Origin of the sequence: Pseudomonas sp. Xaverov 259 (genome assembly GCF_019352915.1) — a bacterium.
Taxonomy (GTDB): domain Bacteria; phylum Pseudomonadota; class Gammaproteobacteria; order Pseudomonadales; family Pseudomonadaceae; genus Aquipseudomonas.
This window is the reverse complement of record NZ_JAAAFV010000023.1, coordinates 210,674-266,823: the sequence shown is the minus strand read 5'-3', so window position 1 is coordinate 266,823 and position 56,150 is coordinate 210,674. Positions and strand designations below refer to the sequence as shown.

Sequence of the window (56,150 nt, the reverse complement as noted above, 5' to 3'; positions counted from 1 at the left end):
AGGGTCTGGATCCACGGGTCGGTGCCGAAGGAGTCGGCCTTGCTGCCGGTGATCAGGTAGGCGTCAAACACCTCGTCAGCAGGCGGGTACTCGCCCTGCACTACGTTGTAGATGACGAATTCGGCGGCAATCGGTTGCTTGGAGAACAGGCGCTTGAACATCTGCCCGTACCCTTGGTATTGATCGATCAAGCCTGGACGCAGGATATCGGTTTCCAGGATACAGACGCGTAGCGACATAAAAAATACCTGACACGGTGGTGGGAATAATGCACAGCCCAGAGAGCCTGCCTTGAAATGTGCCTGCAAAGCAAGTCCTGCCGCATGACTACCTGTGGGAGCGGACTTGCCCGCGATAGCGGTGTGTCAGCCACTGTAAATATCGACTGATATGACGCTATCGCGGGCAAGCCCGCTCCCACAGGGGTTCTCCATCATTCAAAACAGGGGGTCTGATCAGGCAAATAGTTGACCCTGCGCGGCCTTATCAAGCAACAACGCCGGCGGCGAGAACCGTTCCCCGTATTGCTCGGCCAGGTAGCGCGCCCGGGCAATAAAGTCGTTCAAGCCATACTGGTTGATAAACTGCAGCGCGCCGCCACTCCACGCGGCAAAGCCGATGCCGAAGATCGAGCCGACGTTGGCATCCGCCGTGGACATCAACACGCCCTCCTCCACACACCGCACGGTTTCAATCGCCTGAATAAACAGTAAACGGTCGCGCACATCCTGCGCTGAGATCTGTTTGTCGGGTTGCTCAAAGCGAGTTTTCAGCTCGGGCCACAGATGCTTGTGTCCGCCTGCGGGATAGTCGTAAAAACCGCCGCCTGCCGCCTTGCCCGTGCGTTTGTATTCATTCACCAATAGATCGATCACAGCCGTCGCCGGGTGAGCCGGCAGCGCTTTGCCTTCGGCTTGCAGATCCTTCGCCGTCTGCTGTCGGATATGGCTCATCAAGCTGAGGGAAACTTCATCCGATACCGCCAACGGCCCCACCGGCATACCGGCCTTGCGCGCTTCGGTTTCGATCATGGGCGCGGCCACGCCTTCGCCGAGCATGGCGATGCCTTCGTTGGTGAAGGTGCCGAACACTCGCGAGGTGAAGAAGCCGCGGCTGTCGTTGACCACGATCGGGGTCTTCTTGATTTGCAGTACGAAATCAAAACCTCGAGCCAGGGTTTCGTCGCTTGTGTGGGCGCCCTTGATGATTTCCACCAGCGGCATCTTGTCGACGGGGCTGAAGAAATGCAGGCCAATGAATTTGCCTTGATCGGGCACCGCGGTCGCCAAGCCACTGATGGGCAAGGTGGAGGTGTTGGAGGCGATCACCGCCTCGCTGCCGACCACGCTTTGCGCCGCCGCCGTGACCTTGGCTTTGAGTTTACGATCTTCGTACACGGCTTCGATAATCAGGTCGCAACCGGCCAGATCGGCATCGGAGGCAGTAGGATAAATCCGCGCCAAGGTGCTTTCCCGCTGTTCGGCGGTCAATTGCCCACGGCCTACCTTCTTGTCCAGCAGCGCCGCCGAATGCGCCTTACCCTTCTCGGCCGCCGCCAGGTTGATGTCCTTGAGCACCACCTCGACGCCCGCACAGGCACTCACGTAAGCAATGCCTGCGCCCATCATCCCGGCGCCCAGCACGCCCACCTTACGCGTGACATAAGGGGCAAAACCTTTAGGGCGTGAGCTGCCGGCGTTGATCTCATTGAGCTGAAACCAGAAGGTGCCGATCATGTTTTTCGCCACTTGCCCGGTGACCAGCTCGGTGAAGTAGCGGGTTTCGATCAGGTGCGCGGTGTCGAAATCCACTTGGGCACCTTCCACAGCCGCACAGAGAATTTTCTCCGGCGCGGGGAAGCAGCCATTGGTTTTACTGCGCAAAATCGACGGCGCGATGGCCAGCATTTGCGCAACTTTTGGGTTTGATGGCGTGCCACCGGGAATCTGGTATGCCTTGTTGTCCCACGGTTGCCTGGCCTCAGGATTGGCCAAAATCCAGGCGCGGGACTTGGCCAGCAGTTCATCGCGGTTCGCCGCCAGCTCATTGATCAAACCCGCCTGCAACGCCTGCTGCGGCCGCACTTTTTTACCTTCCAGCAAATACGGCAAAGCCTTCTCCAGCCCGAGCATACGCACCATGCGCACTACCCCGCCGCCGCCCGGTAACAGGCCCAGGGTGACTTCCGGCAGGCCAAGCTGGGTGGATTTGTCATCCAGCGCAACGCGGTAATGACACGCCAGGCAAATCTCCCAACCACCGCCCAGCGCTGCGCCATTGATCGCGGCCACCACCGGCTTGCCAAGGGTTTCCAGGCGACGCAACTGCGCCTTCAACTCGAGCACACCGTGGTAAAAATCCTTGGCGTGGGCTTTGTCGACTTTGATCAGTTCATTGAGGTCGCCACCGGCGAAGAAGGTCTTCTTCGCTGAGGTGATAACCACGCCGGCGATGTCGGCCTTTTCCGCCTCAAGACGTGTGACGGTGGCCGCCATGGCCTCGCGGTACACACCGTTCATAGTGTTGGCGCTCTGGCCGGGCATGTCGAGGGTCAGCACCACAATCTGGTCCTGGCCTTTTTCGTAACGAATGGCTTCGGTCATGACAAATTCCTTGGGCTCAGAGGCGTTCGATGATGGTGGCGATGCCCATGCCACCGCCGACACACAGGGTGGCCAGGCCGTAGCGCTGCTGGCGCACTTCCAGCTCGTCGAGCAGGGTGCCGAGAATCGCGCAGCCGGTGGCGCCCAGCGGGTGGCCCATGGCGATGGAGCCGCCGTTGACGTTGACTCGGGCGGCATCGATACCCATGTCTTTGATGAACTTGAGAACCACAGAAGCAAACGCTTCGTTGACTTCGAACAGGTCGATGTCTTCAACGCGCAGACCGGCTTTGGCCAAGGCCTTGCGCGTCGCCGGTGCGGGGCCGGTGAGCATGATGGTCGGGTCGGTGCCGGTCACCGCCGTGGCGACGATCCGCGCCCGTGGTCGCAGGCCCAGTTCGCGGCCCTTGGCCTCGGAGCCGATCAGCATCAACGCAGCGCCGTCGACAATGCCGGAGCTGTTGCCCGGCGTGTGTACATGGTGGATACGCGCCACATGGCTGTAGACCCGCAGCGCAGTGGCGTCGAAACCCATCTGGCCCATCATTTCGAAGCTGGGCTTGAGCTTGCCGAGGCCTTCGAGGGTGGAGTCACCACGGATAAATTCATCATGGTCCAACAGAACGATGCCGTTCTGATCCTGCACCGCGATCAGCGACTTGTTGAAGGAACCGTCTGCACGAGCCCTGGCCGCTTTCTGCTGGGACTGTAGGGCGAAGGTGTCGACGTCCTGGCGGGTGAAGCCTTCGAGTGTAGCGATCAGATCCGCGCCGATGCCTTGCGGCGTGAAGTGGCTGTGCAGATTGGTCTGCGGGTCGAGCACCCAGGCGCCGCCGTCGCTGCCCATGGGCACGCGGGACATGGACTCGACACCGCCGACCACCACCAGGTCTTCGAAGCCCGAGCGCACTTTCATTGCGCCAAGGTTCACCGCTTCCAGGCCCGAAGCGCAGAAGCGATTGATCTGCACGCCAGCGACGCTGATGTCCCAGTCGGCCACCAGCGCAGCGGTCTTGGCGATGTCGGCGCCCTGGTCGCCCACCGGGGTGACGCAGCCGAGGACGATGTCATCCACCTGGCGCGTGTCGAGGTCGCTGCGTTGCGCCAGCGCCGTCAGCAGGCCCGCCACCAGGTTGACCGGTTTGACGCTGTGCAGGGCACCATCGGCCTTGCCTTTGCCACGGGGCGTACGTATCGCATCAAAGATCAAAGCTTGGGTCATGACATCCTCGAGCAGCCAGTGCGTGTGTGCCTACCTTCAGGCCCGATTGACACGGTTTCAATGACCGATGCGCTCATTGCTTTTGACCCCCTCGCTCGGACGAACGGTAGGCAGCTATGGGAAACCGCTGATTAATCGTTTTAGCTGTCTAGCCTCGGGGCTGCCGCGAAGATGGCAATAAGCCTCATGCCGTTTTTAGCGCAAATAATGATTAGCTGATATGAAATGGATCTAAGCCGCAAAGAACGAGGGCTCTAAGGTTGAATCAGTAGGAAGCTGCTGCCGGGTTTTGCTGGGGCAGTTGTAAGAAAAGTGCAACGTCACCTCGCGATACTGAAATACATCGGCACGCATTTGACGCTCAGGAATAACAACAAAAGGCAGTCAGCCATGTTTAAACATTCGAAAGTACGTCAGGCCGGACTTATTCTGTTCGCCACCACACTGATTCTGATCTTGCCCAATTTAACCAAGGTTATCGGGTGACGATTCAGCCTCCGGATTCCGTGCACACACAGCATCAGGACTGCAGCTTTTGGCAGCACCTGCCGGGACATTGCGCATAGCGGTCCTGTTGCAGGGGCTGTCTTTTTGCACGCCGATTTCCGGTATTGTGGGCGCCACCGCCACTTCGAACCGGGCTCTCCCTTGAAACCGATCCTTGCCTTCCTCGCTTTGCTGTTGGCCCTGCCGGCAACGGCCGCGCAATTGACCATCGAACTCGAGCACACCCGCAAGACCTGGCAGACCGCTGACCTGCTTAAGCACCCGGATGCGCAGACGGTGCAGATCGTTGATGACGTTTCCTACAAACGCACCATGACCTACCGCGCCGTGCCACTGGCCTCTCTCCTGCCGGGCCTTAAGCCTGCGAACCATCTGCAAGCCGTGGCACTGGATGGTTTCGCGGCCGAGCTGACGGCTGCCCCGCTGCTGGAGAAAAGCGGCGCCCGCGCCTGGCTGGCAGTGGAGGACCCGGCCCAGCCGTGGCCGGCGCTGGCAGACGGCAAACCGAGTGCCGGGCCGTTCTATCTGGTATGGACCGACCCGCAAGCCGGGCATATCAGCCCTGAACAGTGGCCGTTCCAAGTGTCTGCGATCAAGCAATTGAAGACGGTGGCTGAACGCTTCCCGGCGCTGTTGCCAGACCCGAAGCTGGCGGCGAATGACCCGGTCAATCAGGGCTTTGCGCTGTTCCAGAAGAATTGCCTGGCGTGTCATCGGCTCAATGGCGCCGGCGATGCGCAAGTAGGGCCGGACCTGAATATTCCTTACAACCCCACCGAGTATTTCAGCGCGGATTTCCTCAAGCGTTACATCCGCGACCCGCAGAGTTTGCGGCATTGGCCACAGGCGAAGATGCCGGCGTTCAGCGCCAGTGTGTTGCCCGATGGCGAGCTGGATTTGCTGGTGGGGTACTTGAAGCATATGGCGGGGCGTAAGCAACAGTAATGCGATCGTTCCCACGCTCTGCGTGGGAACGCCTCTTGTGACGCTCCGCGTCACGCTTAGGGACGCAGAGCGTCCTTGGCTGCATTCCCACGCAGAGCGTGGGAACGATCGTGTTACTGCTGTGGCGCAACGAACACCTTGGCATGCATCTGCTCATGCCCACCGCCTCTGCGCATGCCGCGCACCGGGCAGGCGTCGAGGTAATCCAAACCTACGGCCAGCTTCAAATGCCGCTCCGGTCGGGCCAGTTGGTTGGTCACGTCAAAGCTGTACCAGGCGTCATCCAGCCAGGCTTCGGCCCAGGCGTGGCTGGCCAGGTGCGTGCTGTCTTCAGTGTACAAATACCCCGACACATACCGCGCAGGAATCCCCAGGCTGCGCGCGCAGGCCAGGAACGCGTGGGTGTGGTCCTGGCAAACACCTGCCCGACCGGCAAAGGCCTGGGCGGCGCAGGTGTCGACTTCGGTGGCGCCGGGCGTGTAGGCCATGGTTTGGTTGAGCGCGTGCATCAGGTCGATCAACGCGCTGCGGTCGCGACGTTGATGGCAGTGCTGTTGCGCAAAACCCAGCAAGGCTTCATCGGGTTCTGTCAGGCGCGTGCTGCGCAGAAACGGAAACGCTGACTGGCTCTCGTGTTCCGCCTCGCGCAACTCGTCGATATCCACCTGGCCACGGGCGCCGATGATGATTGCATCGTGGGGTTCATCCAGGGTCAGCACGTGCAGGATATTGCCGAACGGGTCTACTTGCGCACGCACCGGGCGCGGCAAATCCAGCTGCCAGCTGATCACATGCTGGCGCTCGCTGTCGTGGGGCGTGAGGCGCAGGTACTGAATGCTGGCACGCACCTGGTCTTCGTAGTGGTAGGTGGTTTCGTGGCTGATGGAGAGTCTCATGCGGCCTCCAGGTAGGAACTGTAGATGGCGTCGCCCAACTGGCGCACCAAGGGGATAAAGTCGGTCAACCAGGCGTGCAGGCCTTCCTCGAGGATTTCGTCAATCGCGGTAAAGCGCAGGCGTGCGTCCATCTCGGCGGCCAGGCGCTGGGCCGGACGGCCATTGATGCCAGGCAGGCTGGCGAGGATCTGGTCGATCTCTTCGCTGCACGCCCTTAGTGAGCGCGGGACGTCGGCGCGCAGCAACAATAATTCAGCCACTTGCCGAGCGCCGGGCGCGTCGCGATAGATTTCGGTGTAGGCCTCGAACGACGACAAGGCGCGCAGCAAGGCGCTCCACTGATAGTAGGCGTGGGCCGTGCCGTCGGTGACGGCGGCGGCTTGGTCGCCGGCCATTTCGTAGCGCGCATCGAGCAGGCGCAAAGTGTTGTCGGCACGCTCGATAAAGGTGCCCAGGCGAATAAAGCGAAACGCATCGTTACGCATGATGGTGCCGTAGGTAGCGCCCCGAAACAGGTGCGAGCGCTCCTTGACCCATTCACAAAACCGGCTCATGCCGTAACGGCTCAGCCCTTGCCGGGCGATATCGCGAATATCCAGCCAGGTGGCGTTGATGTTTTCCCACATGTCGGCGGTAATTCGCCCACGTACTGCATGGGCGCTGGCCCGCGCGGCGCCTAGACAACTGTAGATGCTCGCCGGGTTGGCCGCGTCCAGCGCGAAAAAGTGCAGCAGGCGCTCGGCATGCAACTCGCCGTGACGCGCGTGGTAATCATCGAGGGTGCCGGTGATCAACAGCGGCATGGCCAATTCATGCAGGCCATCGCCGCGCCCGTCCTGGGGCATCAGCGACAGCGAATAGCTGACATCGAGCATGCGCGCGAGGTTTTCCGCACGTTCCAGGTAGCGCGACATCCAGTACAAATCCGAGGCAGTTCTACTCAACATGATTCAATCCTCGACCACCCAGGTGTCTTTGGTGCCGCCGCCCTGGGACGAGTTAACCACCAGCGAACCTTCACGCAGCGCCACGCGGGTCAGGCCGCCAGGGACCACGCGAGTTTCCTTGCCGGACAACACGAATGGGCGCAGGTCGATATGCCGTGGCGCGATGCCGTTTTCCACAAAGGTCGGGCACGTAGATAAACACAGGGTCGGCTGGGCGATATAGGCATGGGGCTTGGCCTTGATGCGCGCACGGAAGGCTTCGATTTCCGCCGCCGTAGAGGCCGGCCCCACCAGCATGCCGTAGCCGCCGGAGCCTTGGGTTTCCTTGACCACTAGGTCCGGCAAGTTAGCCAGCACGTGGGACAACTCATCGGGCTTACGGCATTGAAAGGTCGGCACGTTTTGCAGGATCGGTTCTTCATCCAGGTAAAAACGGATCATCTCAGTCACGAACGGATACACCGACTTGTCATCCGCCACCCCGGTGCCAATCGCATTGGCCAGCACCACATTGCCCGAGCGGTACGCGGCCAGCAGGCCGGGCACGCCGAGCATCGAGTCGGGGTTGAAGGCCAGCGGGTCGAGAAATGCATCGTCGAGGCGACGGTAGATCACGTCCACCGCCTTGGGGCCGTCGGTGGTGCGCATGAACACACGGTCATCACGCACGAACAGGTCGGCGCCCTCCACCAGCTCCACACCCATTTCACGCGCTAAAAAAGCATGCTCGAAAAACGCACTGTTAAAACGCCCCGGAGTCAGCACCACCACGCTGGGGTTATCCAGTGGGCTTGAGCTTTTGAGGGTGTCGAGCAGCAGGTTGGGATAATGGTCGATGGGCGCAATGCGCTGGGCCGCAAACAGCTCGGGGAACAGGCGCATCATCATCTTGCGGTCTTCGAGCATGTAGCTGACGCCACTTGGCGTGCGCAAATTGTCTTCCAGCACGTAGTACGTGCCGTCGCCGTCACGCACGAGGTCGACACCGGAGATGTGCGAATACAGATCGCGGTGCAGGTTCAAGCCCTGCATGGCCAGTTGGTATTGGTCATTGGCCAGCACTTGTTCGGCGGGGATGATGCCGGCCTTGATGATGCGTTGCTCGTGGTACAGGTCGGCCAGGAACATGTTCAGTGCCTTGACCCGTTGAATACAGCCACGCTCAATGATCTGCCACTCACTCGCGGGAATGCTGCGCGGGATGGTGTCAAACGGAATCAGGCGCTCGGTGCCCTGCTCGTCTCCGTACAGCGTGAAGGTGATGCCGGCGCGGTGGAACAGCAAATCGGCCTCACGCCGACGCTGCGCCAGCAATTCGGCCGGCGTGTCGGCCAACCAGCGGGCGAACTCGCGGTAATGGGGCCGGACCTGCCCTGCCCCGTCGTACATTTCATCGTAATAAGTGCGGGTCATGCCGTACTCCTTGTCACTCGGACGCATGCAGTGTTGCAAGGCCCGCGCCATCGGCATAAACACTTAAAAATCAGTGAGTTGAATAAACAACGGAATGCGCTCGCACCTTCCTGGTGCGCAGAATGCCCGTCGTCAAGCCTCGCGCTTCATCCTAATGCGGGTTTTGACTATCAACAGCATAGTCAGAGTTGATTTCACTGCCCGCCCACCCTTGCGGATAATCACTTCCATCGGCTGAACAGGACGCGTCCTACAGCTTCAGCGAACCGCTCTTCCCTTTGGGCCACCCTGTTTGGGTGGCTTTTTTTTGGTGCAAGAAAAGTGCGCCGCGGGATTGAGAAACTTCAGACAGCAGAAACAAAATCGGCCGACCCGAAGGTCAGCCGATACGCTGCTTTACTCATAAAAAATTGCACTACATGGGTAACCCACGCACCTCCTGCTTGACGCCCCATCCTTCGATGATGCCGCCCAACGGTTCAACCACCGCTTCAAAGTCTTGCTCGAAGTCTCCTATGCCGTCGTAGGTTGCGAACATGATTTTGCTCAGTTCCAGGTACCAGGCGCCGTCATCGCGCGCGCTGACCTGGGCATTCAGGGATTCCCCACGAAAGCGACCCGCAGCCCTGCGCGCACGTTCCTCATCCGGGAAAATGGCGTAGAACTCAATGGGGTGAAACCGTGAGAAGTCGAACCCGCCTTCTTTCATCCGGCGCAGTACGTTGGTGCTGATGTCTTCTTGATAGGCTGTGCTCATGAAACGTCCTCCTCAAACCGATGGATAGACTTTCCGTGCTTCCCGAAGCCCGCGCCCTACTGGCGCGGGAGCTACGGCAAATACAACACCGCTGGAAAACAAGCATGTAGCTGACAAGACCAGACCTTAGCGATTCATTCGCTGATCTCGATTGCAGAGTAGCGCGAAGCTATCACCTCCACCAGAGGGGTTTCGTAGTCCTGCAGGGAATGTTCAGGCGGCGGGCGAGATGTCGAGGATCTGGATGCTGTTTTGATCTTTGAGGATCTTGACCGTAGGTTCGGGCTTGCGGCCCTCCAGGTCATTGAGGTCAAGTTCGGCGGCCACGGGCACCAGCTTGTTGCGGATCATGTGCGCCGCATCTTCGAGGCTGGGCTTTTGCGCGCAGGCGAACTGCTCCACGGTCTTTACGCCGTGATCATCTACGAAGGTAATTTGCCACGTTTGCATCGGTGCCTCCTCGATAAAGCCCATGTGTGGGCTCACATCTATCTGGACCTTGAGCGGTCGGCAAACGTTCCACTCAAGGCCTGGGGCACCGGATCAACTGCGCTTATTTTTCAGCGTGTTCTTTCAAGGCTTTCAAGGTGTTAAACGGTGCGTCTACCACGAACTTGTTGGCCAGCCACGATGGCACGCTGCCGCCTGGCTCGGTGTGCACTTGGTAAGTGACTTCGGTCTGGTTATCGCCCTTTGGCACCAGTTTCCAGTAGCCGTCTACCTGGGCTACACGCACGTAACCTTTGACTTCAGGCTGGTAGGTCGGCACTTCCAGCAGTTTGCGGGTCACGGTGCCGTCGGCGGCCTTGGAGGTGGTGATCTCCAGGATCGAGTCGCGGTCGGTCACCGGGAACGGCGCCTTGAACTGGGTGTAGGTCCAGCTCTTGTCACCTTCGGTCTTGAGCAGTTTTTGCGATTTGCATTCGTGGATCCAGGCGCAGGCGCCGGCCACGTCTTCCTGCAGGGCCTGGATCTTGGCGACAGGCGCTTTGATCAGGGTGACACCGCGATAAGCTTTGTACTTGGAGCCGGCGATTTCGCTCAAGGACACTTTGATACCGTCTTCATCCTTGGCGACTTGCCAATCTTCAGCCTGGGCAGTGGCAGCAAACAACACCGTAAAACCGCACAACACAGCCATTCGTTTCAGCGAACCCATTGTTGTATTCCTTATTGTTGATGTTCCGAAAGTAAAGCCCATCAAGCCGCCGTCATCTGCTCCCACCAGCCGATCAACCGGATCGCATCGGCCTGATCGTTGCCGCATACCTCAAGGTCAGCCTTGAAATCACTGCACACCGCCGGCCGCTCCGGTTGCCCGAACAGCTGGCATAGCTGTTCGACCGACAGGTGCAGGCAACGTTCTCCCGCAGGTTTGCCATTGGGCATTCCCGGTAACGGTGAACTGATGGAGGGGGCAATGCAGCATGCGCCACAGCCTTCACGGCATTTCATGACCAGCAGGTCCTCGACGACTCAATGTAGATGGCCGGGCTAGAGTACGCCCTTAAACAGCCGTTTTAAAATGGTCTAACAGGGGTTTTTCGCACAAAACAAAAGTGACCGACCAGTCTGCGACAGATGGTCGAGGACGTGCGTCACTTAAGCGCGCAATTTTATTGCTTGAATTCGAAATCCAGCGCAGCGCCTTCAATGTCGCGGCGCTCTTCGTTGCGCAGTTGCAACTGCATCTGGTTGCTCAGCAGGCGGCCATTGATCTGGAACGCGCTGTTGTCGGTGGGTTTTTCCGCAAACATCGGCGGCAACAGCGGCACACTCTTGGGTTTAGGCATGGTGCCGAGGGGTTGCAAGTGCCTGACCATTTCGGTGGGCAGGGACAGGTCCAACTGTGCCGGTGGCAGTTTGGTCTGGGCCACTTCGTGGGCAGATTTGGATTTGCTTGCCACCGGCGCACGTTTTTTCACGACTGCGGGCTTTTTCTTGGCCGCCGGGGCTTTTTTAGCCGGCGCCGGTTTCTTCGCGGGAGTCTTCTGTTCGGTACTGGCTGCGGGCTTGCTCTCAGTCACGGGGGCTGCCGCCAGGACGGTGCCGACGTTACACAGGCTTAACAGGCCAATCACCACAACAGCGCGAAAAATAGAGGTCATATTGCCTACAGCATTAACGGCAGAGGGCCATATGCTCGCTTGTTGAGCGCGGCATGACAAGCCTGGTGATCAGTTCGTCAACGTCAGTGTCCCCTTTACGCGCCTCAGCTCAGGGTCAAAATCCGGCTGCGGTTTCCTGGCACAACTGGCTGGCCAACATCCCCAGCGTCATCAGCGCACGCTCTGCCTCGCGGTTCCACGGTGTGCCGCAGTTAAGGCGAATACAGTGGTTAAACTGTTCCGTATTACTGAAGATCACGCCCGGTGCGATGCTGATGCCCTGCTGCAGCGCCCGCACGTGCAGTTCCTGGGTATTGACCCTGCCGGGCAAACTGACCCACAGGATAAAGCCACCGGTCGGGCGGGTCATCTGTGTGCCTTCGGGGAAATACTGCTGCACCGCCAGCTGGAAGGCGCTGAGGTTCTTGCGGTATTCCTGGCGGATGTATCGCAGGTGCCGGTCATAACCTCCGTTTTCGAGATACGCCGCCACGCCCATCTGCGTCACGCTGCACGCTGAGTGGGTGCTGAACATCTGCAACCGCTGGATTTCCTGCTGGTACTTGCCGGCGATCATCCAGCCGATGCGCACGCCAGGCGACAGGGTCTTGGAGAAACTTGAGCAGTAGATCACCCGGTCCAGGCGGTCATAGGCTTTGAGCGCCTTGGTGCGGCCCAGCTCGAACATCAGCTCGCCGTAGATATCGTCCTCGACGATCTGGATATCGAAATCCGAGGCCAGGCGCAGCAACTGTTTCTGCCGCTCCTCAGGCATGGTCGCGCCCAGCGGATTGCTCAGGCGCGTGGTCAGCACCAAAGCCTTGATCGACCATTGATTGGCCGCCAGTTGCAGCGCCTCAAGGCTCATGCCCGTCGCCGGATCGCTGGGGATCTCGATAACCTTGAGGCCCAGCAGGTCGGCCAGTTGCAACAAGCCGTAATAAGTCGGCGACTCTGCAGCGATCAAGTCGCCTGGGCGGGTCAGCACACGCAACGACATCTGCAACGCATCAACGCAGCCGTGGGTGATCACCACTTCGGACGGGTCTACCACCACACCGGCATCGCGCATGCGAATCGCCACTTGGCGGCGCAGCGGTTCAAAACCTGGGCTGAACATGTAGCTGAAGGCCCGTGGGCTCTGGAAGCGCGTGACCTTGGCCAGTTGCTGGTGCAACGCGCGCACCGGCAAGTAATCGACACTCGGCACGGCCGCGCCCAGCGGAAACACGCCTTCGCGGCGCGACTCGACCAATACCTGCTGAATGATGCTGCTGCGGGTGACCAACCCCGGGCGCTCAACCCGGGCGATATCCGGCGTCGGCGCCGTGAGCGCGGGCGTCTGGTGCACGTAATAACCCGACTGCGGCCGCGCGCGGATCAGCCCCTGGTCTTCCAGGTTAGCGTAGGCCTGCAACACCGTGGCGTGGCTGACATTGAGCTGTGAGCTCATCTTGCGCACCGAAGGCACGCGCTCGCCGGGTTGATAGACACCGCGCCGGATGTCCTCAGCCAGTTGCTGGGCAATACGTTGGTAAAGCAACAGATTGGTCATGACGCAGCACTCGATTTCACGGGTATTTTATTTTTGTGTGAAACATACCGGCACAGTTTAGAAGTGTACGGGGACAGTTGCCACAATAGTCGAGCGCGGGCGGCAGTGATAGAGAAAACTGTAGGGGCAAGGTGCATAAAAAAACCGATCAGTGATCGGTTATGTATGTACATGGCAACCTGTGGGAGCTGGCTTGCCTGCGATAGTATCGCCTCGGTTTGCCTGACATACCGAGGCGCCTGCATCGCAGGCAAGCCAGCTCCCACACGGGTCGATGCAGGGTTTTAGCGAGCGGCGCCCAGTTGGCCTTTTTCGTCGGAGAACACAATTTCCACCCGACGGTTCTGCGCACGGCCGCGCTCGGAGGCGTTGGCCTCTACCGGGTACTGGTCGCCATACCCTTCAACCTGGATACGTTTTTCATCAATGCCCAGGTCCATCAGCACATCAGCCACCGATTGCGCACGGTCGCGCGACAGCTTGAGGTTTTCCTGCTCGCCACCGGTGTTGTCGGTATAACCCTCGATGCGCACCACGCGCTTGGGGTTCAACTGCAGGAACTGCACAATTTTCAGCACGGTGCGGTTGGCCGAGTTTTGCAGTTCGGCGTCACCGGTGTCGAACAACACATCGCCCAACGTCATGACCAGACCACGGTTGGTCTGGGTGGTGGTCAAGCTGGCGATTTGCTCTTCGAGCCATTTGCCCTGCTGCTGCACGCTCGCCAACTTGCTTTCACGCAGGGCCAGTTGCAGGCGTTGGCGTTCCAGTTCCAGCTTGGTGCCGCGCTCGGCATTAAGCCCCTGCTCGGTGTGTTCGCGGGCGATCTCACTGTAGCGCTGGCTCAGGTAGGCGTAATGCACCACGTCCGGGCCGCTGCCCCAGTAGCTGGACAGGCGATCGGCGCGGGCCAGGGATTCGCCGGCGCGAATCACGTCTTTGGGCGCAAAGCGCAGCACACTCGCGTCTTCCTTGACCTTCTGGAAGTCGCTACCGGCTTGTTGCAGCGCCTGCTCACTGTTGGGATGGCTGGCGCAACCGCCCAACGCCGCGCTGCCCAGCAGCAACACACAGCTCAAACCACAGATCAGCGGGCTCATTGGGCTTCTCCCAGCTGCAATTGTTTACGCAGGCGAGCAATGCGGGCGTTGAGCACGTTCAGTTGTTCCTGGCTTTTACGCGTCAATACCCGCGCTTCAGCGAGGCGCGCGTCCAGCTCGGCCTGTTCGGCCTGCATGCGCGCATCTTTGTAGGATTGGTCGGCCATGTCGGCCCGGGCTTTGGCGAACTTGTCTTCGGCCAGTTTCAGTTCAGGCGATTCATCGGTGCTGGCGCCCACGGCATTGGCCTGTTCCAAGGCTTGCTGGGTGAGGCGTATTTGTTCATTCGGCGCAGGATCAGCTGCACATCCCGCCAGAGCGACAACGGCGAGGGCCGCGAAAAGAGGTCGAAGAGTCACTGAAAATCCTTACTTTGCTGGGGTGCCGACGGGTTGCTGCAATTGCGCTTTCCAGCGTTCGAGGTTGCGCTGCAAGGCGGCTTGCGCGACACCGGACGCGGGTAATTCTGTCATCTTTTTCGCCAGCTGTCCGCGCAGCCACGGATCGTTGCAGGCGGAGTTGTGGGAAATCGCCAGGTACAGGCCGGGCTGGTCGATAGGAATTTCGCGGGCGATCAGGTCATTGCTCATGCCCAGCGTCTGGGCCATGGCCATGCCCGAATAACGCCCGGCGAGCACGTAGTCGACTTCACCCAGAAGCAGTTTCTGGAATGCTGGCGTCAGGCTGGGCAGCCGTTGCAGGCTCAGCTGTTGACCGGCGAAGGTGGCGAAACCGGCACTCAAACGAGCGCGTTCGGAGACCGCGCCTTTATGCCCGTGCAAGTCATCGGCGGTGGCGTAGACCAGCGGCGAATCCTTGCGCGTCCACACCAGATAGTCGATTTGCACCAGCGCAGGGTGGATATAGTCGAGGGTTTCCAGCTCGCCAAGGTTCAGCGGCGCATCGGCGAGAATGTCCATGCGCCCGCTGCGCACTTCATCCAGGGCCTGGGAGCGTTTGCCGCCGTAGAGCAGGTCGATTTTAACGCCGAGATCCTTGCCGACTTGTTGCAGTACATCGGCGGTGGCGCCGATCAGGTGCGTTGGGTCTTGAGGGTCACGCCAGAGCAACGGCGGCGCATCCGGGCTGCCGGTAATCACCAGGCGCTCACACTTGCCGGCGGCCAGCGCCAAGCTTGGCAGTAGCGCCAATCCAAGTGTCAGTGCCAGCAATGCAGGACGCAGATCCATGGCGGTTTCTCCGATATTCAAAAAAGCCGGGCAAAAAAAAGCCCGGTCACAAGACCGGGCTCTTTATAAGTGAAGCGACTGGATTAGACCAGCTTCTCCAACTCGGGTACGGCTTCGAACAAGTCCGCAACCAGGCCGTAATCAGCTACCTGGAAGATCGGCGCTTCTTCGTCCTTGTTGATCGCAACGATCACTTTGGAGTCTTTCATACCGGCCAAGTGCTGGATCGCGCCGGAGATACCGACGGCGATGTACAGCTGTGGCGCAACGATTTTGCCGGTCTGGCCGACCTGCATGTCGTTGGGTACGAAACCTGCGTCGACGGCCGCGCGGGAAGCGCCGACCGCAGCGCCCAGCTTGTCGGCCAGGGCGTACAGGTGCTTGAAGTTGTCACCGTTCTGCATGCCACGACCGCCGGAAACGACGATTTTGGCAGCGGTCAGCTCAGGGCGATCCGACTTGGCCAGCTCTTCGCCAACAAAGCTGGAAGTGCCAGCGTCGTGGGCAGCGGAGACGGCTTCAACGGCAGCCGAACCACCTTCAGCGGCAACCGGGTCGAAACCGGTGGCACGCACGGTGATGACTTTTACCGAAGCGTTGGACTGTACGGTGGCGATGGCATTACCGGCGTAGATCGGGCGCTTGAAGGTGTCAGCGCTTTCTACCGAGATGATCTCGGAGATCTGGTCAACGTCCAGCTGCGCAGCAACGCGTGGCAGGATGTTTTTGCCGTTGGAGGTAGCAGCAGCCAGGATGTGGCTGTAGCCAGCGCCAAGCTCAGCTACCAGTGGGGCAACGTTTTCCGGCAACTGATGCGCGTAAGCAGCATTGTCAGCGTTCAGGACTTTGCTCACGCCCGCGATTTTCGCAGCGGCTTCAGCCACGGCGCCAGCGCCCTGACCTGCTACCAGTACGTGGATGTCGCCACCGATTTTAGCGGCAGCGGCCACGGTGTTCAGGGTGGCCGGGGCCAGCACCTTGTTGTCGTGTTCGGCGATTACGAGGATAGCCATGATCAGATCACCTTCGCTTCGTTTTTCAGTTTCTCGACCAGTTCAGCCACCGACTTGACCTTGATGCCCGCGCTGCGTGCAGCCGGTGCTTCAACCTTGACGGTCTTGTTGGTAGAGGCGGTGGAAACGCCCAAAGCTTCCGGAGTCACCGACTCAAGCGGCTTCTTCTTGGCCTTCATGATGTTTGGCAGGGACGCGTAGCGCGGCTCGTTCAAACGCAGGTCGGTGGTGACGATGGCCGGCAGTTTCAACGAAACGGTCTGTGCGCCGCCATCGATTTCACGGGTCACAGCAACGCTGTCGCCGCTCACTTCGACTTTGGAAGCGAAGGTGCCCTGGCCGTAACCGGTCAGCGCAGCCAGCATCTGGCCAGTCTGGTTGTTGTCGCTGTCGATGGCTTGTTTGCCGAGGATCACCAGCTGAGGCTGTTCCTTGTCGACAACGGCTTTGAGCAGCTTGGCAACGGCAAGGGAGGTCAGGTCTTCAGCCGACTCAACCAGGATGGCACGGTCGGCGCCCAGGGCCAGGGCGGTACGCAGCTGCTCTTGAGCAGTGGTAGGGCCGATGGAAACCACCACGATTTCAGTCACCACGCCTTTCTCTTTCAGGCGTACAGCTTCTTCCACAGCGATTTCGCAGAAAGGGTTCATCGACATTTTGACGTTAGCAAGGTCGACGCCGGAATTGTCCGCCTTGACGCGAACTTTCACGTTGTAATCGACAACGCGTTTGACAGCTACAAGAACCTTCATGGATTCCTCGTTACTCTCCGGTGAAAAGAAAGTCGCCTAGGCGAACCTGGCGGTTGATGCTCATCGGCACACAAGGGCACCTCCAAAAACGCAGGCGGCGACCTTGCTCACGGGAAATGATGACCGTTCGTCAGGGGTGACTGAGAGGTCATTCTTTATCGCAGCGTGTAAACTGCGCGCCATCGTTTGGGCGCGCGTCACCTGTCTTGCTTTTGGACGTGCTCTTGAAACCTGCAGTCTGCCTACGGTAAGCGCAAAACCGACCGTATATTGACCGGAACGCCTATTCTGGTCAATACGCCAAAATAGCCAGTCATAAGCCGCGTTGCTTTGATTTACCTAGCCTGCGGGCAATTCAAACAAACGTTTGTATTGGACGCTGCCGGTGGTGTAGATATAATGCGCCACCTAGAGAGAAAGGTGGGTCTTGCCGTTGCTGCGAGACGATACCGAACCTCCACCCATTAGAAAAAAAAGCCTGTTGAGCCTTGAGTAGGAGATAGCCTGTGGAACGCGAATACATGGAATTCGACGTGGTCATCGTCGGCGCTGGCCCGGCAGGCCTGTCTGCCGCCTGCCGACTGAAGCAGAAGGCCGCCGAAGCCGGTAAAGAAATCAGCGTCTGCGTGGTCGAGAAAGGCTCCGAAGTCGGCGCCCATATCCTCTCCGGTGCCGTGTTCGAACCACGCGCCCTGAACGAACTGTTCCCGGACTGGAAAGAGCTCGGTGCCCCGCTCAACACCCCGGTGGTGCGCGACGACATCTATGTACTGCGCAGCGCCGACGCCTCCACCAAGGTGCCTGACTTCTTTGTGCCCAAGACCATGCACAACGAAGGCAACTACATCATCTCCCTGGGCAACCTGTGCCGCTGGCTGGCCCAGCAGGCCGAGAACCTGGGCGTGGAAGTCTACCCAGGCTTCGCCGCCCAGGAAGCGCTGTTCGACGAGAACGGCGTGGTGCGCGGGATCATCACCGGTGACCTCGGCGTCGACCGCGAAGGCAATCCCAAAGAAGGCGTGTACACCCCAGGCATGGAGCTGCGCGGCAAGTACACGCTGTTCGCCGAAGGCTGCCGTGGCCACATCGGCAAGCAGCTGATCCAGCGCTTCAACCTGGACAGCGACGCCGACGCCCAGCACTACGGCATCGGCCTCAAGGAAATCTGGGAAATCGACCCGGCCAAGCACCAGCCAGGCCTGGTGGTACACACCGCCGGTTGGCCGCTGGACATCATGAGTTCCGAAAACACCGGCGGCTCGTTCCTCTATCACCTGGAAAACAACCAGGTGGTCGTCGGCCTGATCGTCGACCTGTCCTACAGCAACACCTTCCTGTCGCCGTTCGATGAGTTCCAGCGCCTCAAGCACCACCCGGTGCTGGCCCAGTACCTCGAAGGTGGCAAGCGCATCAGCTACGGCGCACGCGCCCTGGCCAAAGGCGGCATCAATTCGCTGCCGAAGATGGTCTTCAAGGGCGGTGCATTGATCGGTTGCGACCTGGGCACTATGAACGTGGCCAAGATCAAAGGCAGCCACACCGCGATGAAGTCCGGCATGCTCGCCGCCGACGCCGTGGCCGAGCGCCTGTTCGCCGAGTCTGAAGGCGGCGACGAACTGACCAACTACGTCGACAGCTTCAAAGCCAGCTGGCTCTACGAAGAGCTGTTCGCCAGCCGCAACTTCGGCCCGGCGATGCACAAGTTCGGCCCGATCATCGGCGCCGGCTTCAACTGGTTCGACCAGAACATCCTCGGCGGCAAAATGCCGTTCACCTTGCACGACACCAAGCCGGATTACGCCTGCCTGAAGCTCGCCAAGGACAGCAAGAAGATCGACTACCCAAAGCCCGACGGCAAGCTGAGCTTCGACAAGCTGAGCTCGGTGTTCATCTCCGGTACCAACCACGAAGAAGAGCAGCCGTGCCACTTGAAACTCAAAGACCCGAGCATCCCGATCGGCACCAACCTGCCGCTCTACGATGAACCGGCGCAGCGCTACTGCCCGGCCGGCGTATATGAAGTGATCACCAAGGAAGACGGCGAGAAGCGCTTCCAGATCAACGCCCAGAACTGCGTGCACTGCAAGACCTGTGACATCAAGGACCCTTCGCAGAACATTACGTGGGTGACGCCGGAAGGCGCGGGTGGGCCGACTTACCCGAATATGTAAGCCGGCTGCTTGAACAAAAAAGGCTCCCAAGCGGGAGCCTTTTTTATGCCCGGCACAAATCCAATGTGGGAGCTGGCAAGCCAGCTCCCACATTTAGATTGTGTGTTGCCTGAAAAAACTATGCCGCACGCTCTTCACCCGGGTTACGCAAAAAGTAGCGCTTATATTCCCGACTGAACTGCGACGTACTCTGGTACCCCACGTTGTGCGCCGCCTGCGCCACGCCCAAGCCTTCCACCAGCAGCAACTGCTGCGCCTTCAACAACCGCAAGCGCTTCAAATACTGCACCGGCGACAACAGCGTGCAACGCTTGAAATGCTCATGAAAGGTCGACGCACTCATATGCGCATAACCGGCCAATGTCTCGATGTTCAGCGGCTCGGCGTAATGGGCATGCAGGTGATGCAACGAGGTGGCGATGCGCGAAAACTGCCCCTGTTGCTCCACCAGTGCACGCAGCACATCCGCCTGTGGCCCGCGTAACGCGGTAAACAACACTTCTCTAACCCGCGCCGGGCCCATGATCCGGCTTTCCAGTGGATCGTGCAGGCACTGCAATAGCCGTTCGACGCTGCCGCGCATCGCATCATCGAGCATCACTGAGCTCATGGATTCCAACGTCTGCGCCGTCGGCGGCGGCCCGGCCTGCATGCCCATGGCCATGACCAGTTCGCCGAGTACCACGCGATCAATCCCCACCGTCACGCCATATAACGGCGCATCAGGCGCCATGGCAAAGGTCTCGCATTCGAACGGCACCGGCATCGCCTGGATCAGGTAGTGCCCGGCGCCGTACTCCAGTGTGCGCGGGCCCAAATAGGCGACTTTGCTGCCTTGGGCCACAAACATCAGGCTCGGCTCATAGATCTGCGGGCCGCGTGCCACGTCGCAACTGGCGCGCAAAACCTTTACGCCGGGCAGGTGCGTCGGGGAGAAACCGTCGCAGGGTGTGAGGTCCTCAATCAAGGCAACCAGCGTGGCGTTGGCATCAAGATGGCGGGTCAACAACATGGCAAAAAACTTCGTAAAAAAGGGATGAGACCATCATCGCAGGTCTGGCGCCACATGGATCCAAACAACGGGCACTCCCGGACGAATAGGCATGAGGTTCGGAGCAATCACCATGGCCGCGCCAGGGGGCGGCGCGGAGAATGGCCCGCCTTACCTGTCAATGCTTTTGCGAGGTTTTCACCATGTACACCGCCATCGGTTATGCCGCCCAGTCGGCCACCACTCCCCTCGCCCCCATGTCTTTCGAACGCCGCAGCCCGCGCGCCGACGATGTGGCCATCGAGATTCTGTACTGCGGCGTGTGCCACTCCGACATCCACCAGGCACGCAACGAGTGGGGCATCGCCGTGTACCCGCTGATGCCGGGCCACGAGATCGTCGGCAAAGTCACCGCCGTCGGCGCCAGCGTGACCACGCACAAAGTCGGCGACCTGGTCGGCGTGGGCTGCATGGTTGATTCGTGCCGCCACTGCGACGCTTGCCATGCGGACCTGGAGCAATACTGCCTCGAAGGCCCGACCATGACCTACGCCACCCCGGACCGGGTAGATGGCAGCAACACCATGGGCGGCTACTCCGACAGCATCGTGGTCAGCGAACACTTTGTGGTGAAGATCCCGGCCAAGCTCGACCTGGCCAGCGCCGCGCCGATTCTGTGCGCAGGCATCACCACCTACTCGCCGCTCAAGCACTACGGCGTCAAGGCAGGCGACAAAGTCGGCGTGCTGGGCATGGGCGGCCTGGGCCATATGGGCATCAAGTTCGCCAAGGCCATGGGTGCAGAAGTGACGCTGTTCACCCGCTCCGCGAGCAAGGCTGAAGAAGGCCGTCGCCAGGGCGCTGACCACGTGATCGTGTCCACCGATGCCGAGCAGATGAAAGCCGCCGCCGGCAGCTTCGATTTCCTGCTGGACACCATCCCGGTGCAGCACGACCTGAACCCCTACCTCGACGTGCTGCGCTTTGACGGCGTGCATATCCTGGTCGGTTTGATCGAACCGGTCGACCCGCCGGTGAACGCCGCCAAGCTGGTGCTGGGCCGTAAAGTGCTGGCCGGCTCCTTGATCGGCGGCATTGCCGAAACCCAGGAAGTGCTGGATTTCTGCGCCGAGCACAACATCACCTGCGACATCGAGATGCTCGACATTCGCCAGATCAACGAGGCTTACACCCGCATGATCGCCGGTGATGTGAAGTACCGTTTTGTCATCGACATGGCGACCTTGAAGGCCTGATCAGGCCTTCGCGCCCAACTCCGCTGACAGCCGCGCTGCGACCTGTTTGATCACAGGGATCAGCTCGGCCATCTTTTCCAGCGGCATGTAGGGCACGGTACTGGCGATGCTGATGCCGGCGACGATTCGCCGGCTGGCATCGCGCACCGGTGCCGCCACACAACGGATCGACGGTTCGTTGTCTTCCAGGTCGAACGCATAACCGCCCACCACGTATTCGCGCATGCGCTGCTCGAACTGTGCCCAGGATTGCTCCGGGTGCAACGGCCATTGCTGGCTCTTGCCCTCGGCGGGCAGGCTGGCTTCATACAGGCGCTGCCACTCCTGCACCGAGTCATCCAGCAACATTGCCTTGCCCACACCGGTGCGCGCCAGCGGCATGCGATGGCCGACCCGCGAGCGCATTTCCGGGCCGTAGCGGCCGGGGTTCTTGTGCAGGTAGAGCACGTCGTCGTATTCGCGAATCGCCAAGTGGATGGTGTCGCCGGTCAATGCCGACAGTTCATCCAGATAGGGCACCGCCAGGGTCACCAGCGGCAGCTCGTCGCGGGCCTGGAAGCCCAGCTCGATCAGCTTTGGCCCCAGCAGGTAACCGACTTGCGGCACCACACGCAGGTAACGCTCCTCCACCAGGCAGCTGGCCAGCCGGTGTGTGGTGCTGCGGGTGGTGCCGATGCGCCTGGCGATCTCTTTCAAGTCGCGCGCACCCGCCGCCACCGCTTGCACCACGCCCAGGCCACGCAGCAGGGTCTGGGTGCCGGTGGGGGCGGCGTCTTTGACGGGGATGTGGGCGTTTTCCTGCATATCGGGCCTATTGGGAAGTACGAAAACGGCGCCATTATGGCAAATGCAGCCCTGCTGAACAGAGGAGATCCATTGTGGGAGCTGGCTTGCCTGCGATAGCGGTGGGTCAGCTAAGTATTTTTTGGCTGATACACCGCTATCGCAGGCAAGCCAGCTCTCACATTTGGATCTTCACAGGGCGAGCGTTCAGCGTTGCTTCATGCGGTCGATGATGACCGCCAAGAGCAGGATCGAACCCCGGATCACATACTGGTAAAACGTATCGATGTTCTTCAGGTTCATCGCGTTCTCGATAATCGCCAGAATCAACACCCCGGCAATCACATGGCGGATCATGCCGATACCGCCGCTCAACGACACACCACCCAGCACGCAGGCCGAGATTACCGTCAGCTCAAAGCCCTGGCCGATCATCGGCTGGCCCGAGGTCATGCGCGAGGCGAGGATCACCCCGGCCAGTGCGCCGATCAAGCCGTGCACGGCAAAGATGATGATCTTGGTGCGGTCGACATTCACCCCGGCCAGCAACGCCGCTTCCTGGTTGCCACCAATGGCCATGGTGTTGCGCCCATAGGTGGTGTAGTTGAGCAGCCAGCCGAAGAACACAAAGCACAGCACGGTGATGATGATCGGCACCGGCACGCCCATCAGTTGGCCGTTGCCGAACACAAAGAAGCGCTCGTCCATCACGCCGACGGCTTTACCGTTGGAGAAGATATAGGCCAGGCCGCGCACGATCTGCATGGTCGCCAAGGTTGCGATTAACGCGTTGATGCGCAGCTTGGCGATCACGATGCCGTTGATCAGCCCTACCACCAGGCCCATGGCCAACGCAGCCGACACGCCGAGTACCACGCTGTCGGTGTCGCGAATCACGATGCCCGCGACCACACCGGCACAGGCAATCACCGAGCCGACGGACAAGTCGAAGTGCCCCGACGCCAGGCAGAACAGCATGGTGCACGCAGCGATGCCCACCGTCGAAATCGCCAGGCCCAGCCCGCGCATATTCAGCGGCGAAAGGAAGTTGTCGATAAACAGCGCGCTGAGCACAAAGATGCTCAATGCCGCGAGCAGCATCACCCAATCATCAAGAAATTTGCGTTGGTTGAAACCCGGCCAGAAGCCCTTTGCAGTTTTTACCTGTGACATGCCTACACCCTCGAATTCTTCAAGCCCGCGAACGCGGGAGAGCCAGTTGCAACAGCTTCGCTTCATCCGCCTGGTCGCGGGTCAACTCGCCAGTCAGCGCGCCTTCACTCATCACCAGGATGCGGTCGGAGATGCCCATCACTTCCATCAGGTCGCTGGACACCACAATCACGGCAATGCCGCTGGCCGCGAGGTTATGGATGATTTGGTAAATCTCGGATTTGGCGCCGATATCGATGCCGCGTGTGGGCTCATCCAGCAGCAACACCTTCATCGGCATCGACAACCAGCGGCCGAGAATGGCCTTCTGTTGATTGCCGCCGGACAGGTACATGATTTTCTGTTCGGCGTTCGGCGTCTTGACCTTCATCGCCTTGATCTGCTTGTCGGCGTTGCCCTTCTCCCAGCCTTCACGCAGCAGCCAGCCAAAGGTGGAATGCGCGCCGCGTGCGCTGATATTGATGTTCTCGGCCACGCTGGACAGTGGAATGATGCCTTCCTTCTTGCGGTCCTCCGGGCACAGCAGCACACCGGCGGCGATGGCATCGCGCGGTGACCGTAACGGCAGGATTTGCCCAAACAATTCCAACTGCCCGGCCGTTGCGCGCTCCAGCCCACTGAGCAAACGAAACAACTCGGTGCGCCCTGCGCCCACCAGCCCGAAAAGGCCGAGAATCTCGCCCTTGTGTACCTGCAAGCTGACCGCTTCACGCAAGCCAGGCCCAAGCAAACCGTTGACCTTGAGCGCCACCTCGCCGCGTTCGCGCGGGCGGTAATCGTAAATGTCCTGGATATCGCGCCCGACCATGCAGGTCACCAACTGGTCGTGAGTCAGTGTGGCCATATCCTCAAAGGTGCGCACATAACGGCCGTCCTTGAACACCGTCACCGCATCGCAAATGCGGAATACCTCTTCCATACGGTGCGACACGTACAGCACCACTTTGCCCTCGTCGCGCAGGCGCGTGATGATCGCCATCAAACGGTCGATTTCCCGCGCCGAGAGGCTGCTGGTGGGCTCGTCAAAGGCAATCACATGGGCGCCACGGGACAACGCCTTGGCGATTTCCACCAGTTGACGCTGGCCGAGGGACAAGCGCCCAAGCTTCTCTTGCGGGTCGATTTCATCGGCCAGGCCTTTAAGACACGCCAACGCCTGCTTGCGCAGCTGGCTGCCATTGACCACGCCAAAACGCGACGGCAAATGCCCGAGAAACAGGTTCTCGGCCACGGTCATTTCCGGCACCAGATGCAGCTCCTGGTGAATCACCGCCACGCCGTTGGCGATGCTGTCGGCGGCGTTTTTAAACGCCATGACCTGCTCGCCGATCTGCACTGTGCCGCTGCTCGGCGTGTAGGCGCCGCCGAGGATCTTGAGCAGCGTGGACTTGCCCGCGCCGTTCTCGCCCATCAGCGCGTGCACCGAGTGCGGCCGCGCCTCAAAGCTGATCTGCGCCAAGGCCTTGACCCCGGGAAATTCCTTGCCGATGCCGTTGAAACGCAAGGCCGCGCCGGTCATTTCCACAGACCGATTTTGCTCAACTCTTCCTTGAAGTTGGCGCGAGTGATCAGGGTTACGTTATCCAGGGCGGTGAACTTGGCAGGCTCGGTGCCTTTGGTGACCCACTCGAACATCGCCGTGGCGGTTTTGTAGCCGGACGCATCGGGGCTGAGCAGCATTGAGCCGTAGAAGCCGGTGTCGGTTTTCTTCAGCTCCTCAATCGCGTCAGTGCCATTGATGCCCACGCCAATCACGTTAGCCGCCTTGAAGCCGGCGCTTTCGGTGGCGCGCACGCCGCCCAGCACGGTGCTGTCGTTCATGCCGCCGATGATCAGGTTTTTCGCGGTGCCCGGCAGCTTTACCAGCGCCGAGTTGGTTGCGTCCATGCTGCCTGGCACGTCGAGGGTTTTCTGTGCGCTGAACAGGATGTGGTCAGCGGGTAAGCCAGCGGCCTTGAGGCCTTCTACCGAACCGTCGGTGCGCTTTTTACCGGTTTCCAGCTCGTCAAAGGTGTTGATGACGGCGTAGGTTTCCTTCCAGTCCCAGTTGCGGTGCTTGGCTTCGGCAGCCATAGCTTCGCCTTGCTTCTGGCCGATCTTGTAGGCATCCAGGCCCACATAAGGCACGTCTTCCATGGGCTTGCCCTTGGCATCGACGAAACGGTCATCCACCGCCAGCACTTTCAAGCCGTTGAGCTTGGCCTTGGCCATGATCGCAGGGCCGAGGGACACGTCCGGCGGGCAGATGACAAAACCCTTGGCGCCGTTGGCCGCGAGGGTGTCGATGGCCGATAGGGTTTTCTCGCCGTCGGGCACGGCGATCTTGATCACGGTAAAGCCCTGGTCCTTACCGGCCTTTTCGGCAAAGGCCCATTCGGTCTGGAACCAGGGTTCTTCGGCCTGCTTGACCAGAAAGCCGATCTTCACTTCTTCGGCCGCAGCAAAACCGCTGAAGGCCATCGCCAGCGCCACGGTGCCTAAGGTCTTCTTGAACATGAACCACCTCTCTTGATTGTTGTTAGTCGTGGTACATCACAGATCGCCCGCCATCGATCATCAGGCAGGTTGCATTGATAAAGGGTGCCTCGTCGGTGGCCAGGAATAGCGCCGTCATCGCCACCTCGACCGGCTGGCCGATGCGCTTGGGCGGGTGCAAATCGAAGGCGCGCTGGCGCTCGGCATGCGGGTCAGGGAAGCCGTTCCAGTAATCGACGTTGAGCTGGGTTTCGATGTAGCCCGGCGCGATGGCATTCACGCGAATGCCTTTGGGCGCGTATTCGATGCCCAGGGCGCGGGTGAGGCCGAGCAGGCCATGCTTGGCAACCGGATAGGGAAAGCAGCCGGGAATGATGTGGCTGGAATGGGTGGAGGCGATGTTGATGATGTTGCCGATGCCCTGCTCGATCATGTGCGGCAGCACGGTGCGGCAGCCGAACCAGGCGCCGTCGAGGTCGATGGCGAAGCAGCGGCGCCAGTCTTCGTCGGTCATCTGCAGCGGGTCGCGGAACACGTTGACGCCCGCGCAGTTGATCAACACATCCACGCGACCGAAGCGCTCGATGGCCACATTGACCAGCGCCTGCCATTGCTCTTTGGAGGTGATATCGACGGCCTGCGCGACAATCTCAGCGCCGCGTTCGCGCCAGTGGGCGGCGACTTGCTCGACCTTTTCGGCCTGGATATCCGCGATCACCAGCCGTGCCTGCTGGGCCTGGAAGCAGGCGACGATCGCCTCGCCAATGCCTTGGGCGGCACCGGTGATGATCACCACTTTGTTTTTCAGCCGCTCGCCATAGGTCGGCTCAGGCACGGCGGGTAATGACAACGGTTGGGGCTGCATCGCTTCACCTGTTTTATTTTTGGTAGTGAGTGCTGATGCCGCCGACTATAAACCCATCTTTTGAAATATCTCAATATATAAATTTGCATCCCATATAGTGAGACTTAGCACAAAAAAAGTGGGAGCTGGCTCCCACAGTAAATCTTCAGTGCTTTCAGCCTTGGGCAAAGTCGCGCAGTGCATTACCTTCCATGCGATAGCGCACCCACTCTTCCTGCGGCTGTGCGCCGATAGACTTGTAGAAGGCAATCGCCGGTTCGTTCCAGTCCAGCACGCTCCACTCGAAACGCCCGCAACCGTTATCGCAGGCGATCTTGGCCAGGTGGCGCAAGAGCTTCTTGCCCGCCCCGCCACCACGTTGCTCGGGGTTGATGTAGAGGTCTTCGAGGTACAGGCAGTTGCTGCCCAGCCAGGTGGAGTAACTGAAAAAGAACACCGCAAAGCCAATCGGCAGGCCATCCCGTGAACAGATCAGGCCATGGGCGGTGGCGCCCTCGCTGAACAGGCTGCGCTCGATATCCACCACACTGGCGATCACTTCATGGCGGGCTTTCTCGTATTCGGCAAGCTCGGTGATGAAGGTCAGGATCTGCGCAGCATCGCTGGGCACGGCAGGGCGAATCTCGATGGTCATGGGCGGGCCTTGGGCAATTTCAAAGGCCACATACTAAGGCGCTTTGATGACTGATTGCAGTGCAATTTGTTTACTCCGGCCTGGCGTAAAGCAAGCGCCAGCAACCACAGAACAAACCCTGCGCGCGGGCATGGTAAACAGTCGTGATAACGCTAATAACTCACGCCAATAAATTCCAGGTTGCCCCATGCCTTCCACACCTGCCGTAAACACCCGGCTATTCGCCCTGTTCTGCCTCGCCAGCTTCTTGTTGTCGCTGTCCTACGGCTCGACGTTTTTATTGTCGTTGCTGATTCACTCACGCGGCGGCAATGAGCACGATGCCGGCAGCGTGATTTCCATGGCGATGCTCAGTACCTTCGTGGCGGTGGTGTTCTGCGGCCACTTGGCCGATGCGGTCGGTGCGGCGCGCGCGATTGCGGGCATGGGCGTATTGCTGGTGGTGGCGTGCCTGGGTTTTGCCCTGACGCCGGGGTTTGGCCTGGGGTTGATGCTGTTCGGACTGTCGTTGGGGTTGGGCTGGGGCGTGTTCTACACCTTGGGACCGATCATCGTGACGCTACTGGTGCAACCGACGCAGCGGGCAAAGTATTTTGCGCTGCTGTCGGGGAGCATGTTGAGTGGGATCGGCTCCGGCCCTTTGCTCGGGCGTGCCGCCGGCGCGCTGGATTTGCCGCTGACATCGGCCTTCTATATCGCCGGTCTTGCCAGCCTTGTCGGCGTGCTGATGTTCTGGCGAATGGGCGCCCACCTCAAACACCACGCGAATGCGCCCACCTCGAAGATTTCCTGGGCATCCAGCCGCCGCGTGCTGTCATCCAAAGCCGCGTTTGCGATCCTGATGGTCGGCCTGGGCGGCTGTGTGTTTGGTGGGCTTTCATCGTTTCAGACCAGCTATGCCGCTGCGCATGGCTTGGACTATTCGCTGTTCTTTGGCGGCTTCCTGAGCGCCGCCATTACCAGCCGGCTGTTGATCGCCGGCCACGTGGTCAAACGCGACGCGTACTGGGCTGCCTGCGTGCTGTCCGGGATCATGCTTGGCTCCATCGCGCTGTTCGCGTTTGGCGTGAGTGGCAACCTCAGCTACTTGTTGGCAGCCGCCACGCTGGGCGTGGGTTACGGCCTGACGTACTCGGTGATCAATGGGCTGGTGGCCAATGAAGCACCGCCCGGTACCACGTCACAAGCCTTGCTGCTGTTCAGCCTGGCGTACTTTGTCGGGGTGTTCGGCTTTCCGCTGCTGGCAGGCAAAATCATTGTCGATTACGGCTTGCCGACGCTGCTGGCAAGTGTGCTGGGCGTGGCCTTGTTCAACTGGCTGATCACGGTGGCGCGATTGATCTGGCGCCAGCGCTCGGCACACAAAATCTTACAGGTGCGTTAAGACCGTTCGTCGCCATCAAGGCACGAACTGCAAATGAGGGCGGACCAATAAAGGGTAAGGACATTAATCATATGGAGACACCCCTCATGAAGAATTCCAAATTTGCTGCCCTCGCCCTCACCGGCCTGCTGTCCGCCGCTTCGTTGAGTGCAGTTGCCGCCACCTCGTCTACCGGCACCACCAACCCTGCTACCAAGGAGTCTCAGGATTCGATGGGCACAGGAATGGAAACCAACGGTGGCGCGATTATCGATAATGGCGCAGACCCTCGCACTAAAGGCGCCGATACCCAGCGCCAGGCACCGGCCGCCGTCGGTAACGGCAAAATGGGCCCAGGCGTTAACAATGAACCCAAAATCAACAAAGGCGATGACAGCAACATCCCGGGCGCGCCAAAACAACCTGCGCCTTGATGCATCGATAGCAGCACCGACACCCGATCATTTCCCAGTGAAGAGGTACGCATGAACGTCGATAGAAACCTTGAAAAAGAAGTCCTCACCCGCCTGCTGCACGCCCACCCCAATGGCCTGGGCAAGGAGGTGCTGGATAACTACCGCGGCGAAAAAGAGGTCGCCAGTGTGCTGGCGTTTTTGCAGGACCGCGGGTTTATCAAGGATGGGCATGTGACCACCGACGATGCCGGTGAATATTCGTTGAACCTGCCGATCAAGCTGACAGCCTCAGGAGTTGATGAGGCGCGCAAGCTGGAAAGTGAAGGCACTGCTTGAACTAGACGAAGATCAAGTGTGGGAGCGGGCTTGTGTGGGAGCGGGCTTGCTCGCGAATGCGCAGTGTCAGTCGACATGTTAGGTGACTGATCCACCGCTTTCGCGAGCAAGCCCGCTCCCACATTTTGATAGGTATTTATCCGGCGACTAATGCGTCGACTTCAGCACTGCCAGGCGACGTCGCCGGCCCCCAGCGTGTGACCGCCAGTGCCGCCGCCGCATTGGCTCGACGTGCTGCCACTGTCGGCGTTAAACCCTCGGCCAACCCGGCCAAAAACACCCCGGCATGGGCATCGCCCGCGCCGTTGCTGTCGACCGCCTGCACCTTGAAACCCGGCACATGCTCGACCTTGCCGTGGCGACTCACCCAGCAGCCATTCGGCCCGTCGCGCACCACCAGTAATGCCTCAGCCGGCAAGTGACGATTAAGTTCGCGCAGCGCTTCGGCCAGCGTTCCGGCCCCGGTAAACGCCAGGGCTTCGGGGCCGTTGCTGGTCCAGATGTCGATGCGTGGCAGCAAGGCAACCATCAATGCCGAATCCGGCGCCTTGACCAACGGCCCCGGGTCGAACACCACACTGATCTCGCGCGGTAGCGCCAGCAACCAATCGAGCAGCGCCTGGGCCTTGCCGTCGAGTAACAGGCTGTAGCCGCTGACGTAGACATAATCGTCTGCGCGCGGCACCACGCCTGCCAGGTCCTCGGCACTCAAGTCACCCTCAGCGCCGATATGCGAAATGAAGGTGCGTTCAGTGCTGGCTTCGGTCAGCGACACACACAAGCCCGTGTCCTTGCCGGTGCTGGCCGCCTGGGCCATCTCCACGTCTTCGGCCTGCATGGCGGCGCGCGCCAGGTCGCCGAAGCGCCCCTGTCCATGGCGGCCAAGGTAAACCACCGGCAAACCATTGCGCCGTGCGGCAGCCATCACGTTAAAGCCGCCGCCGGCTTCGAAGCTGGCGGATTGCGCCAGCACGTCGCCGCCGGTTGCAGGCAGTGTGTCGAGGGCCATGACCAGGTCGACGATGACCTGGCCGGTGTGCAGCAATCTAGACATTAGCGCGCTCTACCAAAGCCGGGCGACGGTCAGCTGCGCCGCCCAGTACCGCATAAATCCCACCGGCCACCAGGAAGGTGACGATCCAGCCCAGGCCGTTGTGGCCCAGCCAGGAGTCGGACAAAGGCCCGGCGAACCAGATGTTTTCGGCGGTGGTGCCGATGGTGGTGAAGCTGAAACCCAGCACAATCGCCACCGCCCAGGCGCCAAAAGCACGCCATTCCACACCACCGCGATACCAATAGGCGCTGCTTGGGCTCACGTCCAGCAGGTCTTTGGGGCTGTAGTAGTGACGGTGGATCAGGTCGACCACAAAGATCCCGACCCAGGCGGTGATCGGCACGGCCAGCAGCGAGATGAAGGTGATGAACGGGCCGTAGAAACTGTCGGCGATCAGCATGAAGTAAATCGAACCGGCGAAGATCGCCACAATGTCGACAATCACCGCGTGCACGCGCTTGACCTTGAGGCCCAAGGTCAGCGTAGTGAGGCCCGCCGAGTACACCGAGAGATTGTTGGAGAGCAGCAGCCCGCCGAACGCAGTGATCAAGTACGGCACCGCCATCCAGGTCGGCAGCATGTCGCGGATCGCGATGATCGGGTCGGTAGCCGACGCCAGGTCGTTGTTGCCCACCGACAGCAGGCCGCCGAGGGTGATCAACAGCACCAGCGGGATGCCCGCACCAAACGCGGCGGACGCCACCAGGCGCACGGCTTTGACACTGCGGTGCTGGTAGCGCGACATGTCGGCACCGGCGTTGGCCCAGCCGATACCGGTACCGGCCGCCATGGTGCCGACGCCGATGATCATGGCGCTCAGCGGCGCCGGGGTGGCATTGAACACCGCGCTCCAGTCGATGGTCGCGCAGAGGAAGCCGCCGACCAGGATGTTCAAGGCGCCGAACACGTAGGTGGCCCACTTCTGGATGACCAGCAAGGTGGCGTGGCCGAGGCCGGATACGGACAGGGTCAGCAGCACGAAGATGGCGATAAAGATCAGCGTGAGCACCGGCGCGCTTTTAGCCTCGACCGGCGAGCCGAACAGGATCGAACACAACGACAGCAGCACAAAGGCGGCGGTGGTGGTGTTGACGGTTTCCCAGCCCAGGCGCGACATCAGCGAGACCAGCGTGGGGCCGATATTGCCGCGCACGCCGAAGATCGCGCGCGACAGCGTCAGGCTCGGTGCGCGGCCGCGACGGCCGGCAATCGAGATGATGCCCACCACGGCAAAGGAGCCGGCGGCGCCGAGGATCGCCACAATGATCGCCTGCCAGATCGCCAGGCCACGGAACGCCACCAGGGTTGCGCCGAGCGGCAAGCCAAGGATGCTGATGTTAGCCGCGAACCACACCCAGAACAGCTGCAGCGGGTGGCCATTGCACTCGCCTTCGGGGACCGGTTCGATGCCGCGTGTTTCCAATTGCCCGGCACTTTGGCCGGAAGAAGTGCTGCTCATGAGGGGGTGCTCCTGGTGCCTGTATTGTTGTGGTTGTGGCAGGTGTGCAAATAAAACTACTTACTCGCTCGGTCTCCATGACTCGGCACAATCAAATGTGGGAGCAAGCCCGCTCCCACAATTTTTTTGATTTTCAGCGCTTATCGAATTTCGAGCAGGCCTTGAACCAACACCTGCAAATCCAGGCCATTGACCTGCTTGACCTGCTCAATCATCGCTTCAGGCCAGCACTGCATGCCCAGGCACGCGCCCAACATCGCACCCAGCATGGCGGCGATGGTGTCGGTGTCGCCGCCAAGGCTGGCCGCCAGGCACAGCGCCTCGAAGGCATTCATGTCACCCACCGCCACTTGCTGGGCGAGGGCAAACGACACCACTACCGACTCTTGTGAGGCGACGGAGGTGCCGATCAGTTCGTAAAGCAGGTCGGCAAACAGGGCTTTGTCGCCGCTGCCGACGCTCAAGGTGCGCGCCCAACTGATGCGCGTGGAAATCCGCCCACCGGCAATCCAGTGGCCATGGCCCTCGGCCTGCTGCGCGAGCTGGGTGCCGATGTTAAGGGCCTCGCCCAAATCCACACCGTTGATACCCGCCGAAACCACCGCCGCCACTGCCGCCGCGCTGGAGATGCCCAGGTTGGTGTTATGGGTGACCTGGCAGGCCTGGATCACCGCCTGGATAAATTGCGCCGGGTCGCTGACGTCGGCGGCAATCCCCACTGGCGTGATGCGCATAGCGGCGCCATTGGTGGTGCCGTAGCGCCCGGATTCTTCCGGAGTGTGGCCAGCGAGGATCATGTCGATGGCGCGTTTGGTCGACGGCCCCAGCAAATCCTGGGAGCCTTTGGCGCGCATCGCCGCTTCCCATTCGATCAGGCGCTGGGCGAGTACCGTGGGTTCGATCTTGCCCTGCCCCTGCACCAGCAACTCACCGACCAGGATCGCCTGCTCGGTGTCATCGGTGATGGAGCCTGCCGGCATGTTCGGCGCAATGGGTTGATCGGCGCCAGCCACTTCCAGAGCGGTGATGGCCCCGAAGCGCTGCTGCACCTGCTCGCGGCTCAATGACTGGGTGGGCATGCCTAATGCATCGCCCAGGGCCAGGCCGTAGAAGGCACCGAGGGCACGATTTTGCGCGGTCATTTCGAAGCTCCAAACTGCAGGTGCAGGCGAAAGTGCAAAGGGTCGAGCAAGCTTTCGACATGCTCCATGAGACGCTCGCGGCGGTCGTAGGTGGTGCGCGAGGCTTTGAGAAATACCGTACCGGCTGGGCGGCCGAGCAACTCGGCGTCTTCATCGCTCAAAGGCTCGGCACCGATCCATTGATCACCCTCGGCACCCACGTAGCCGTAGGCGGCCAGGGTGACGGTGAGTGAATTATCGATCAGGCCGACACGGGGCAGGCTTTCCAGGCCACCGGTCGCGGGCATCAACGAACGTTCGAGGGACACGGCGGTGCCATCGGGGGTGCGCCGACGGCGGTCGAGGGCGATAAATTGGTCGCTGCCAAAACGGCTGAGCAGGTCCGGTCGTGTCACGGCTTCCAGGCGCAGGATGTCGGTGATGACCAGTGCGCCGGTATCGGCCAGCGCCTGTGCCCAACCGCTGCGCTGGTCGAGCACCATGCCGTCAAAGGTGACGATGGAGCCGACCCCGCTTTGCGTGGCGATGTAGTTACGACGTTTGAGCTCAGCCAGGGCTTCGCGCAAGGTGCCACGGCTGACCGCAAATTCCTCGGCCAGTTGATGCTCACCCGGCAGCAGGAAACCGTCGGCCATCACCCCACCTTCGATACGGCGGATGAGTTCGTCTACGACGCGTTTTTTCTTATCAAATCGGACATGTCTAATCATGTACAAAGTGATAACCGAAAGCGCCCGATCACAGCAAGCAAAATTATTTCAGGGTGATGAAAACTCGGCCTCAGGGCTCCAGGCCAATGCGGAAAAACTCCCCGCTGCTCCAGACGCCAAGCCAGTTCTGACCGTTGATCGGACGGCTGACCGCCAACTCGACCAATTGGTAAAACACGTTGCGATGCACCAGGGCTTCAAGGTTGGTGCGCACTCGCAGGTAAGGCGCAGGTTCCTGGGTGATCGGGTCGATCACCACCCGCAAAGGGTGTTCATGGCCCGCTTCAATGTCCTCGTCGACGTTGGTGGTGAAGCGCAGTATCTGGCTTTCGCCCTGCCCTTCGACTTCCAGCGTTACCGCGACAAAGGGCGCATCATCGACGCTGATACCGACCTTTTCCACGGGAGTGACCAGGAAATACTCATCGCCATCGCGGCGGATGATGTTGGAGAAAAACTTGACCATCGGCTTACGCCCGATCGGCGTGCCCTGGTAAAACCAGGTGCCGTCACGGGCGATGCGCATGTCGATGTTGCCGCAGAAATCCGGGTTCCACAGGTGTACCGGCGCCGGCCCCTTGCCCTTGGGCAGTTGGGCCAATAGATCATTGGCCTTGGCGGAATCGGTCATAGGGTTCTCCTCTGGATTTTATTGATCACCCATTCCCAACAGGCCGCGGGCGTATTGGGCCAGCGGGCGGGCGATCAAGTCTTCTGGCTTGTTGTCGTGGAACGTCAGTAAACCGCCACGACTGCGAATGCGTGCAGTATCAATCAAATACTGGGTGCTGGTCTCGATCAACATGATCTGGATTACGCCGCTGTCCAGGCCGACACGGTCCAACGCTTGCTGGTCTGTCCACTCATCGGCATTGCCAATACGGTCATCGGCTGCCGCAAAGCGGCAATACAGCAGGTAGTGAGCGCCCGCCGCACGGGCTTCGGCCATGGCCTGTTCGAGGCCTTCCGGCTTGCGAGCGCGGCGCACCATCGGGAAATATTCGACGAAGCCGTTGAAGGCTTCTTCGGCCACCACGTTGGGTCGCGGATAGGCGCTGCCCGGCGGCAAAAAGGCGCCCTGGGCGATAAACACAAAGGAGTCCGGCTGTATGCGCACCGAGGCGGTACGACGGGTATCACTGTGGTCCAGCAGCCCGGCGTCGCTCATCTGATAGCGGGTGCCTTCGGCCATATCGCTGACGGTCATGCAGCCACTCAGCGCCACTGACGCCAGCAACAAAACCAGACTACGCATCCTAATCCTCCAGAAGCCGGTGACGGAAAACCGGCGAATGGGCACAAGATGCAGAATCCGCGCCACTCAAGTGCAATGCAAAGCCAGCTCCCACAAAAAGCCTGCTCCCACATTCGATTGTGTGCGGTGTTAGCCGCCGATGATCTTCATCACCGTGGCACCGCCAGAGAAGGCCACTTCCTGCTTGTCACCCAAAGCCTTCATCAACAGACCTTGCAGGGCCGGCAGTGCCTGATGGCGCGGTTGGTCCAGCAGGTCGCCCACATAGTGGCGGTTGCTCGACGACAAACAGCCATGCAACCAACCGGTAGACGACAAGCGCAGGCGCGAACAGGTGCGGCAGAACGGCACGCTTTCGTTGGCGATCACGCCAAAGAAGCCTTTGCCCGGCACTTCATAGCGCACCGCCGTGGCATCAATCGGCGCGTTGGCTTGCAGGTATTCGTGATGTTCGCCAATCAGGCTGAGCAGTTGCTGCAAGCTGACAAACTGTTGCAGGAAGGCATTGGAATCCTTGGCCAGGTGGCCCATGCGCATCAGTTCGATAAAGCGCAGCTCGTAGCCACGTTCCAGGCAATAGTCGAGCAGCGGCATCACTTGGTCGAGGTTCTGCCCACGCAACGGCACCATATTGACTTTAATCTTGATGCCGGCGGCGCGGGCCTGGTCCATGCCATCGAGCACGGTGGCCAGGTCGCCGCCACGGGCGATGCTGCGGAAAGCGTCGGCATCCAGGGTATCAAGGGACACGTTGATGCGCCGAATACCCGCATCCACCAGCAGCGGCAGCTTGCGCGCCAGCAGTTGGCCGTTAGTGGTCAGGCTGATGTCACTGAGGCCCATCCCGCCCACGGCGCCCATGAAGGCTTCCAGCTTGGGGCTGACCAACGGTTCACCGCCGGTAATGCGCAAGCGCTCGATGCCGGCCGCTTCGATCAGATAAGCCACGCCACGCGCCATGGCCTCGGCCGAGAGTTCGTCCTGGGCAGCCACCAGCCGCTTGCCGTTTGGCACGCAGTAGGTACACGCGTAATTGCAGGCTGAGGTCAGGCTGATCCGCAAATTGCGAAATCGCCTGCCTTGACGATCAACGATCATGGATCACTCCGGCAGAGGATGGTTCTGGCGCGCTAAAAGCTGACTGAAAAATCAGCTTTTAGCAAGCGTCCTTGCCTGAGTATATTCCTGGGGTACTGCAAGCGGCAGCAAATCATTGCGCCATCACTGTCGGGAATAGCTTAAACAGCGGGAGCGTCGCTGCTCTTAGGCTCAGCGCTCGGCAGCTCAGCGCTGTGCTTGCGCTTGTTGCCCATGCGCACGCCGATGTCCATCAGGAACTGGAAGAAACCTTCCTGATCTTCCAGCACATTGCTCCAGAACGGCGAGTGGTACAGCGCCACCGCGCCATGCACCAACGCCCAGGCGGCGCAGTAGTGGAAATACGGTGGCACGTCTTCCAGCTTGCCTTCGCTGATGCGGCCCTTGATCAGCAGGGTGAGGCGCTCGAAGTTCGAGGCGCGGATTTTGTGCAGCTCCTCGACCATTTCCGGCACTTGATGGCCCTTGACCACCTTTTCTTCCAGGCGGTCGAACAGGCGGTAGCGCTGCGGGTCACGCATGCGGAACTCGAAATAGGCGCGTGACAGCGCCTCCTTGTCCTTGTCCACATCGGCCGAATGCAGCAGCTCGTTCAAGTCGCGCTCGTAGTCGAGCATCAGCCGCAGGTAGATCTCGGCCTTGGATTTGAAGTGTTTGTAGATCGTGCCTTTGCCGATACCCACGGCATCCGCAATCATCTCGACGGTGACGCTGTCTTCACCTTGTTCGAGGAATAACTTGAGTGCGGTGTCGAGAATCTCCTGCTCACGGCGGCGAAACTCACGGACCTTACGGGGTTCTTTGTGCATGAGGAAGAGGTCTGCAGAGGTCGGAATTAGGGAGGGTTACGCAGGGCCACGGATACGTGGCGATACGATTTACCCGATGCGAGGGATTATCCCGACTGAACGGTCGTTGGGCAACGCCTATGTGAACCCAGCGTGCGTTTTAGTTTCAGTGCGCCAACGATTAAGGGGCTATCAGTCAGAAATAATACGCAACAACTGCAGCCGTGCATCCGCTCAATGAGAACTCAAGCGAAGCGTTCGTATTCCAAATCTGTTTAAAAAACGACCAATCGCGACTGGACTGAATCGGATACTGATCAATACTTGAACTGTCGACGTGGCATCTCCCCCAAGTGACGCGTCGACCTGGGTACCGACGGACTGTGTGCCCTTGTTTTACTCCTAATGGTCTTAACCCGGATTCACCCCCCAGAACCCGGGTTTTTTTTGCCTGCGATTTGGCCGTCTCAGCCGGCCACGTGGGCCAGCGGGAACAGACGCTTGAAGTTCTCGGTGGTCTGCTCGGCAAAGCGCTCAACGGATTCACCGCGCAGCATCGCCAGGTAATCGGCCACATCGCGCACGTATTCCGGCAGGTTCGGCTTGCCGCGATGGGGGATCGGCGCGAGGTAAGGCGAATCGGTTTCCACCAGCAGGCGGTCGGCCGGCACCTGACGCGCCACGTCGCGCAAGGCGTCGGCGTTGCGGAAGGTGACGATACCCGACAGAGAAATGTAAAAGCCCAGGTCCAGCGCGGCCTTGGCCATGTCCCAGTCTTCGGTGAAGCAATGCAGCACGCCAGCCTGGGGCAAGGCGGCTTCACGCAATAGCGTCAGGGTGTCAGCGCGGGCGCCACGGGTGTGGACGATCACCGGTTTGCCGGTCTGCTGGGCCGCTTGCAGGTGCAGACGGAAAGAGGCTTGCTGTAACTCGGCGGCTTCAGGTTCGTAGTGGTAATCCAGGCCGGTTTCGCCAATCGCCACCACGCGTGGGTGGTTAAGCTCGCTCAATAGCCAGTCCAGGGCCGGCGCTTCACCGGGCTTGAGGTCCAGCGGGTGGATACCGACCGAGCAGTCGACATCGGCATAGCGATCAGCCAAGGCTTTGACGTCGGCGGCGTTGTCGGCGCTCACGCCGATGCACAGGAAGTGCCCTACCCCACGCTGGCGTGCCGCTTCCAGGGCAGCGTCGAGGGAGCCGCCGTGCTGGGCGAGGTCGAGGCGATCAAGGTGGCAGTGGGAATCTACGAGCATAGGAAAGTACGACTTAATTCATGGGAAGTGTCTGGCCGACGATACACCCGTCGGCCACGAAAATTAACGCCGGCCGAGCAAGCCAACCCATTGCACCAGCAGTGCTTCGAGCAACAGCACGCGGTTGAGGTTAGCTTTGCCGAGGACTTTTTGGCGTTGGGCCAGGATCCAGTCCTGGATGTTCAGCACCTTGTCCTGGGCACTTTTTTGCGCCAGGTACTGCACCACTTTGCGCATGTCCGGCAGGCCCAGGCCGTTTTCGTCCTGGGTCAACTGGTAGCGCAGGATCAGACTCGACCAGTCACAGAACCAGTCGAACAGCAGCAGCAACGGAATATCCTTCCAGGCGCCTTCGGCCAGTTGCGTGGCGGACTGTTCCTGCTTGAGCAGCTTCTTGACGCCATCGACCACCAGCGCCCGCTGCTCACGCACGCCTTGGGCCTGCAGCTTCACCGCCGCCAAGGGTGAACCGGCAGCCAGGGTCAGCAACTCGACCCGCTCGTCGGCAGTACATTCCGGCAGAGCCTGCGCCAGCCATTGCAGGCTCATGGCCTCGCTCGGCAATGGGCAGGCCTGCTGCACGCAACGGCTGCGGATAGTCGGCAGCAAACGGCTGGACTGATGGCTGACCAGCAACAGCACGGTGTCGCCCGATGGCTCTTCCAGGCTCTTGAGCAAGGCGTTGGCGGCGTTGATATTCATCGCCTCCACCGGCTCGATCAGCACCACCTTGCGCCCGCCCATCTGCGCTGTCTGCACCACGAAACTGACAAGGTCACGCACCTGGTCGACCTTGATCGCCTTGTCGGCCTCTTCAGGTTCGAGCAGGTAGTTGTCGGGGTGGCTGCCGGCCTTGAGCAGCAGGCAGGATTTGCACTCACCGCAGGCTTCCAGGTTGACCGGTTGCTTGCACAGCAGGCTGGCCATCAGGCGCTCGGCCAAGGCGCGCTTGCCGATACCGATGGGGCCGTGCAGCAAATAGGCATGGGCATGCTGGGCACGCCCGGCCAATTGCTGCCAGAGGCTGTCTTGCCACGGGTAGGCTTCAGCCACGGGCGCGCTCCAGGAGTTTGGGCAGCAGAGCATCGATGGCCTGCTGTACCTGCGCCAGAGGCTGGGCTGCGTCCAGTAAGGAGTAACGCGCAGGCTCAGCCTTGGCACGCTGTAGGAACGCGCTACGGACCGCATTGAAGAATGTCGAACCTTCCAGCTCGAAGCGGTCCAGGCGGCCACGGGCACTGGCGCGGGCCATGCCGACTTCCACCGGCAGGTCGAACAGCAGGGTCAAGTCGGGGCGCAAGTCGCCTTGCACGAAAGCTTCCAGGCTGGCGATGCGCTCAAGGGACAAGCCGCGCCCGCCGCCCTGGTAGGCGTAGGTGGAATCGGTAAAACGGTCGCAAATCACCACCGCGCCCCGTGCCAGCGCCGGGCGAATCACTTCGGCCAAATGCTGGGCGCGGGCAGCAAACACCAATAGCAGCTCAGTGTCCGGGTTCATTTGCTCTTCACCTGGAGCCAGCAACACTTCACGGATGCGCTCGGCCAACGGCGTACCGCCGGGCTCACGGGTTAGCACCACCTCGATGCCTTCAGCGCGCAGACGCTCGGCCAGGTAATCGCGGTTGGTGCTTTTGCCGGCGCCTTCCGGGCCTTCCAGGGTAATAAACAAGCCAGTCACAGTCAGTCCTTAGTCAGAGTCATTGCGGGCTTTGCGGCGCAGCGGCGTCCGGCGCAGGCTCGGCGGGGTTTTCAACCGGCGCGGCATCGGCAGGTGGCGTGGCATCTTCCAGCGGTTTTACCGCCGGTGCCGGGCTGGAACGGTAATCGGCGCGGCGCTTGAGCTGGAACTCACGCACGGCGGCATTATGCGCATCCAGGTCATCGGAGAAAATATGGCTGCCATCACCGCGGGCGACGAAGTACAGGCTACTGCCGGCCACCGGGTTCAAAGCAGCGTGGATCGCCTCGCGGCCGACCATGGCGATCGGCGTCGGCGGCAGGCCGGCAATCATGTAGGTGTTATAGGGGTTGGCTTCCTTGAGGTGCGCGCGGGTCAGCTTGCCGGTGTAGCGCTCGCCCAGGCCGTAGATCACCGTGGGGTCGGTCTGCAGCAGCATGCCGATTTTCAGACGGCGCACGAACACACCCGCGATCTGCCCGCGCTCTTGCGGCACACCGGTTTCCTTTTCTACCAGAGAGGCCATGATCAGCGCCTGGTAAGGGTCGGTGTACGGCGCGTCGGCGGCGCGTTGGCTCCATTCCTGGGCCAGTACATCGTCCAGGCGGTTGTAGGCTTTTTTCAGGAATTCGACATCGGTCATGCCGCGCACGAAGCGGTAAGTATCAGGAAAGAATCGCCCTTCGGGAAATACGCCGGGGTGGCCGAGCTTATCCATTACTTCGTTGTCGCTCAGGCCCGACAGGGTCTGCACGATCTTTTCGTGTTTGGCCAGCGCTGAACGCACCTGGCGGAAGTTCCAGCCTTCCACCAATGTCAGGCTGTATTGCACCACTTCACCACGCTGCCACAGGCCGATCAGGCCTTCGGCCGTCAGGTCTGGGGTCATGCGGTATTCACCGCTGTGCAGCGGCTGGCCGTCGAGGTTGAAGCGCCAGTAGAGGCGCAACCAGAAGGCGCCATCCAGCACGCCTTCGGTTTCAAGGCGATTGAAGGTGCCCGTCGGGGTGGCCCCGGCGGGCACATCGAGCAATTGTTCCTGGGGCAGATTCAGGGGCTGCTTCAGCGCAGAGTCGAGCTTCCAGGCCGAGAAGCCCAGCAGCAAGCCTGCCGAGACCAGGCCGATCTGCAGCAGTAAAACCAGTTTTCGTATCAACTCAAATTTCCAATAGCGCGCGAACAATGCCCTGCAGTTTACGGGTGAGCGGCCCAACCGACCAGCTCATCCCAGCACAACCACGTACGGGCCAAATGCCATAAACGCTGTTGCACACGAAGACTTCGTCGGCCTGTTGCAACTGCGCAAGGCTGATGTCGGCCACGGCCGCCGGGATGCCCAGGGTTTGCGCCTGCGCCAGAATCTCCGCGCGCATGACGCCGGCAACCCCGCAACGATTCAGATCAGCGGTTAGTAACAAGCCATTGCGCACCAGGAACAGGTTGCTGAACACGCCTTCGATGACGCGCCCGGACACATCCAGCATCAAGCCCTCGGCATGTTCGGCATCCTGCCATTCGGCGCGGGCGATTACCTGTTCAAGACGATTAAGGTGCTTGAGACCGGCCAGCAACGGCTGCTCGGCCAAGCGCGTGGCGCACGCAAACAGGCGGATGCCATCGGTTGCATGGGCCAGGGGATAAGCAGCGGGCGGATTGCCCTGCAAGATACGGCGCACCGGAGCGCCAGGCGTGATGCCATAGCCGCGCAGGCTGTCGCCACGGGTGAGGATCAATTTGAGTACACCATTGCCAAAGGCAGCGGCATAGGCCAGCACTTCGCTGCGGATCAGCGTGTGGTCCGCAACCAGGGCGAGGCGCCTGCAACCCGCTTCCAGGCGTTGCAGGTGCCGGTCGAGCAGCACCGGCTGCCCGGCCTTGACGGCGAGGGTCTCGAACAGCCCATCGCCATACGCCAGGCCGCGATCTTTCAGGGGCACGCTGTCCGCTGGCTGACCGTCGACCCAGCTGTGCATCACTCGGCGAACCGGCGGAACACCAGGGAACCGTTGGTGCCACCGAAACCGAACGAGTTGGAGATCACCACGTCGATCGGCATCGGCTGCGCTTCGTGAGGCACGAAGTTGAGGTCGCAGCCCTCGTCTGGTTCATCGAGGTTGATGGTCGGCGGAGCGACCTGATCCTTGATGGCCATGACGCTGAAGATCGCCTCGACCGCGCCCGCCGCACCCAACAGGTGGCCGGTCATGGACTTGGTGGAACTGACCGCCAGCTTGTAGGCGTGCTCGCCGAACACCGACTTGATGGCTTCGGCTTCCGCCAGGTCGCCAGTCGGGGTCGAAGTGCCGTGGGCATTGATGTACTGCACCTGGTTGGGGTTGACCTTCGCGTCGCGCAAGGCGTTGGTGATGCAACGCGCAGCACCGGCACCGTCGGACGGCGGCGAGGTCATGTGGTAGGCGTCACCGCTCATGCCAAAGCCGATCAGCTCGGCGTAGATGGTGGCACCGCGCGCCTTGGCGTGCTCCAGCTCTTCGAGCACCAGCGCACCGGCGCCGTCGGACAGTACAAAGCCATCACGGCCCTTGTCCCACGGACGGCTGGCGCGAGTCGGTTCGTCATTGCGCGTCGACAGCGCACGGGACGCGCCGAAGCCACCCATGCCGAGGCCGCAGGCAGCCATTTCGGCGCCACCGGCGATCATCACGTCGGCTTCGTCATAGGCAATGTTACGCGCCGCCATGCCGATGCAATGCGTACCGGTGGTGCACGCGGTGGCAATGGCGTAGTTGGGTCCCTGTGCGCCCAAATGGATCGACAGGAAACCGGAAATCATATTGATGATCGAGCCCGGCACGAAGAACGGTGAAATTCGACGGGGGCCGGAATCGTGCAGCGTGCGGCTGGTTTCTTCGATATTGGTCAAACCGCCAATACCCGAACCCATGGCCACGCCGATGCGCTCACGGTTGGCGTCGGTGACTTCCAGGCCGGCATTACGCACCGCCTGAAAACCGGCTGCCAGGCCGTATTGAATGAACAGGTCGAGCTTGCGGGATTCTTTGACCGAGAGATATTCCTCGACATTGAAGCCCTTTACCGAGCCGCCAAAACGGGTGGAATAGGCAGAAAGGTCCGTGTGTTCGATCAGACCGATACCACTGTGGCCAGCCAGAATGCCCTGCCAACTGCTCGGCACATCCGTACCCAGTGGCGACAACATACCCATACCGGTGACTACGACGCGTCTACGCGACACAGCACTCTCCTTTTTCTAATGACGACACTTTGCTTCGCAGCTTACTTTTCATCACCGCTTAAAGAAAAAACCGCACGCCGTTACAGCAGTGCGGTTTTTCCCTGTCAGCAAGCGACGACTACAAACTATTACGCCTGGTGGGCAGTAACGTAGTCGATAGCAGCTTGAACAGTAGTGATTTTTTCAGCTTCTTCGTCCGGGATTTCGGTCTCGAATTCCTCTTCCAGAGCCATCACCAGCTCAACGGTGTCAAGGGAATCGGCACCCAGGTCTTCAACGAAGGAAGCGGAGTTGGTCACTTCTTCTTCTTTAACGCCCAGTTGCTCGGCAACGATTTTCTTGACGCGCTCTTCGATGGTGCTCATACCTTGTTTAACTCCTAATGGACAAATTCAGGCAGCTGGCCAGTGGGTAAGTGTATAGAAAGCCTTTTCAGCTTTTCAACTGAAAGCTTCACCCTCGTACCCGACCGGCCACCTGCCTATAAATTAAGTTGCAGCTTTATAACGGATTTTAGACAGCTCGTATGACATTTTTTTGAAGCGATCCGTCACAATTTAACTCATGTACATCCCGCCGTTCACCGGGATTGTAGCCCCAGTCACGTATGCCGCACCGTCGGATGCCAGGAAAGTGACCACATTTGCGATCTCTTGAGCCTGGCCCAGACGGCCCAGCGGAATCTGGGTCAGCAACGCTTCACGCTGTGCTTCCGGCAGTTCGCGAGTCATATCGGTGTCGATGAACCCTGGGGCCACCGAGTTGACCGTAATCGAACGCGAACCGACTTCACGGGCCAATGCACGGCTGAAACCTTCCAGACCGGCCTTGGCCGCTGCGTAGTTTACTTGGCCTGCGTTGCCCATGGCACCCACTACGGAGCCAATATTGATAATTCGACCCCAACGCGCCTTGGTCATGCCGCGCAAAACGCCCTTGGACAGGCGAAACAGACTGTTCAAGTTGGTATCGACCACGTCGTACCACTCGTCGTCTTTCATGCGCATCATCAGGTTGTCACGGGTGATACCGGCGTTGTTCACCAGAATAGCCGGTGCGCCGAACTGTGCAGTGATTTCAGCCAGCACCGCAGCAACCGACTCGTCGCTGGTCACATTCAGCTCAAGGCCGGTGCCGTGTACGCCGTTTTCCTTCAACGTCGCGGCAATACGCTCAGCGCCCGAAGCGGAAGTGGCGGTGCCGATCACGACGGCGCCTTGACGGCCCAGTTCCAGGGCGATCGCCTGGCCAATGCCACGGCTTGCGCCAGTAACCAGTGCAACTTTACCTTGCAGACTCATGCAGGCTTCTCCTAAAGGGTTTCAGGCCAGTGCCGCGCGCGCGGCAGCGAAGGCATCCGGGGTATTGAGGTTGACAGTCGACACGCCGTCGGCGCAGCGCTTGTTCAGGCCGGCCAGGACTTTGCCCGGGCCGCACTCGACCAGCTCAGTGGCGCCATTGGCAGCCAGGGTCTGTACCGACTCAACCCAGCGTACCGGCTTGTAGAGCTGCTCCAGCAGGTCGCGCTTGAGGGTGTCGAGGTCGGCGGCAACGGCCGCACTGACGTTCTGCACCAGCGGAATCTGCGGCGCCTGCCAATTGATGGCGGCGATGGACTCGGCAAAACGCTCGGCAGCCGGGCGCATCAGCTCGCAGTGCGACGGCACGCTCACCGGCAACGGCAAGGCGCGCTTCGCACCACGGGCCTTGCAGCCCTCAATGGCGCGCTCGACAGCCGCTTTGGCGCCCGCGATGACCACCTGGCCAGGGGAGTTGAAGTTCACTGCGCTGACCACTTCGCCCTGGGCTGCTTCGGCACACGCCTCAATCACCACAGCGTCGTCCAGACCAAGGATAGCGGCCATGCCGCCCTGCCCGGCTGGAACAGCCTCTTGCATCAACTGACCACGGCGCTCGACCAGCTTGACCGCTTCAGCGAGGGTCAGGCTGTCGGCGGCCACCAAAGCGCTGTACTCGCCCAGGCTGTGACCGGCCACGTAAGCCGGGCGTGCACCGCCCTCGGCCAACCACAAGCGCCACAGGGCGATGGAGGCGGTCAGGATCGCCGGCTGGGTTTTATCGGTTTGATTGAGTTGCTCTTCCGGCCCCTGCTGGGTCAGTGCCCACAGGTCGTAACCCAGGGCATCGGAAGCTTCCTTGAAGGTTTCCAGGATCAGCGGATGTTGCGCGCCCAGCTCGGCCAACATGCCGAGGGACTGCGAACCCTGCCCTGGAAAGACGAATGCGAGGGATGTAGACATGTAACAAGCCCCTAATGATCTGGTCGTCAAAAATGCTCGCACCGACGGTGGGCGCGAACGAAACTGACAGATTGGATGGTCAATTGAACTGGCCGGTCACATTTAAGCACTCCCGGGCCGATTCGCCTAAGGCAACAGGTCCTCAAGACGCCCGTGCAAACGTTGCGGCAGGTTTTCCTGGATCTCGATCAACGCTCGCGCAATCGCACTTTGAAAGCCCTGCACACCGGCCGAGCCGTGGCTTTTTACCACAATGCCCTGCAACCCCAGAAAACTCGCGCCATTATGCCGTGCCGGCGCCAGGTCTGCCTGCAGACGGCGCATCAACGGCAACGCCAGCGCGCCGACCATGCGTGAGACCAGGTTCTGCTTGAACAAGGCTTCGATACGCGTGGCGATCATGGTCGCCAGGCCTTCGCTGGACTTGAGCAGGATATTGCCGACAAACCCGTCGCACACCACCACATCTGCCTCACCTCGGTACAAACCGTCACCTTCGACAAAACCGATGTAGTTCAAGCCCCGTGCGCCCTGCAACAAGGCAGCAGCCAGCTTGACCTGCTGGTTGCCCTTGATGTCCTCGGTGCCGATGTTGAGCAACGCCACGCGTGGCCGGGCCACACCCAACGCTTCAGCGGCCACCGACCCCATCACGGCGAATTGCAGCAGGTGCTCGGCACTGCAATCCACGTTTGCACCCAGGTCCAGTAGCTGGCAATAACCTTTCTGCGTCGGAATCGCCGCCACCATCGCCGGCCGATCAATCCCCGGCAACGTCTTGAGCACATGACGCGACAACGCCATCAACGCCCCGGTATTGCCGGCACTGACACAGGCTTGCACCTTGCCATCACGCAACAGTTCAAGGGCCACTCGCATTGAAGAGTCGGGCTTGCCACGCAAGGCCGTCGCGGGCTTTTCATCCATGCCGATGGTTTCGCTGGCCGCAGTAATTGTCAGGCGTGCGCGATCCACCGCCGGATGGCTGGCAATCAATTCTTCAAGTAAGGAGGGTTGACCGACGAGGGTCAGGTGCAGCGAGGGCGTAGCACACAGGCTGGCAATGCAAGCCTGAACAATGCTGCGGGGACCGAAGTCCCCGCCCATTGCGTCAATCGCGATGACTTGAGCAGACAAGTGATTACTCGTCAGCGCCCTTGTCGATCACTTTACGGCCACGGTATACGCCTTCTGGCGATACGTGGTGACGCAGGTGAATTTCACCGGTGGTTTTTTCTACGGACAGAGTGCTTGCCGTCAGGGCGTCGTGCGAACGACGCATGTCACGGGCAGAGCGGGATTTTTTGTTCTGCTGAACAGCCATAATTGATTAACTCCTAAACGTTTGGGTCACGCTTTAACTGCGCCAATACACTGAACGGGTTGGACCGCGTTACCTCGTCCTCGCTCGGCTCGGCCTCGTCATCGAGACCCTCCGGCTGCTGGCATTCTTCCGGATGATGAGCAGGCACAATGGGCAAGGCGAGCAAAAGCTCCTCCTCGATCAGTGCATGCAGATCCAATGGATCTTCGCCCAGTTCCAGCACGTCATAACCTTTCGGCAACGACTGGGTATTCGCACCCTCTTTCACCACAGCATAACTGCATTCGCTGTGGATCGGCAGGGTGACCAGCTCAAGACAACGCTGGCAAACCATTTTGACTTCGGTGTCGATAAAGCTGTGAATTACCACAGATTTACGTTCATCTCGTTCAAAAACGAATTTAGCCTGCACCGTACCGACAGTGTCGGAAAGCGGGTCGCAGAGTCTCTCCAAATCGGCCAGCAGCACTTCACCTTGAAGGGTGGTGCCACGATCAGCCAATTTGCGCGGGTCAACGTGAGGTGGAATCGGGTCATTCAACATAGGCGCAGCATTATAGGGATGCACCCAGCCATGTCAAAGGAAATTCAGCCCTGTGCGTCAGCCGGTCACGTCGCTAGAATCTGCGACCGCCTTGAGGAGACGCCCATGCTGCCTTTATTACTCGCATCCAGCTCGGTTTATCGCCGGCAATTGCTGAGTCGCCTGCACCTGCCGTTCACCTGCAGCTCGCCGGATATCGACGAAAGCCATCGTGCAAATGAATCCGCCATCGACCTGGTAAAGCGCCTGGCCGAAGAAAAAGCCCGCGCCCTCGCCGCCAGCCATCCAGGGCATTTGATTATCGGCTCCGATCAGGTTGCCGCACTCGATGGCCGCATTATCGGCAAACCTCACACCTTTGAAAACGCCCGCGAGCAATTGCTGGCGGCCAGTGGTAAACGCGTGAGCTTTTTGACCGGCCTGGCGCTGCTCAACAGTGAGACGGGCCACTGCCAGGTAGATTGCGTGCCGTTTACCGTGCAGATGCGCGAACTGAGTGTGGAGCGCATCGAGCGTTATTTGCGTGTGGAACAGCCCTATGACTGCGCAGGCAGCTTCAAGGCTGAAGGGTTGGGCGTGAGCCTGTTTCAGAGTACCGAAGGGCCGGATGCGACCAGCCTGATCGGCCTGCCGCTGATTCGACTGGTGGATATGTTGCTGGCTGAAGGCGTGCAAATCCCCTAGACCCTACCCCAAAACCAAATGTGGGAGCTGGCTTGCCTGCGATAGCGGTGGGCCAGTCATTTTCAATGTCGACTGATCCACCGCTATCGCGGGCAAGCCCGCTCCCACATTTTTGAACTACGGCAAAGCTGAGGTTTCAGCGCAGCGTCGGGCCTTGGAAGCCCATGTAGTAGGCCAGCTTCTCCGCCACACTGGCGCCCAGCTTTTTGGAGAAGCGATCAAACGGCGATTCCTGAACAGTGAAGTCCACCAGCTCCTTCTCGCCAATCACATCGCGCGCCACCGAACTGGCACTGCCCAGGCCATCGATCAAGCCCAGTGGCAACGCCTGCTCACCGGACCACACCAGGCCGGAGAACAGCTCAGGATGGTCTTTATCTTTCAGACGATCACCGCGCCCCTGCTTCACGCTGGCAATGAACTGACGATGGGTGGTGTCGAGCACGCCCTGCCAGAACTGGGTTTCATCGGCCTTTTGTGGCTGGAACGGGTCCAGGAACGACTTGTGCTCGCCCGACGTGTAGGTACGACGTTCCACACCCAGCTTCTCCATGGTGCCAACAAAGCCGTAACCGGCCGCTGTCACACCAATTGAACCGACGAGGCTGGCCTTGTCAGCGTAGATCTGGTCAGCGGCGCTGGCGATGTAATAGGCACCCGAGGCGCCCAGGTCGGAAATCACTGCGTACAGCTTGATGTCCGGGTGCAGCCCGCGCAGGCGGCGAATCTCGTCATACACGTAGCCCGACTGCACAGGGCTGCCGCCTGGGCTGTTGATGCGCAGGATCACGCCCTTGACCTTGGGGTCTTCGAAGGCTGCACGCAGGCCGCCGACGATATTATCGGCGCTGGCGGACTCCTTGTCGGCAATCACCCCGTTCACGTCGATAAAGGCGGTGTAGTTGTTGCTACGGGTGGCGCTTTTTTCCATGTCCATCAGCGGGCTGAACAACGCCAGCATGGCGATAAGCCAGATAAACGTCAGCAGCTTGAAGAAAATCCCCCAACGCCGCGCACGGCGCTGTTCCTGGACACTGGCCAGCAGGGTCTTCTCCAACAGTTTCCAGCTTTTATCATCACCGCTTTCGGCCTTTTCGGGCGCTTTCCACTCGTCACTCATGCCATTAACCCCAGCAAAGACTTATCAGGCCCGGCGGAGCCAGGCCTGCAGTTCAGAAAAATGATCAATCGTCAGCCTGGGCTCGTATGGCTGCAAGGCTTCGGCTGCCTGGGCACCATAGCTGACCGCCACGCTGTCCATGCCGGCGTTGCGCGCCATCATCAGGTCGAAGGAAGCATCACCCACCATCAACGCCTGACGCGGCGCTACGCCGCAATGCGCCAGGATCTGCTCCAGCATCAGAGGGTGAGGTTTGCTGGCGGTTTCATCCGCCGCACGGGTGATGTCGAAATAATCTTCAAAGCCGTGCGCCTTGAGCACTCGATCCAGCCCGCGACGGGCCTTGCCGGTGGCCACGGCCAAGTGATAACCCTCGGCGCGAAAGGCCTCCAGGGCTTGCCTTACACCGTCAAACAGCGGCGAAGGTGTGGCCTCCAGCGCTATGTAGTGATCGGCGTAATGGTCACGGAAGGTCACCAGTTGCGCATCGCTGATCTGCGGGTACAAGGTACGGATCGCCTCAGGCAGACCCAGGCCAATAATGCCTTTTACCGCCAGATCAGTGCACAACTCGAAACCCGAACGGGTCGACGCCGCGTGCATTGAGTCGACGATCCGCCCAATGGAATTGCACAGCGTGCCGTCCCAATCAAAAATCAGCAGCTTGTAGTCAGGGTGCGACACTCAAACGCTCCACGGTCTTGGCCCACATCTCATCGACCGGCGCCTGCAACTTCAGCTCGCCGCCATCGGGCAGCGGCACGGTGAGCATGTAGGCGTGCAGGAACAGACGCTTGCCGCCCAGGTCGCGAATTTCCTTGGAGAAATCCTCATCGCCGTACTTGGTGTCGCCGGCGATGCAGTGGCCCGCATGCAGGGTGTGCACGCGAATCTGGTGGGTACGCCCGGTCACAGGCTTGGCCTCGACCATTGTGGCAAAGTCGCCGAAGCGGCGCAGTACCTTGAACAGGGTCAGGGCTTCTTTGCCCTCCTCGTCCACCTCGACCATACGCTCGCCGGAGCGCAGGTTGCTCTTCTGCAACGGCGCGCGCACGCTCTTGATCGAGCTGGCCCAGTTGCCCCGCACCAACGCCATGTAGCGTTTGTCCACGCCATCGCCACGCAGGGCGGTGTGCAGGTGGCGCAACATGCTACGTTTCTTGGCGATCATCAACAGGCCGGACGTGTCACGGTCCAGGCGGTGGACCAACTCCAGCTCCTTGGCGTCCGGGCGCAACTGACGGAAGGCTTCGATCACGCCGAACGTCAAGCCGCTGCCACCATGCACCGCGATACCGCAGGGCTTGTTGATCACGATGAGTTTGTTGTCTTCGAAGACAATCGAGGCCTCAAGGCGCTGCAACAGGCCTTGGGCCAATGGCACCGGCTCGTCACGCTCAGGCACGCGCACCGGCGGCACACGGACGATATCGCCCGCCTGCAGCTTGTACTCGGGCTTGATCCGGCCCTTGTTAACGCGCACTTCGCCTTTACGCAAGATGCGGTAAATCAAGGTCTTGGGCACGCCTTTGAGCCTGGCCAGGAGAAAATTGTCGATGCGTTGGCCGGCATATTCCGGCGAGACCTCGAGCAGCTGGACGCTGGGGGTCTGGGGGGCGGTAGTCGTCATGGCGGCGATGATAACAATTTTTTATGGAATTGAAGCACTTAATCATTGCTGCTATAGTCGCGAACGCCGCCAAAAGCGGCCTGGGCAGAGGACTTGCGGCAAACTGCCGGCCCTGACCATCGCAATTCATCAGGACGCGAGGCCGTCCTACGGGGCTTTCGCCACCCTGGAAGGCTCAGGATTGTAACAAGCGCAGGTGACATGAGGCCTGAAGCGAGTGCAGAAAGCAGAGTGAATACTCGCGTTCTGCGCCGATATTTACGGCCAGTTCACAAAGTGCAGTCAGTCTTGAGCCAGACCATGGCGAATGCTTCGGAAACAACGCCTGTTAAGAGCTGAGTGAGAGCGCAGTCGCCCACACCTAGTCTTGTTTAGCCATGAGCGTGGACTCCCCATTGGAGTACACGGTAAATGCCAACCCGCTGCGGATTCTGCGCGCGGCAGCACCCGAATTATCAGGGATACGTGTAGGGTGGAGATGCACAACCGTCGGACCGTGTAGCATTAGGCTTATAAGACGCTTCATCTCGTCCACAGTCGCCGGTTGATTCCTCCTCCTGACCTTAGCTTTTGTTGAAGTGGTGCCTTTGTCACCACCGCTAACAAGCAGGACGCGTCCGTCGCGATACCGGCCCAATTGGCTCGTTATTGCTGGACACTGGAGTGGCCAACCACTCTTGACGCACCTGACACCGACCGTGAGAAGTCGTGTGTGCCGAACGCCGTTTCCGGCAGCCCGGAAACCGACGGTACAACATGAAAAGAATGCTGATTAACGCAACTCAACCCGAAGAGTTGCGTGTTGCACTGGTAGATGGCCAACGCCTCTATGACCTGGACATCGAATCCGGTGCGCGCGAGCAAAAGAAGGCCAACATTTATAAAGGCCGTATTACTCGCATCGAACCAAGCCTTGAGGCTGCCTTTGTCGATTTCGGCTCCGAGCGCCACGGCTTCCTGCCCCTCAAAGAAATCTCCCGCGAATACTTCAAAAAAGCCCCTGAAGGCCGCGTGAACATCAAGGACGTCCTGAGCGAAGGCCAGGAAGTCATCGTTCAGGTCGAAAAAGAAGAACGTGGCAACAAGGGCGCTGCCCTGACCACCTTCATCTCCCTGGCCGGCCGTTACCTGGTGCTGATGCCGAACAACCCACGTGCCGGCGGTATTTCCCGTCGCATCGAAGGCGAAGAACGCAACGAACTGCGTGAAGCGCTGAACGGCCTGATTGCTCCGGCCGACATGGGCCTGATCGTGCGCACTGCAGGCTTAGGCCGCAGCAGCGAAGAAATGCAGTGGGACCTCGACTACCTGCTGCAACTGTGGACTGCTATCAAAGAAGCGTCCCTGGATCGTTCCGCGCCATTCCTGATCTACCAGGAAAGCAACGTGATCATCCGCGCCATTCGCGATTACCTGCGCCAGGACATCGGCGAAGTACTGATCGACAGCGTTGAAGCCCAGGACGAAGCCCTGACCTTCATCCGCCAGGTGATGCCGCAGTACGCCAGCAAGATCAAGCTGTACGAAGACAGCGTTCCGCTGTTCAACCGTTTCCAGATCGAAAGCCAGATCGAGACCGCCTTCCAGCGCGTGGTCGAACTGCCTTCCGGCGGCTCCATCGTAATCGACCCGACCGAAGCCCTGGTGTCCATCGACATCAACTCGGCGCGCGCCACCAAAGGCAGCGACATCGAAGAAACCGCCCTGCAGACCAACCTGGAAGCGGCTGAAGAAATCGCCCGCCAGCTGCGCCTGCGTGACATCGGCGGCCTGATCGTGATCGACTTCATCGACATGACCCCGGCCAAGAACCAGCGCGCCGTGGAAGAAAAAGTCCGCGAATGCCTGGAAGCTGACCGTGCCCGCGTACAGGTCGGCCGTATCTCGCGCTTCGGCCTGCTGGAAATGTCCCGTCAGCGCCTGCGTCCATCCCTGGGCGAGAGCAGCGGCATCGTCTGCCCGCGTTGCAACGGCACAGGCATTATCCGTGACGTTGAATCGCTATCGCTGGCGATCCTGCGCCTGATCGAAGAAGAAGCCCTGAAAGACCGCACCGCCGAAGTCCGCGCGCAAGTGCCGATCCCGGTGGCAGCGTTCCTGCTTAACGAAAAACGCAACTCGATCACCAAGATCGAACTGCGCACCCGTGCCCGTATCGTCATCCTGCCGAACGATCACCTCGAGACGCCGCACTTCGAAGTGCAACGCCTGCGTGATGACAGCCCGGAAGCCCACAGCGGCCAATCCAGCTACGAAATCGCTGCTGCCGCTTCCGAAGTGGAAGAAGTCCAGCCAGCCGCTGCGACCCGTACTCTGGTTCGCCAGGAAGCCGCCGTGAAGACGGCACCGGCGCGTGCCAACGCACCGGTCCCAGCTGAAGTGGCCGCACCGGTTGCCGCACCGGCCGCCATGCCTGAGCCAAGCCTGTTCAAGGGCCTGGTAAAGTCGCTGGTCAGCCTGTTCGCCAGCAAAGAAGAACCTGCTGCGCCGGTTGTGGTTGAAAAACCAGCCACCGAGCGCCCAGCCCGTAACGAAGAGCGTCGCAACGGTCGTCAGCAAAGCCGTAACCGCAACGGTCGCCGCGACGAAGAGCGCAAGCCGCGCGAAGAACGTGCTCCACGTGAAGAACGCGCACCGCGTGAAGAGCGCGCACCTCGCGAAGCCCGTGAAGAAACCCCAACCGTAGCCCGTGAAGAACGTGCACCGCGCGAAGAGCGCGCGCCGCGTACTCCGCGCGCTCCACGTGAAGACCGCAAGCCACGTGGCGAGCGTGAAGAACGTGTGCGTGAGCTGCGCGAGCCGCTGGACGCTGCACCGGCAGTAGCCGCGGTGGCTGCCGTGGCTGCCGAAGCCGTCAGCGAAGAACGCCCGGCTCGCCAGCCGCGTGAAGAACGCGCCCCACGTGAAGAGCGCCAGCCGCGCCAGCCGCGTGAAGAGCGTCAACCACGTGCCGAGCAAGCCGCTGCTGCCAGCGAAGAAGAAGTGCTGACCGGTGAAGAGCAACTGCAGGAAGACGGCCAGGACAACGCCGAAGGCGATCGTCCACGCCGCCGCTCCCGTGGCCAGCGTCGTCGCAGCAACCGTCGCGAGCGTCAGCGTGACGCCAACGGCAATGTGATCGAAGGCTCGGAAGAGAACGGCGAGAACGGCGAAGCGGCAACCGCAGAACCGACGGGCGCCGAACTGGCGGCCGGCCTGGCTGTGACCGCCGCCGTTGCCAGCAGCGTGATCAGCGCACCGGCTGAAGCCCAGGCGCATGAGCAAGCTGAACGCGCTACCGCTGCTGTTGAAGAAACAGCGGCTGTAGAAGCACCGGTTGCCCCGACGCCAGTGGTTGAAGCGCCAGTTGTCGAAGCCATTACCCCGATCGAAGCCCCAGTGGTTCCGGAAGTGGAAGTTGCCTCGCCAGTGCGTGAAGTGCGCGACGTTCAGCCAGAAGTCGAAGTGGCTGCTGTCGAGCCTGCACCGGTTGCCGAGCCTCAGCCAGTGGTTGAAGCCGTCGTTGAAGCGCCGCTTGTCGAAGAAGCTGCCCCGGTAGTGCGTGAAGTTCGCGAAGAACAGACCGCCTTCCAGTGGACTGCCGAGCCAGCTGCACCGGTTGAAGCGCCAGCACCTGCCCCTGTGGTAGAAGAAGCGCCTGCACCAGTTGCCGAAGTGGTTGCCGAACCAGCCCCAGTGGTTGAGCCTGCACCCGTGGTTGAAGCGCCCGTAGTTGTTGAAGCACCAGTGACTGCCGAAGTCGCAGCGCCTGTGGTTGAAGCCGCTCCTGCCAGCGCCCTGACCGAAAACGGTCGTGCGCCGAACGACCCACGTGAAGTGCGTCGTCGTCGCAAGGAGGCTGAAGCCGCCGCTGCTGCAGCCGCTGCCGCACCAGCTGCCGAAGCAGTCGAGGCTCCAGCCCCGGTTGTTGAAGCCGTGGTTGAGCACAAGGCCCTGGAAGAAGAGCACGAGCCGAAACCCCTCGTCTGATTCCATCCGCCACTAAAAAGCCCCGCCTGAGTGATCAGGCGGGGCTTTTTTATGCGGTTTGGAAGCAGCAGGAGATCGAATGTGGGAGCGGGCTTGCTCGCGAATGCAGAGTGTCAGCCAATAAATCTGGTGGCTGATGCACCGCTTTCGCGAGCAAGCCCGCTCCCACATTTAGTCAGCGCCGAAACTCAATGCTTGCGGCAGGTCCACATCCCACAGCACACCGGGATCCTCCACTCTCACTTCCCGCACCACCGCCTGGGCAAATAACGGCTTTGCACCACGATCACCGTTCAATGCCATCAGTCGCGGCCCCAGCGCCCGGCCAAAAGCCACCGGATGCCCGTATTTACCCGCCTGCACCGCAACACTGATGCCATCGTCCTGGACCGCATCAATCACCTGTTCAATGGTCAACGATTGAATAAACGGCATATCCCCCAACACCACCAACCAACCATCGGCTTCACCACTGGCTGCGACGGCTGCCGCGATGCTGTCGCCCATACCTGACGAGTCCAGCAACAAGACTTCACAGCCATACGCCTTGGCCAACCGAATAACGGCCAGGCGGTCGGGCGAGGTGACGAGCCAGCGCTTGACGATGCACTCGGGCAAGCCCACCAAAACCTGCTCAATCACGGGCCGTGTCACACCATCGATGCCTACGCAATCGGCCAGCAACTTGTCTTGATCGGCGCCGGCCTCAGCGCGAAAACGACTGCCCTGCCCGGCTGCCAGCACAATCGCCGTGACCATTACTCAGCCACCACAGGCATTGGTTTCTTCTGCATTGGCGCAACACCATTCTTGATCGCGACAATTTCCGCCATCAGTGACAAGGCAATTTCCGCCGGTGTATGGCTACCAATATGCAGCCCGATCGGCCCATGCAGACGTGCGATCGCCTCCGCCGACAACCCCAGCGCCGCCAGGGTTTCCCGGCGTTTCTGGGTATTGACCCGCGAACCGAGGGCGCCAATGTAGAACGCCGATGAGTCGAGCGCCGTCAGCAGCGCCATATCGTCCAATCGGGGATCGTGCGTCAGGCAGACGATAGCCGTGCGTTCATCCGTCTGGATATTCAGTACCGCCTCATCCGGCATGCCGGGCACAAAGCGGCCATGTTGTTCTTCCCAGCCGTAGACGAACTCTTCGCGCGGGTCGCAGATCAGCACTTCAAAATCCAGCAAGCGCGCCATTTCAGCCACGTAGCGTGACAGCTGCCCCGCACCGATCAGCAGCAACCGCCAACGCGGGCCGTAGATAGCCCGCAGGCGCTCACCATCAAAGGTCACGACATCGGTCTTGGCCGCACCGCTCAAGGTGACCGTGCCACTGCTCAGGTCCAGCTCACGCGCGACAATCTGGTGGTCTTCACAGCGCGCCAACAGTTGCGAGACCCAGCCAAATTCATCCACGCGTTCCTCAGTCAGGCGCAACGTGCCGCCGCAGGGCAAGCCGAAACGCGCCGCCTCATCGCGGGTGACGCC

At 60.4% G+C, this 56,150-nt stretch carries 57 protein-coding genes (2 of these 57 running past the window's edge); 8 read left to right on the top strand and 49 right to left on the bottom strand.

Features of this window, described 5'->3' with window-relative positions; all coding sequences use genetic code 11:
* From K0H48_RS08355 to K0H48_RS08345, 3 genes are all read right to left on the bottom strand, one after another.
* Positions 1-239, bottom strand: partial view of an amidotransferase gene (locus tag K0H48_RS08355; RefSeq protein ID WP_219267095.1) — the beginning only. 487 nt of this gene lie to the left of the window's left edge; only the first 239 of its 726 coding nucleotides appear in the window; it begins with the start codon at positions 237-239; its stop codon lies off the left edge, out of view.
* A gap of 216 nt (positions 240-455) precedes the next feature.
* Positions 456-2,603: a 3-hydroxyacyl-CoA dehydrogenase NAD-binding domain-containing protein gene (locus tag K0H48_RS08350; protein ID WP_219267094.1), complete on the bottom strand. Its 2,148-nt coding sequence runs from the start codon at positions 2,601-2,603 to the stop codon at positions 456-458.
* 16 nt (positions 2,604-2,619) lie between these two features.
* Positions 2,620-3,825, bottom strand: coding sequence for an acetyl-CoA C-acetyltransferase (locus K0H48_RS08345; RefSeq protein WP_219267093.1), 1,206 nt, complete (start codon positions 3,823-3,825; stop codon positions 2,620-2,622).
* Between the two features lie 648 nt (positions 3,826-4,473).
* Here K0H48_RS08345 and K0H48_RS08340 point away from each other — a divergent pair.
* Complete coding sequence (locus tag K0H48_RS08340) at positions 4,474-5,277, top strand: cytochrome c (protein WP_219267092.1); 804 nt, start codon at positions 4,474-4,476, stop codon at positions 5,275-5,277.
* Positions 5,278-5,390: 113 nt separating this feature from the next.
* Here the strand turns inward: K0H48_RS08340 and K0H48_RS08335 are convergent, their stop codons facing one another.
* The 14 genes from K0H48_RS08335 to K0H48_RS08270 all read right to left on the bottom strand — a co-directional run bounded on the left by K0H48_RS08335 (position 5,391) and on the right by K0H48_RS08270 (position 17,008).
* Positions 5,391-6,173, bottom strand: a complete 783-nt coding sequence (locus K0H48_RS08335) for a transglutaminase family protein (protein ID WP_219267091.1) — start codon at positions 6,171-6,173, stop codon at positions 5,391-5,393.
* The gene (locus K0H48_RS08330) at positions 6,170-7,120 is read right to left on the bottom strand and encodes an alpha-E domain-containing protein (RefSeq protein WP_056861611.1); all 951 of its coding nucleotides are present in this window, start codon (positions 7,118-7,120) and stop codon (positions 6,170-6,172) included. Before K0H48_RS08330 ends, K0H48_RS08335 begins: the two co-directional genes overlap by 4 nt.
* 3 nt (positions 7,121-7,123) lie before the next feature.
* Entirely contained in the window at positions 7,124-8,533 is a 1,410-nt protein-coding gene (locus K0H48_RS08325) for a circularly permuted type 2 ATP-grasp protein (RefSeq protein WP_219267090.1), read from the bottom strand.
* Between the two features lie 415 nt (positions 8,534-8,948).
* Positions 8,949-9,290 carry a ribonuclease E inhibitor RraB gene (locus K0H48_RS08320; protein ID WP_003193463.1) on the bottom strand — a complete coding sequence of 114 codons (342 nt, stop codon included), beginning with the start codon at positions 9,288-9,290 and terminating at the stop codon, positions 8,949-8,951.
* Between the two features lie 213 nt (positions 9,291-9,503).
* On the bottom strand, positions 9,504-9,740 hold the full coding sequence (locus tag K0H48_RS08315) for a hypothetical protein (RefSeq protein ID WP_026013791.1): 237 nt from the start codon (positions 9,738-9,740) through the stop codon (positions 9,504-9,506).
* 103 nt (positions 9,741-9,843) lie between these two features.
* On the bottom strand, positions 9,844-10,449 hold the full coding sequence (locus tag K0H48_RS08310; RefSeq protein WP_138814262.1) for an START domain-containing protein: 606 nt from the start codon (positions 10,447-10,449) through the stop codon (positions 9,844-9,846).
* A gap of 41 nt (positions 10,450-10,490) precedes the next feature.
* Positions 10,491-10,745, bottom strand: a complete 255-nt coding sequence (locus K0H48_RS08305; protein WP_017138333.1) for a YkgJ family cysteine cluster protein — start codon at positions 10,743-10,745, stop codon at positions 10,491-10,493.
* 161 nt (positions 10,746-10,906) lie between these two features.
* Positions 10,907-11,398: a translation initiation factor 2 gene (locus tag K0H48_RS08300; protein ID WP_138814260.1), complete on the bottom strand. Its 492-nt coding sequence runs from the start codon at positions 11,396-11,398 to the stop codon at positions 10,907-10,909.
* 115 nt (positions 11,399-11,513) lie between these two features.
* A complete protein-coding gene (locus K0H48_RS08295; RefSeq protein WP_017138335.1) occupies positions 11,514-12,953 on the bottom strand; it encodes a PLP-dependent aminotransferase family protein in 1,440 nt (479 codons plus the stop codon).
* A gap of 284 nt (positions 12,954-13,237) precedes the next feature.
* Entirely contained in the window at positions 13,238-14,053 is an 816-nt protein-coding gene (locus K0H48_RS08290) for an OmpA family protein (RefSeq protein ID WP_219267089.1), read from the bottom strand.
* The gene (locus K0H48_RS08285) at positions 14,050-14,412 is read right to left on the bottom strand and encodes a DUF4398 domain-containing protein (protein WP_219267088.1); all 363 of its coding nucleotides are present in this window, start codon (positions 14,410-14,412) and stop codon (positions 14,050-14,052) included. The genes K0H48_RS08290 and K0H48_RS08285 overlap by 4 nt, the downstream gene beginning before the upstream one ends.
* 9 nt (positions 14,413-14,421) lie before the next feature.
* Positions 14,422-15,243 carry an ABC transporter substrate-binding protein gene (locus K0H48_RS08280; protein ID WP_219267087.1) on the bottom strand — a complete coding sequence of 274 codons (822 nt, stop codon included), beginning with the start codon at positions 15,241-15,243 and terminating at the stop codon, positions 14,422-14,424.
* A gap of 83 nt (positions 15,244-15,326) precedes the next feature.
* Positions 15,327-16,256, bottom strand: coding sequence for an electron transfer flavoprotein subunit alpha/FixB family protein (locus tag K0H48_RS08275; protein WP_056861617.1), 930 nt, complete (start codon positions 16,254-16,256; stop codon positions 15,327-15,329).
* A gap of 2 nt (positions 16,257-16,258) precedes the next feature.
* Complete coding sequence (locus K0H48_RS08270) at positions 16,259-17,008, bottom strand: electron transfer flavoprotein subunit beta/FixA family protein (RefSeq protein ID WP_219267086.1); 750 nt, start codon at positions 17,006-17,008, stop codon at positions 16,259-16,261.
* A 506-nt stretch (positions 17,009-17,514) separates the two neighbouring features.
* On the opposite strand from K0H48_RS08270, the gene K0H48_RS08265 reads away from it, so the two are divergent.
* Positions 17,515-19,179 (top strand): electron transfer flavoprotein-ubiquinone oxidoreductase, encoded by a 1,665-nt coding sequence (locus K0H48_RS08265; protein ID WP_219267085.1) that lies wholly within the window; start codon positions 17,515-17,517, stop codon positions 19,177-19,179.
* 118 nt (positions 19,180-19,297) lie between these two features.
* Here the strand turns inward: K0H48_RS08265 and K0H48_RS08260 are convergent, their stop codons facing one another.
* Entirely contained in the window at positions 19,298-20,191 is an 894-nt protein-coding gene (locus tag K0H48_RS08260; protein ID WP_219267084.1) for an AraC family transcriptional regulator, read from the bottom strand.
* A 182-nt stretch (positions 20,192-20,373) separates the two neighbouring features.
* Between K0H48_RS08260 and K0H48_RS08255 the strand changes: the two genes are divergently transcribed.
* Entirely contained in the window at positions 20,374-21,426 is a 1,053-nt protein-coding gene (locus K0H48_RS08255) for an NAD(P)-dependent alcohol dehydrogenase (protein ID WP_219267083.1), read from the top strand.
* Here the strand turns inward: K0H48_RS08255 and K0H48_RS08250 are convergent, their stop codons facing one another.
* From K0H48_RS08250 to K0H48_RS08225, 6 genes are all read right to left on the bottom strand, one after another.
* Complete coding sequence (locus K0H48_RS08250) at positions 21,427-22,230, bottom strand: IclR family transcriptional regulator (RefSeq protein ID WP_219267082.1); 804 nt, start codon at positions 22,228-22,230, stop codon at positions 21,427-21,429.
* A 186-nt stretch (positions 22,231-22,416) separates the two neighbouring features.
* Entirely contained in the window at positions 22,417-23,382 is a 966-nt protein-coding gene (araH, locus tag K0H48_RS08245; protein ID WP_017138344.1) for an L-arabinose ABC transporter permease AraH, read from the bottom strand.
* 19 nt (positions 23,383-23,401) lie between these two features.
* A complete protein-coding gene (gene araG, locus K0H48_RS08240) occupies positions 23,402-24,901 on the bottom strand; it encodes an L-arabinose ABC transporter ATP-binding protein AraG (protein WP_219267081.1) in 1,500 nt (499 codons plus the stop codon).
* Entirely contained in the window at positions 24,898-25,878 is a 981-nt protein-coding gene (locus tag K0H48_RS08235) for a substrate-binding domain-containing protein (protein ID WP_219267080.1), read from the bottom strand. The genes araG and K0H48_RS08235 overlap by 4 nt, the downstream gene beginning before the upstream one ends.
* Positions 25,879-25,900: 22 nt before the next feature.
* Positions 25,901-26,722, bottom strand: coding sequence for an SDR family oxidoreductase (locus tag K0H48_RS08230; RefSeq protein ID WP_138814252.1), 822 nt, complete (start codon positions 26,720-26,722; stop codon positions 25,901-25,903).
* A 154-nt stretch (positions 26,723-26,876) separates the two neighbouring features.
* Positions 26,877-27,356, bottom strand: a complete 480-nt coding sequence (locus K0H48_RS08225; RefSeq protein WP_026013792.1) for a GNAT family N-acetyltransferase — start codon at positions 27,354-27,356, stop codon at positions 26,877-26,879.
* Between the two features lie 187 nt (positions 27,357-27,543).
* Here K0H48_RS08225 and K0H48_RS08220 point away from each other — a divergent pair, with 187 nt between their 5' ends.
* The 3 genes from K0H48_RS08220 (at position 27,544) to K0H48_RS08210 (ending at position 29,471) form a co-directional block, all read left to right on the top strand.
* On the top strand, positions 27,544-28,740 hold the full coding sequence (locus K0H48_RS08220; protein ID WP_219267079.1) for an MFS transporter: 1,197 nt from the start codon (positions 27,544-27,546) through the stop codon (positions 28,738-28,740).
* An 86-nt stretch (positions 28,741-28,826) separates the two neighbouring features.
* A complete protein-coding gene (locus tag K0H48_RS08215) occupies positions 28,827-29,153 on the top strand; it encodes a hypothetical protein (protein WP_056861626.1) in 327 nt (108 codons plus the stop codon).
* A gap of 51 nt (positions 29,154-29,204) precedes the next feature.
* The gene (locus tag K0H48_RS08210) at positions 29,205-29,471 is read left to right on the top strand and encodes a hypothetical protein (protein ID WP_219267078.1); all 267 of its coding nucleotides are present in this window, start codon (positions 29,205-29,207) and stop codon (positions 29,469-29,471) included.
* A 136-nt stretch (positions 29,472-29,607) separates the two neighbouring features.
* Here the strand turns inward: K0H48_RS08210 and K0H48_RS08205 are convergent, their stop codons facing one another.
* From K0H48_RS08205 to K0H48_RS08110, 20 genes are all read right to left on the bottom strand, one after another.
* Entirely contained in the window at positions 29,608-30,525 is a 918-nt protein-coding gene (locus K0H48_RS08205; protein WP_219267077.1) for a PfkB family carbohydrate kinase, read from the bottom strand.
* On the bottom strand, positions 30,518-31,984 hold the full coding sequence (locus K0H48_RS08200) for a cytosine permease (RefSeq protein ID WP_017138354.1): 1,467 nt from the start codon (positions 31,982-31,984) through the stop codon (positions 30,518-30,520). The genes K0H48_RS08205 and K0H48_RS08200 overlap by 8 nt, the downstream gene beginning before the upstream one ends.
* A gap of 140 nt (positions 31,985-32,124) precedes the next feature.
* Positions 32,125-33,126: an ADP-ribosylglycohydrolase family protein gene (locus K0H48_RS08195; protein ID WP_219267076.1), complete on the bottom strand. Its 1,002-nt coding sequence runs from the start codon at positions 33,124-33,126 to the stop codon at positions 32,125-32,127.
* On the bottom strand, positions 33,123-33,836 hold the full coding sequence (locus tag K0H48_RS08190; protein ID WP_219267075.1) for a GntR family transcriptional regulator: 714 nt from the start codon (positions 33,834-33,836) through the stop codon (positions 33,123-33,125). Before K0H48_RS08190 ends, K0H48_RS08195 begins: the two co-directional genes overlap by 4 nt.
* Before the next feature lie 70 nt (positions 33,837-33,906).
* On the bottom strand, positions 33,907-34,467 hold the full coding sequence (locus K0H48_RS08185) for a DUF1285 domain-containing protein (protein ID WP_219267074.1): 561 nt from the start codon (positions 34,465-34,467) through the stop codon (positions 33,907-33,909).
* 18 nt (positions 34,468-34,485) lie between these two features.
* The gene (locus K0H48_RS08180) at positions 34,486-35,091 is read right to left on the bottom strand and encodes a DUF4823 domain-containing protein (protein WP_138814243.1); all 606 of its coding nucleotides are present in this window, start codon (positions 35,089-35,091) and stop codon (positions 34,486-34,488) included.
* A gap of 129 nt (positions 35,092-35,220) precedes the next feature.
* Complete coding sequence (locus tag K0H48_RS08175; protein ID WP_017138359.1) at positions 35,221-36,189, bottom strand: GTP 3',8-cyclase MoaA; 969 nt, start codon at positions 36,187-36,189, stop codon at positions 35,221-35,223.
* Between the two features lie 140 nt (positions 36,190-36,329).
* Complete coding sequence (locus K0H48_RS08170) at positions 36,330-36,998, bottom strand: TetR/AcrR family transcriptional regulator (protein ID WP_219267073.1); 669 nt, start codon at positions 36,996-36,998, stop codon at positions 36,330-36,332.
* Between the two features lie 446 nt (positions 36,999-37,444).
* Positions 37,445-38,230, bottom strand: coding sequence for a TatD family hydrolase (locus K0H48_RS08165; protein WP_058420779.1), 786 nt, complete (start codon positions 38,228-38,230; stop codon positions 37,445-37,447).
* Between the two features lie 63 nt (positions 38,231-38,293).
* Positions 38,294-39,283, bottom strand: coding sequence for a DNA polymerase III subunit delta' (locus K0H48_RS08160; protein WP_219267072.1), 990 nt, complete (start codon positions 39,281-39,283; stop codon positions 38,294-38,296).
* A complete protein-coding gene (gene tmk, locus K0H48_RS08155) occupies positions 39,276-39,908 on the bottom strand; it encodes a dTMP kinase (protein WP_219267071.1) in 633 nt (210 codons plus the stop codon). The genes K0H48_RS08160 and tmk overlap by 8 nt, the downstream gene beginning before the upstream one ends.
* 19 nt (positions 39,909-39,927) lie before the next feature.
* Positions 39,928-41,064 (bottom strand): endolytic transglycosylase MltG, encoded by a 1,137-nt coding sequence (gene mltG / locus K0H48_RS08150; RefSeq protein WP_219267070.1) that lies wholly within the window; start codon positions 41,062-41,064, stop codon positions 39,928-39,930.
* 1 nt (position 41,065) lies between these two features.
* Complete coding sequence (gene pabC / locus K0H48_RS08145; RefSeq protein WP_219267069.1) at positions 41,066-41,881, bottom strand: aminodeoxychorismate lyase; 816 nt, start codon at positions 41,879-41,881, stop codon at positions 41,066-41,068.
* Entirely contained in the window at positions 41,881-43,125 is a 1,245-nt protein-coding gene (gene fabF, locus K0H48_RS08140) for a beta-ketoacyl-ACP synthase II (protein ID WP_200433820.1), read from the bottom strand. Before fabF ends, pabC begins: the two co-directional genes overlap by 1 nt.
* A gap of 128 nt (positions 43,126-43,253) precedes the next feature.
* Positions 43,254-43,490, bottom strand: coding sequence for an acyl carrier protein (gene acpP / locus K0H48_RS08135; RefSeq protein ID WP_016973676.1), 237 nt, complete (start codon positions 43,488-43,490; stop codon positions 43,254-43,256).
* 192 nt (positions 43,491-43,682) lie between these two features.
* Positions 43,683-44,426 (bottom strand): 3-oxoacyl-ACP reductase FabG, encoded by a 744-nt coding sequence (gene fabG / locus K0H48_RS08130; RefSeq protein ID WP_219267068.1) that lies wholly within the window; start codon positions 44,424-44,426, stop codon positions 43,683-43,685.
* A 21-nt stretch (positions 44,427-44,447) separates the two neighbouring features.
* Complete coding sequence (gene fabD / locus K0H48_RS08125; RefSeq protein WP_219267067.1) at positions 44,448-45,386, bottom strand: ACP S-malonyltransferase; 939 nt, start codon at positions 45,384-45,386, stop codon at positions 44,448-44,450.
* A gap of 126 nt (positions 45,387-45,512) precedes the next feature.
* Positions 45,513-46,523 (bottom strand): phosphate acyltransferase PlsX, encoded by a 1,011-nt coding sequence (gene plsX, locus K0H48_RS08120; protein ID WP_219267066.1) that lies wholly within the window; start codon positions 46,521-46,523, stop codon positions 45,513-45,515.
* A gap of 4 nt (positions 46,524-46,527) precedes the next feature.
* Positions 46,528-46,710, bottom strand: a complete 183-nt coding sequence (rpmF, locus tag K0H48_RS08115; RefSeq protein ID WP_008152339.1) for a 50S ribosomal protein L32 — start codon at positions 46,708-46,710, stop codon at positions 46,528-46,530.
* A gap of 13 nt (positions 46,711-46,723) precedes the next feature.
* Positions 46,724-47,254, bottom strand: coding sequence for a YceD family protein (locus K0H48_RS08110; protein WP_005790551.1), 531 nt, complete (start codon positions 47,252-47,254; stop codon positions 46,724-46,726).
* Between the two features lie 105 nt (positions 47,255-47,359).
* On the opposite strand from K0H48_RS08110, the gene K0H48_RS08105 reads away from it, so the two are divergent.
* Positions 47,360-47,938, top strand: a complete 579-nt coding sequence (locus K0H48_RS08105) for a nucleoside triphosphate pyrophosphatase (RefSeq protein WP_219267065.1) — start codon at positions 47,360-47,362, stop codon at positions 47,936-47,938.
* 136 nt (positions 47,939-48,074) lie between these two features.
* On the opposite strand, the gene K0H48_RS08100 is transcribed toward K0H48_RS08105, so the two are convergent.
* The 3 genes from K0H48_RS08100 to rluC are packed head-to-tail and all read right to left on the bottom strand — an operon-like array spanning position 48,075 to position 50,688.
* The gene (locus tag K0H48_RS08100; protein ID WP_065929321.1) at positions 48,075-49,058 is read right to left on the bottom strand and encodes a S49 family peptidase; all 984 of its coding nucleotides are present in this window, start codon (positions 49,056-49,058) and stop codon (positions 48,075-48,077) included.
* Between the two features lie 24 nt (positions 49,059-49,082).
* The gene (locus tag K0H48_RS08095) at positions 49,083-49,742 is read right to left on the bottom strand and encodes an HAD-IA family hydrolase (protein ID WP_219267064.1); all 660 of its coding nucleotides are present in this window, start codon (positions 49,740-49,742) and stop codon (positions 49,083-49,085) included.
* A complete protein-coding gene (gene rluC, locus K0H48_RS08090) occupies positions 49,729-50,688 on the bottom strand; it encodes a 23S rRNA pseudouridine(955/2504/2580) synthase RluC (RefSeq protein ID WP_071483181.1) in 960 nt (319 codons plus the stop codon). The genes K0H48_RS08095 and rluC overlap by 14 nt, the downstream gene beginning before the upstream one ends.
* Positions 50,689-51,453: 765 nt before the next feature.
* On the opposite strand from rluC, the gene rne reads away from it, so the two are divergent.
* Positions 51,454-54,657: a ribonuclease E gene (gene rne, locus K0H48_RS08085; RefSeq protein WP_219267063.1), complete on the top strand. Its 3,204-nt coding sequence runs from the start codon at positions 51,454-51,456 to the stop codon at positions 54,655-54,657.
* A gap of 171 nt (positions 54,658-54,828) precedes the next feature.
* On the opposite strand, the gene K0H48_RS08080 is transcribed toward rne, so the two are convergent.
* Together K0H48_RS08080 and K0H48_RS08075 are read right to left on the bottom strand one after the other, a co-directional pair.
* On the bottom strand, positions 54,829-55,416 hold the full coding sequence (locus tag K0H48_RS08080) for an NTP transferase domain-containing protein (protein WP_219267062.1): 588 nt from the start codon (positions 55,414-55,416) through the stop codon (positions 54,829-54,831).
* Positions 55,416-56,150 carry the 3' portion of an XdhC family protein gene (locus K0H48_RS08075; protein WP_219267061.1) on the bottom strand. 252 nt of this gene lie beyond the right edge of the window, so 735 of the gene's 987 nt are visible here — the last part of the coding sequence; the start codon falls outside the window, past its right edge; the stop codon is at positions 55,416-55,418. The genes K0H48_RS08080 and K0H48_RS08075 overlap by 1 nt, the downstream gene beginning before the upstream one ends.

What these genes read in the sequence shown, in the direction of transcription:
- K0H48_RS08350 (WP_219267094.1), bottom strand. Translation starts at nt 2,603, where the DNA reads ATGACCGAAGCCATTCGTTACGAAAAAGGCCAGGACCAGATTGTGGTG.
- K0H48_RS08345 (WP_219267093.1), bottom strand. Translation starts at nt 3,825, where the DNA reads ATGACCCAAGCTTTGATCTTTGATGCGATACGTACGCCCCGTGGCAAA.
- K0H48_RS08335 (WP_219267091.1), bottom strand. Translation starts at nt 6,173, where the DNA reads ATGAGACTCTCCATCAGCCACGAAACCACCTACCACTACGAAGACCAG.
- K0H48_RS08330 (WP_056861611.1), bottom strand. Translation starts at nt 7,120, where the DNA reads ATGTTGAGTAGAACTGCCTCGGATTTGTACTGGATGTCGCGCTACCTG.
- K0H48_RS08325 (WP_219267090.1), bottom strand. Translation starts at nt 8,533, where the DNA reads ATGACCCGCACTTATTACGATGAAATGTACGACGGGGCAGGGCAGGTC.
- K0H48_RS08320 (WP_003193463.1), bottom strand. Translation starts at nt 9,290, where the DNA reads ATGAGCACAGCCTATCAAGAAGACATCAGCACCAACGTACTGCGCCGG.
- K0H48_RS08315 (WP_026013791.1), bottom strand. Translation starts at nt 9,740, where the DNA reads ATGCAAACGTGGCAAATTACCTTCGTAGATGATCACGGCGTAAAGACC.
- K0H48_RS08310 (WP_138814262.1), bottom strand. Translation starts at nt 10,449, where the DNA reads ATGGGTTCGCTGAAACGAATGGCTGTGTTGTGCGGTTTTACGGTGTTG.
- K0H48_RS08305 (WP_017138333.1), bottom strand. Translation starts at nt 10,745, where the DNA reads ATGAAATGCCGTGAAGGCTGTGGCGCATGCTGCATTGCCCCCTCCATC.
- K0H48_RS08300 (WP_138814260.1), bottom strand. Translation starts at nt 11,398, where the DNA reads ATGACCTCTATTTTTCGCGCTGTTGTGGTGATTGGCCTGTTAAGCCTG.
- K0H48_RS08295 (WP_017138335.1), bottom strand. Translation starts at nt 12,953, where the DNA reads ATGACCAATCTGTTGCTTTACCAACGTATTGCCCAGCAACTGGCTGAG.
- K0H48_RS08290 (WP_219267089.1), bottom strand. Translation starts at nt 14,053, where the DNA reads ATGAGCCCGCTGATCTGTGGTTTGAGCTGTGTGTTGCTGCTGGGCAGC.
- K0H48_RS08280 (WP_219267087.1), bottom strand. Translation starts at nt 15,243, where the DNA reads ATGGATCTGCGTCCTGCATTGCTGGCACTGACACTTGGATTGGCGCTA.
- K0H48_RS08275 (WP_056861617.1), bottom strand. Translation starts at nt 16,256, where the DNA reads ATGGCTATCCTCGTAATCGCCGAACACGACAACAAGGTGCTGGCCCCG.
- K0H48_RS08270 (WP_219267086.1), bottom strand. Translation starts at nt 17,008, where the DNA reads ATGAAGGTTCTTGTAGCTGTCAAACGCGTTGTCGATTACAACGTGAAA.
- K0H48_RS08260 (WP_219267084.1), bottom strand. Translation starts at nt 20,191, where the DNA reads ATGTTGTTGACCCGCCATCTTGATGCCAACGCCACGCTGGTTGCCTTG.
- K0H48_RS08255 (WP_219267083.1), top strand. Translation starts at nt 20,374, where the DNA reads ATGTACACCGCCATCGGTTATGCCGCCCAGTCGGCCACCACTCCCCTC.
- K0H48_RS08250 (WP_219267082.1), bottom strand. Translation starts at nt 22,230, where the DNA reads ATGCAGGAAAACGCCCACATCCCCGTCAAAGACGCCGCCCCCACCGGC.
- araH (WP_017138344.1), bottom strand. Translation starts at nt 23,382, where the DNA reads ATGTCACAGGTAAAAACTGCAAAGGGCTTCTGGCCGGGTTTCAACCAA.
- araG (WP_219267081.1), bottom strand. Translation starts at nt 24,901, where the DNA reads ATGACCGGCGCGGCCTTGCGTTTCAACGGCATCGGCAAGGAATTTCCC.
- K0H48_RS08235 (WP_219267080.1), bottom strand. Translation starts at nt 25,878, where the DNA reads ATGTTCAAGAAGACCTTAGGCACCGTGGCGCTGGCGATGGCCTTCAGC.
- K0H48_RS08230 (WP_138814252.1), bottom strand. Translation starts at nt 26,722, where the DNA reads ATGCAGCCCCAACCGTTGTCATTACCCGCCGTGCCTGAGCCGACCTAT.
- K0H48_RS08225 (WP_026013792.1), bottom strand. Translation starts at nt 27,356, where the DNA reads ATGACCATCGAGATTCGCCCTGCCGTGCCCAGCGATGCTGCGCAGATC.
- K0H48_RS08220 (WP_219267079.1), top strand. Translation starts at nt 27,544, where the DNA reads ATGCCTTCCACACCTGCCGTAAACACCCGGCTATTCGCCCTGTTCTGC.
- K0H48_RS08215 (WP_056861626.1), top strand. Translation starts at nt 28,827, where the DNA reads ATGAAGAATTCCAAATTTGCTGCCCTCGCCCTCACCGGCCTGCTGTCC.
- K0H48_RS08210 (WP_219267078.1), top strand. Translation starts at nt 29,205, where the DNA reads ATGAACGTCGATAGAAACCTTGAAAAAGAAGTCCTCACCCGCCTGCTG.
- K0H48_RS08205 (WP_219267077.1), bottom strand. Translation starts at nt 30,525, where the DNA reads ATGTCTAGATTGCTGCACACCGGCCAGGTCATCGTCGACCTGGTCATG.
- K0H48_RS08200 (WP_017138354.1), bottom strand. Translation starts at nt 31,984, where the DNA reads ATGAGCAGCACTTCTTCCGGCCAAAGTGCCGGGCAATTGGAAACACGC.
- K0H48_RS08195 (WP_219267076.1), bottom strand. Translation starts at nt 33,126, where the DNA reads ATGACCGCGCAAAATCGTGCCCTCGGTGCCTTCTACGGCCTGGCCCTG.
- K0H48_RS08190 (WP_219267075.1), bottom strand. Translation starts at nt 33,836, where the DNA reads ATGATTAGACATGTCCGATTTGATAAGAAAAAACGCGTCGTAGACGAA.
- K0H48_RS08185 (WP_219267074.1), bottom strand. Translation starts at nt 34,467, where the DNA reads ATGACCGATTCCGCCAAGGCCAATGATCTATTGGCCCAACTGCCCAAG.
- K0H48_RS08180 (WP_138814243.1), bottom strand. Translation starts at nt 35,091, where the DNA reads ATGCGTAGTCTGGTTTTGTTGCTGGCGTCAGTGGCGCTGAGTGGCTGC.
- K0H48_RS08175 (WP_017138359.1), bottom strand. Translation starts at nt 36,189, where the DNA reads ATGATCGTTGATCGTCAAGGCAGGCGATTTCGCAATTTGCGGATCAGC.
- K0H48_RS08170 (WP_219267073.1), bottom strand. Translation starts at nt 36,998, where the DNA reads ATGCACAAAGAACCCCGTAAGGTCCGTGAGTTTCGCCGCCGTGAGCAG.
- K0H48_RS08165 (WP_058420779.1), bottom strand. Translation starts at nt 38,230, where the DNA reads ATGCTCGTAGATTCCCACTGCCACCTTGATCGCCTCGACCTCGCCCAG.
- pabC (WP_219267069.1), bottom strand. Translation starts at nt 41,881, where the DNA reads ATGCACAGCTGGGTCGACGGTCAGCCAGCGGACAGCGTGCCCCTGAAA.
- acpP (WP_016973676.1), bottom strand. Translation starts at nt 43,490, where the DNA reads ATGAGCACCATCGAAGAGCGCGTCAAGAAAATCGTTGCCGAGCAACTG.
- fabG (WP_219267068.1), bottom strand. Translation starts at nt 44,426, where the DNA reads ATGAGTCTGCAAGGTAAAGTTGCACTGGTTACTGGCGCAAGCCGTGGC.
- fabD (WP_219267067.1), bottom strand. Translation starts at nt 45,386, where the DNA reads ATGTCTACATCCCTCGCATTCGTCTTTCCAGGGCAGGGTTCGCAGTCC.
- rpmF (WP_008152339.1), bottom strand. Translation starts at nt 46,710, where the DNA reads ATGGCTGTTCAGCAGAACAAAAAATCCCGCTCTGCCCGTGACATGCGT.
- K0H48_RS08110 (WP_005790551.1), bottom strand. Translation starts at nt 47,254, where the DNA reads ATGTTGAATGACCCGATTCCACCTCACGTTGACCCGCGCAAATTGGCT.
- K0H48_RS08105 (WP_219267065.1), top strand. Translation starts at nt 47,360, where the DNA reads ATGCTGCCTTTATTACTCGCATCCAGCTCGGTTTATCGCCGGCAATTG.
- K0H48_RS08100 (WP_065929321.1), bottom strand. Translation starts at nt 49,058, where the DNA reads ATGAGTGACGAGTGGAAAGCGCCCGAAAAGGCCGAAAGCGGTGATGAT.
- rluC (WP_071483181.1), bottom strand. Translation starts at nt 50,688, where the DNA reads ATGACGACTACCGCCCCCCAGACCCCCAGCGTCCAGCTGCTCGAGGTC.
- rne (WP_219267063.1), top strand. Translation starts at nt 51,454, where the DNA reads ATGCTGATTAACGCAACTCAACCCGAAGAGTTGCGTGTTGCACTGGTA.
- K0H48_RS08080 (WP_219267062.1), bottom strand. Translation starts at nt 55,416, where the DNA reads ATGGTCACGGCGATTGTGCTGGCAGCCGGGCAGGGCAGTCGTTTTCGC.